The organism is Rhodovulum tesquicola, assembly GCF_024128855.1.
Classification (GTDB): domain Bacteria; phylum Pseudomonadota; class Alphaproteobacteria; order Rhodobacterales; family Rhodobacteraceae; genus Rhodovulum; species Rhodovulum tesquicola.
In genome coordinates this window covers 1-45,377 of sequence record NZ_JAMYDV010000021.1, presented here as the reverse complement: position 1 = coordinate 45,377, position 45,377 = coordinate 1, and the positions used below count along the sequence as shown (strand labels likewise).

Genomic DNA, 45,377 nt, shown 5'->3' with positions numbered 1-45,377 from the left:
ACGCCAAGTGAACTGAGAAACTCCGTCATAGTCTCCATGGAGAAACTCCACCCCTGTTAGCCAACAGAGACGGACTCGCAGAACGGAAAAATCACAGGAAGGTGGGGGCAAAACACCGTTTACGGTTCAAATTCAGATCAGCCGCCTGTGGCCCCCGTCACGGCGCCCCGCGACGGCACCACCGCACGCGCCCCCCCCCTCGCGCCGGGGGGCCTGCGGCTGACCATCGACCGTCCCTCCGCACGCCTCGGCCCGAGCAACGCACCGATCGGACCTTCAGTCACTCGCCATCGCCCCCGAGTCGGTGATCCATCGTCACCGAGGGCTGCTCGCAACCGGCCTCGCCGACGATCCGGGCAGGCACCCCCGCAACAGTCGATTTCGGCGGCACATCCTGCAAGACCACCGAGCCGGCCGCGATCCGAGAGCAGCAGCCGACCTTTATGTTTCCCAGGACTTTCGCGCCCGCCCCGATCAGCACGCCATGGCCGATCTTGGGGTGGCGGTCGCCCTCTTCCTTGCCGGTGCCACCCAGCGTCACCGAATGCAGCATAGAGACGTTGTCGCCGACCACGGCCGTCTCGCCGATCACGATGGAATGGGCGTGGTCGATCATGATCCCCTGCCCCAGCCGTGCCGCCGGGTGGATATCGACCCCGAAGGCCTCGGACACGCGCATCTGTACAAGATAGGCCATGTCGCGCCGTCCGCTCTGCCAGAGCCAGTGACCCACGCGATAGGCCTGCAATGCCTGGAATCCCTTGAAGAACAGGATCGGCTGGATATAGCGGTGGCAGGCCGGATCACGGTCGTAGACCGCCATAAGGTCCGCCCGGGCCGCCTTGCCCAGCCCGGGGTCGGCCGCATAGGCGGCATCGGCGATCTCGCGCAGCAATTGCTCGGACATCTCGCCGGACGAGAGCTTCTGCGCGAAGCGGTAGGCCAGTGCGTCGTCAAGACCGCCATGGTGCAGAAGGCTGGAATGCATCAGCCCGCCCAGCAGGGGCTCGTCCGTGACGGCCGCGGCCGCCTCGTGGCAGATGCGTTCCCAGACCGGATCAAGTTTGGTCAGGTGCGGTTTCGTCTTGCCCATAGGCGTCCCCTTCCTTTTGCGCGACAGGCTACACCAGCGCGTCGGCGAAGACAAAGCCCGGACATGGCGCAGCGCGCAAGATCTTCAGGCCGGGGAGAAGCCACGCGGGATCCCCCGGCCCCGCAAGGAACGGGGCCCGGGCGTCATGGGGCAGGAATGGGATCCGCAGGACCAGACCGCACCCGACCCGTGGTCAGGCAAGGCCACGCGGCGTCGCCGTGGCAGCTCGGCGATCCGCGAGTGTGGCGAAGACCAGCGCCAGGCAGCGGCAATAGTCGGGATCGTCGAGCAGTGGTTCAGGCGGAAGGGACTCCTGCTGGGCAAGCGCCATGAGAGAACCGTTGCCCCAGGCCGGATGCGCGCGGCCAAATCGCTTGCGATATGCGTCCGCCGCTTCGGCACGCTCGAGCATCAGCGCCATGGATGCGGTGCGTTCACCGGGAGGACAGGCGAAAAGCGCCCGCGCGGCGGCCACCGCGTCGCCAGGAAGAACCGGGCGCATCGGCCTAGACCACCCCCGGCGGAGCGAACTCGGCATAATGAACTGCAAACCGCACCTTGCCGCCTGCGAAGGTTCCGTCCAGAGGGGTCAGCACAAGGGGTTCGGGCCCGTAATAGGTCATCGGCTGGCCCAGAACGCCCAAGGCATAGGAGTTCAGCCCGGTCCCCAGCCCGCTCCCGAAACGGTCGGGCGCCCCCTCGCTCCCGAGGCTCCAGGCCTGGACCGTTCCGGTGATCGGGTCGATCACCCGTGCGGTAACCGCGAAGACCATCGCGTGCGAGGGGATCATCTGCGTCGTCGGCTGGGCGCCCCCTGCCGAGATCGGATGGTCGAATTCCACGACCCGGGTCGCGAAGGCCGCCCCCGTCGGCGTGACCGCCCCGGAGGTCGCAACCGGCACCCATCGGGTCCCGTCATGGCGCATCTCGCTATCCGTATCGACGATCCAGGCGCGCCAGCCCGCGAGAGGTTCGGCGAAGATCCAGCCACCATTGTCGGCGATCGCGATGCTGCCCGCCTGCCCGGCCCAGTCTCCGGAGGCGCCAGCCGCGACACCCCACGCCTGGCCGTCATGGGCGTCGGCGGGCGGCGCGGCAAGGCCGAGGCTTTGCAGTCGCAGTTGCACCAGCGCGTCAAGCTTCACCAGCGCCTCGTTCACGGTCACATGCTTCTGGGCCTGTGCAGCCTGCAACAGCGGCAGGGAAAGGTTGGCGGTTTCAGTCATCGATCACGATCCTCCGATAGGGTCCGGGTCCGAACTGGTCGGACAATTGCGCCACCTCGACGGCGACGGGCTGCGCCCCGGCATCCGCCGCCCGCATCTGCGCGGTGTAGTTCCAGCCTGGCGCCTGGGTTGTGGTCTCACGCAGCACCTTGCCGCCCAAGCCGACCACGCGCAGGTGATAGGCCTCATGCGCTTCACCCAGCGGCACCTCGACCGAGGCCCAGCTGTCCCCGTCGATCCGGGTCCGACGGATCCAGCCAATGACAAGGCCACCCTGCCCGTCGGGCCGTGCGATCAGGTGGCAGGGCGCAAAAGGTCTGAGGCCGATCCCGTCGAACGCCTGAACGACATGCGTGAAAGAGGCATCGTCATAGGGACGAGAGCCGGGACCGACCCGGTAATTGCGGTCCAGCCCGCGAGCCGATAGCGGCAGGCCGATCTGCGTCGGCCCTCCATCGAGCAGCACCACTCGGCTGCCCTCCGGCCAGAGCGCGGGCATCAACCCGTCGGTCCCTGCCTGACCGCGAAGCCTGAGGCGCAGATCGTAAGTCAGGGGCGCCACAAGATCCGCGCGGGCAAACTGGAAGATTTCCCAGTTGCCGGAACTGCCATCGCCGATCGCAGCCGCATTCGCCCCCGCCAGCAATTCGGCCAGCCCCACGGAGGACAGCGCCCCCGACGAGAGTCTGACGCGAAGCGCCGGCCCGCGATCCCAGCGCGCGGGCGCGGCGGCGGCAAGCGGACTTTCGGTCACGCCGATGATCGCGGGTTGGCCGATCAGGGTGTTGAGTTCGTAGCCCGAATCGCTGACGGCGCCATAGAGAGCGACCGTGCCGGGCCATGGCATCGCGGCCACCGCAAGATGGGGCGCGTGCGGCACTTCCTCACCGGTCAGCAGCGGCAGGTCCAGGAACACGGGATGGACGGGCATGGGGGGCACGAAGGGCGCTTGCCGCACCGGCGCCTCGTCGCGGTTCGGCGGCGGGTAGAGGCCACGTTCGACCCGGACCGCCTCGATTTCGCGCGCGCCGGACAGATCGACCCGGTCGACGCGGAAATCGCCGCCGGGCAAGCGCAGGACGTCACCCGGCCCGACCTCCATCATCGAGGGCGGCAATGCAAAGCGGGCCCGGTCGCGCGCGACGCGGGATTCCGCCAGCCATCGCTCGACCACCGCCTGCCCCTCGCCGCCAGTCAGCACCAGGGCCAGTTCGCTGGAGGCGACCGTGCGGCTTCTTTCATCGGGCAGGATCGCCTCTGCGGCGCGGGTCTCGTAGGCACCGTCGGATTCGATGAAGGAAAGACGGACCCGCCCGGCGGTCTCGGCCTCGGGGGTCCGGATATGTTCGATCTCAGACGACGACCGCTCGGTTGTCACAAGACGCCCCGCATCGATGACCCGTCTGGGCTGCCCGTTGCGGTTGAAGAAGACAAGCTTCCCCTCGCGCTCGGCCGCCTCGGCGCCATGGGCTAGCATCAGGGGCTGAAGCGCGCTGCGCGCACCGTCGTTGCCCGTCACCGCGTAACCGCGCACAAGCCCGTACAGCTGCTCGACATCCGGGGTCTCCAATCCCGTTGCCGCGCAGATCTCGGCGACCACGGCATCAAGGGCCTGCGCCGAGCTCCGTCCGTTCAGCCAATGACCGCGAGCGTAGTTGTCACCATCCGCCCAAAGCTCTCGGTTGCCCGGGAAATGCGGGAAAGGCCGGGCGTCCCAGGCCCAGACATGAGCGCGGGAGAGGTCGATCATCCGTCCACCATAGACGTCCGACACCGGGTTCTTCGCAGGGTCGGCCCAATAGGTCAGAACCGCCCGAAGATACTGGTGCTGGATCAGGTCGTCGCGCGCGCCCGTCGAATAGGGCGGCAGCGCGTTCTCGGAGGATTTCGGGTCGACAAACAGGTTCGGCGCGTTGGTGCCCTTGTCCACAGCGGCACAGCCGAATTCGGTGAACCAGACCGGTTTCGAGCGCGGCAACCAAGGCGTCGGCACGGCCTGCCAAACGCCACCGACGCGGTCATGATGAGGGTTCTCCCACCAGCTGCGGATATCCTTGTAGCGCCAGACCCAGGCCTCGCCATACGCTCCGTCGGTGACCGGAACGCGGATCTGCGCATTGCGGGCCTCGACGCTGGGATAATACCAGTCGTAGCCCTCGCCGCCCTCGATATTGGCCTTCAGATAATCGAGCGCATGGATCGCACCCCAATCGGCATCCAGATGCTCCTCACCCTCGCGCCAATCCGAGAGCGGCATGTAATTGTCAATGCCGATGAAATCGATGTTCGGGTCGGCCCAGAGCGGGTCGAGGTGGAAGAACCGGTCGCCCGGCTGATGGGCGGGTTGATACCCCGAATATTCGCTCCAGTCGGCAGCATATCCGATCTTCGCACCCGGCAGCACCGCGCGGACATCTGCTGCCAGCGCGCGCAGCGCCTCGACCGCGGGAAAGCTGTTGGCCGGGCCGCGGATCGTGGTCAGCCCCCGCATTTCGGACCCGATGCAGAACGCCCCCACCCCGCCCGCAGCAGCACAGAGATGAGCGTAATGCAGGATGAATCGGCGATAGCTCCAACCGTCGTTTCCAGTGTAGCGGACCGTCTGGCCATCGAAGGCAAAGTCTTCCGGCCGGGCCGAGCCGAAGAAATCGGCAACCTCCGCAGCGGCTTCATGAGTGCCATCGGGCGAGAACGGATGGCCCGGCGCAAAGGACAGCGTGATCCGCCCCCGCCAGGGCAGATGGGGCTGGCCCTCTTCCCCGGAATAGGGATCGGTCAAGGTATTGCCCTGAAGCTGATCCATCAGGATGAAGGGGTAGAACACCGCTTCCTGCCCGCCCTCGGCGAGCGCCTTGATTGCCTCGATGACGCTTTGGTCGGACGGCGTGCCACCATAGATCGCCCGACCCTCGATGCGCGGGATCACATTGGCCTCGTCCCGCGACAGCCCCGCCACACGCCAACGCATCGGCTTGCCGTCGATATCGTCCTGTTCGACGCCGGGCGCGATGCGCGCCATACCCGCCCGCAGATCGCCCGAGAACCAGCTCACCACCAGCACCACCGACCCCACGCGCGGCAACTCGCCCCGCAGCGTGTCCAGCGACACCGCGATGTCGGATTTGCCGCCCGGCGTGTTCACATTGGCCGAACGTACTACGCCCGGTGCATCCTCGAAATGGACGGGCGTGGTGGCCAGCGCATATTCCCCCGTGCCCGGGATCAGCGCGACCCCCTGAACGAGATGGGCAAGGTCCTCGACCTCGCCCGCCGCCGCGCGCACCGCCTCGAACGAGAATTGCGGCACACGGTTGCCGAACCGGACCAGATCGAGATCCTCGATCACCAGATAGGCAATGCCGCGATAGGCCGGCGCCTGGCCCATGCCTTCGACCGCCTCGATCAGCGGGTCTGGCAACTGGTCCTCGCTGCCCGAATAGACCCGCATGTTGATCTCGTCGGGGGCGATCTCGGCCCCATCGGCCCAGATCCGGCCCACCCGCGCGATCTCGCCCTCGCAAAGCGCAATCGCCAGGCTGACGGTATAGCTGTATTCGCGGACCTTGGGCTGCGACGGCGCACCCTTTCCGCCACCCGACTTCTTAACCCGCTCCTTGAAGCGCGAGGCCCAGATCACCTGTCCCGACAGCCGCGATCGCCCCCAGAGCCGGGTCACCGGCGCCCCCTCGCTGGCGCCGGTCAGGTGAAACCGCTCGACGCGGCCGGTCTCGATCGCCTGCGAGCCCGTTCCGAGCAATTGCTGGTCGATCGCCCGGCCGATAGTGGCGCCGACGGCCCGGCCGATCACCGCGCTCGACAGCCCCAGCACCGAGCCCCCCAAAGCGGAGCCCGCCGCCGCACCGGCCGCGGACAGAACGATTGTTGCCATGGTCTAAGTCCTTTCGGGAAACGCGAACCGAGCCACGATGCGGCGTGCCCATGGCGTCGAGAGCGGGCTCTCGACCACCCCGTGGCCATGATAGGCGTGGATGAAACTCGCCCGCGCGCCGATCGCGCCCTGAATGCCCAGATGCTTGGCAACACCCGCCTCGCGCAGACGGAACAAGATGACGTCTCCAACGGCCGCGTCCGCTACAGGCTTCTCGAGAAGATGCCGCCGAGCGGCCGCCCAAAGCGTTTCCTCGCCCTGAGGTTCGGACCAGTCGGGCGTATAGGGCGGCACCGCCTCGGGCTCGGTGCCGTAAATCGCCCGCCACACTCCGCGCAGCAGGCCCAGGCAGTCCGCCCCCGCCCCCGGCATCGAGCCCTGATGGTGATAGGGCGTGCCGATCCAGCGCCGGGCCTCGACCGCGGCACGCTCTGCGATCTGGCTCATCGGTTCAGGCTCCCCCCGTCATTGACACCCGATTGGGACGGATAGGCCATCAGCCAGTCCTCCCCCGGAACGTGCGGGAAGCCACGGAAGTTCGCGAAGTTGTTAAACTTCCAGCGGCAGGTATCGGCCGAGCGGTCGCAGCCGGCAATCAGCCGCAACGAATCCCCGGGACCGACCGCACCGCGGATTTCGGACCACAGTTCCACGACGCGCACCCCGGCCTCGTGGCGGTCGGCCTTGATCACCCCGAACAATCCCGCAGCCGGGCCGGACAGGACCTCGAGCCGACCATGCTCGAACCAGCGCGGTTGAAACTCGTTCATCGCCTCGAAGCGGAAGATACGCCGGGCTTCGATCAAACCTGCCGTCACCAGCGTCGAAAAGCCAGGACGGGTCGCGTCGAACCCGCAGGCGGCATCTCCCAGAACCGCTTGGCAGGGGCTCTGGTAAACCCGCCCCAGCGGTTGGTTCAACGCTTCGGCCTGACCACGGATCTCGACCTCGAACCCGCCGCCCGTGCGCGCGAACTCGCCCAGCGAACCGACGAAAAGGATCAGCCGCTGCCTGACATCGGCCCAATTCACCAACCAGATACACAGCGATGCGGCGTCATAACGGCCCGCCGCGACATCATCCTCGGTGATCGCCTCGGAACTGAGCGCGCCAAGCGCAGCCGAGTTGTCCACCGAGAGACCCGTCGACTGGGACAGCGCCCGCGCGCTCATTCCGGTTTCGGCGCGGAACGTCACACCATCAAAGGAAAGATCCCGATCATGGTCTGTGAACCCCAGAACCACCCCGTCGTGCCGCGTGATCGCCCAGGCCCGCGCAAGCGTCGTCGCGCCGCTCGCCAGATGCGCCTGCAATGCCTCGGAGATCGCCATCAGACCCGAACCTCCACAACCGGCACCGAGGGGACATCGCCCACCTTGAAGCTCGCAACCGATGTCTGGATACGGTCGGTGTCGAAACGTACCGGCACGTCGAACTCGAAACCGGCTGTCACCGCCGCGCCGAATTCGGGTGCCTCTGCCAGCATCACCAGCCCCGTCGCGGTATCGACCGTGAAATCCAGGCCCTCCGCCAGTTCCACCCCATCGATCCCAAGTCGAACGCTGTCCGCGACCGGTTTCGTGATCGGGCGCACATAGGAATGCCCGCCCGAGGAATAGGTCTTGGTCAATTGGAACAGCGTCTTCGACCCGTCGCCAAAACCGATCCTCTGGTCGTCGAAGGCAGGATCGCGCGAGGGAAGGCAGGACTTGAAGTCCGACCAATCCTTCCAGCGGAACCCGTAAAGCTGTCCGCGCCGCGCCTCGAAAAAGGCGATCATCGCCTCGACATCGTCGAGCGAGCGCATGGCAACGCCGGCGTCGTAGCGCCGCCGGCCATGTTCCCAGGGCGTGTTGCGTTCCTCGAACCCGTTGGCGAGCGTCACGATCTCGGTGCGCCGCTCGGGTCCGCCGACCGAGCCGAAGCTCAGGTTGGCCGGGAACCGGACCTCGTGAAATGCCATGTCCATTCCTCCGCGTTATCTGTTGCGCTGGCCGCGCGCGATCAGCCGCCCCATATCCGCGGCGATCTGGCTCTGGCTGCGGGCAAAGCCCTGCACATCGGGCGTGGTGATGTTCATGACGACCTGCACCGGCCGTCGGCCGCCGCCTTCGCTTCTGATGCCCAGCCGACCATCCGCACCGCGCGCCAGCGGCAGGATCGCCTCGGGGCCAGCCTCGCCCATCAGGCCCGTCCCTCCGCGCATCGGGAAATGGGTGGCCCGGTCGATCACACCGCCAGTGGCAAAGGGAATGACGCGGCCCTGGGTAAAGGCTCCGCCCTTTGCGAAGGGCACCGCGGCACTGACCAGCCCCTCGATGCCACCCGCGACAAGCCCGCCCAGTTGGTTCTGAACCGGCTTGATCGCCGCCGAATAGGTGGCGTTCACGATCGAATTGGCGACGGTCTTCAGCGCATCCGACAGCTTCATCCCGTCGAAGACGAGCCCGTCGAAGGCCCGCCTCAATCCGCTGCCGATCGAACGCGACAGGCTGCCAACCTCGCGATTGGTCAGTGTCAGGCTCTCGCGCATCCGGAACAGTTCCACCTCGAAGGCCGCCGCGGTTCCCCGCGCGCCGCCCAACGTCTTCTCCAGCGCCTCGATCTGCGCATCGAAGGCGTCGAAATCCTCTGCCTGGGCCATTGGTTATCCTTGATCCAACCTGTTGTCGGGATAGGCACGCGCAAGCTCTTCCAGCCGCGCGCGGCTCATCGGCGCAGGGCCACCGGCCGCGCCCAGCATCAGCATCAGCTCGGCCGGGGTCAGCGCCCAGAACTCGGCCGGCTTCAGGCCCAATCCCCTGATCCCGGCCTGCATCAGGGCGCCCCAGTCAAAGCCCATCGCATTGCGCCTCCGGAAGGGTGAAGGCGCGCGCCAGAAGCTGCGCGGCGGCCTGAGCCGCGGCAATCGGGCCGCCGCCGATATCGGCCCGCGCAAGATCGGCGGCCGAGCCGTGCCAGCCCCCGCCCCGAAGCCCCGCGAGCAACAGCCCCAGCACATCGCGCGTCGAGAACGCGCCTTCCTCATAGCGCTCGATCAACGCCACAAGGGTGTCCGCACCCAGCGCCGCCTCCAGCTCCGCCAGCGCCCCAAGCGTCAGCTTCAGCACACGGCGTTCACCATCGACTATCAATGCCACCTCGCCTGCATGGGGATTGGCCATGATCAGAACGCCGTAAAGGCCAGCGCCCCGGCCGAGGCCAGCGTCAGCTCGTAAGTGGCCTCGCCGTTATGGCTGCCGGAATACTCCAGCGAGGTGACCTGAAACGGCCCCTCGACCACGCCGAAGCCCGGGATCACGACCTGGAAAGCCGGCGTCTCGGAATCGAAGAACACCTGCCGCGCGCGCGCGTCGGTCTCGGCATCCTTGAACACGCCACCGCCGGAGATTCCGGCCGATTTCACCCCCGCGCCTGCCAGGAGCTCGCGCCAACCGCCCTCGCTTTCCAGGCTGGTCACATCCACCTGTTCGGCGTTGAAACTGATGCGGGTGGCTCGCAACCCCGCAATGGTCTCGAACTGACCGGCTCCGGTCAGGTCGAGCTTGATGAGAAGATCCTTGCCGTATTGCGCCGTCATCATGCTTACTCCAGATAAGGTGTTCAGTCGTCCTCGACCCGGGCTGCGAAGCGCAGGTCGATGCGGCGCTCGCCCTGGGTGCCCACCCGCCGGGCGCGGGCCCGGTCGAACCACAGGCCCACGATCCGCCCGCGAGACATCGCCAGCGGCGCGTCCACCAGGGCGTCGGAAACCGCCGCGGCCGCCGCCTTGGCCTGGGCGAACCCGGCCTGTCGGCTGACGATGGTGATCGTGAACAGATGCAGCGCCCCGTCCCCGGTCTTGTCCGAGGCGTCGCGCACCTCCTCGGGGCCCAGGCTGACATAGGTCAGCGGCAGATCGCCCGCCGGCACCACGTCATAGATCGCCTCGCCCACCTGCGCGGCCAGGGCGGGATCACCCGCCAGTCGCTGGAAAATCGCCGCCTGCAGAGCGGCCGCCGCGCCGTAACTCATGCCGGTTTCTCCTCTTCTGCAAAGCAGAGCAGGTAGTGCCCGCTCCGATCCGCTTCGGTCACCGCCCGGATGTGAAAGATCCGCGCGCCTTCGCGAAACCGCTCGTCGGGCTCGGGCCGCCGGGCCGAACCCGGCGGTGCGGCGCGCACGACGACGTGATAGGGCACCCGCGTCAGGGTCAGTTCCTGCCCCGCACGCTCGCCGCCCGTGCGCGGCATGATCTCGGCCCAGATCACTCCAAGCTCGACCCATGTCTCGGAAAACCCGCCGGCCCCGTCGGGCAGCCGTTGGGCCGCCTCAAGGACAAGGCGACGGTTCAGAACTGGCGGGCGTTTCATGCCACCCCTCCGGCCGTCACACGCAGCCGTCGCCAGCGTTCGGTCAACGCCGCAACGCCGAACGGCATGTGGCCTTCGCCCGTAGACGCCTCGTGCCGATGCTCGTGGTAATGCGCCGCCAGCAGGAAGACCGCCTGCCCCAGATCGGCAGGAACGCTGTCCCACTCCGCACCGAAACCGGCATCGAAATCGACCTCGGCGCCGCCCCCCTGCGGGATCGTCGGCAGGCAGGTCCGAACCGCGGCCAGCCTGGGATAGGTTCCGTCCCGCTCCAGCCGATAGGTGGCCGGATCGCAGACGCAGACGGTGCCGTTGCGGTCGAAGACCCGAAGCTCCGCGATGCGGGTCACGGGCGCCACCGGCAGCGGTTCACGCGCTCCATCGCGCCAACCGTTCACCCCCCAGGTAAAGCTGCGCGCCAGAAGCACCTTGGCGGTCCGTTCCTCGATCGCCGCCATGGAGGCCCGCAGGAATGCCTCCAGCAACGCGTCCTCTGCCCCATCATCGGAAAACCCGGTGCCAAGGCGCAGATGCGCCTTGAACCGCTCCAGAGGCAGCGCGGCGGCGGGCAGCGTCGTCTGCTCGATCAGCATCATCTCGTCATTTCTCCGCTAGGCCCCCCGCTGAATGTCGGCGCGCGCCGACCCGGCCTGTCCCGACGGAGGGAACAGCTGGACAGACCGGATAGGTCCGGCGCGCGCCTGGTCGTCCCCGGGGTCAGCCGGAGGCAACGTCTCGGTCAGGCCATCAGGCGGTGGCGAATCTCAGAAGCTTGATCGCGGCATAGTCGCTGACATCTCCGCCGACGCGCTTGGTCGCATAGAACAGCACATGCGGCTTGGCCGAGAACGGGTCGCGCAGCACCCGCAGGTCGGGGCGCTCGGCAACGGTATAACCCGCCTGGAAATCGCCGAAGGCGATCGCCACCGTGCCCGAGGCGATATCGGGCATGTCCTCGGCGATCAAGACCGGATAGCCCAGAAGCCGCGCAGGCTCGCCCGCCGACAGCCCGTCCGACCACAGGAAGCGGCCATCGGCATCCTTCATCTTGCGCACCGCGCCCGCCGTGCGCGAATTCATCAAGAAAGTGGCACCCGCGCGGTATTCCGCACCCAGCGAGTAGACGAGGTCGAGGATTGCATCGGCCGGCGACACCGCGTCGAAATCGCCATCCGACCCCGTTGCGACATAGCCAAGGCTGCCCCAGTTCCAGGCACCTTCGGGAACGTGCGGATGCGACAGGAACCCCGTGGGCTTGTCGACCCCGTCGCCATTGATGAACGCCGCCGCCTCGGCGCGGGCGAACCTGTCGGCGATGCGCGCGGCCAACCAGCCCTCGATGTCGAACGCGGAATCGTCCAGCAGCCGCTGGCTGGCCTTGGGCATGGCCGAAAGCTCGTGCAGCGGGATCGACACGCGCTCGATCTGCGGCGTGCCGGTCTCGATCTGGTTGGCGGTCTCGGTCGACCAGCCCGAACCGATGTCCGAATGGTCCACCAGCACATCGAACGAGGTCGCCTCGACGGTGACCACCTGCGCGATCGAGCGGATCGAGGCCGTCGAGCGCAGCACCGACTTGATCGTATCCGAGGTCTCGGGATCGACGAGATAGCCACCCTCGGCCGCGACCGAGGTACCCAGCGCCTTGCCCTCGATTTCCAGGCTGCGCAGCCCGTCATCGTCGCCGTTGCGCAGATAGGCGGCAAGGGCCTTCTTGTGCGGCGCTTCGAGATCGGCGGCACGCGACAGGGCGGGGCGCCCGGCGGAGGTCATTTGGGATTTCCGGTCCAGCATGGTCAGTCGCTCTTCCTGTTGTTGAAGTCGGAATTTCACATCGGCCTGAAACTCTCTGAAATCGCTCAGGAAAGAGTTCAACGCCTGCTTCACTTCCACCGCCGGGGCTTGGCTCCCGCCGGACTTGGTCTCGGTCTCGGTCATCTCGCTTGTCCTTGTTGAGATCGGTCCTCGCGGCCTTTGGCGATCAGCCCTCGGCCAACATGCGGCGGGCGCCTGAAAAGGCCTCCGCCAGTTCGCGCAAGAGCACCTCGGCGGGGTCCCCCCCCTTGGCGCCAACCCGCGCTTCGGCAAGCATCGGGAAGGTCACGAGCGACACCTCCCAAAGCTCCAGCTCCGCAAGAAGCCGGCGCCCGCTTGCATCCCGTTCGGCCCGCTTGGTACGATAGCCGATCGACAAGCCGTCGATGGCGCCCGCCGAAACAAGGGCGGCCGCCTCGCGGGCGCGCACGACCTCGGGCAACAACCGCCCCTTGACGTAAAGCCCGCGGCCATCCTCCCGGACCTCGTCCCAGATGCCGATGGGCTGGGCGGGATCATGCTGCCACAGCATCTTCACCCGACGCCCTTCGGTGGCCATCCGCTTCAGGCAGGCACCATAGGCCCCCGCCTGCACGACGTCGCCGCCCTGGTCGGTCGCGCCGAACAACGAGGCATAGCCCTCGATCACCGCGCCCTCGGCCAGCGCCAGCGGCGCGTCCGGCGGGCAGAACTTGCGCTCCAGCCCGGTATCCCTGTCATATCCGATCATCCGAACTCCCCTTTTCACGGCGAGGCCGCCAGCAGCGATGCCACGCCTTCCGTCAAGATCACCGCCACCACGCCGTAGACGGTCAGCCACATTCGTCGTTCCAGCCGCTCGAGCGCCGTCTCGATCCGCACGAGCCGGAATTCGAGCGCCGTCCAGCGCTCCTCCCAGACGCGTTCATTGGCGTCGATCCGCGCATTCGCCACTTCGAAGGGCGCATAGAGAAACCTGGAGCCCGACCTCTCGGCCGGGGGTTTCATTCACCCTCCGGCCGGGCGGGCAGACCCAGAAGGGCACGTTTCTCGACCTCGGTCAGGAAATCCGCGCCGGCGATACGCAGCCATTGCGCATCGCGTTCGGCCGCCAGCGCCGGCACCTGATCGAGATCGGGCTTGAGGCTCACTGTCTCTCCTGCAAAGCGCGACAGGAACTCGGCCACGGCACCGGCGACCTTGGCCACCATCGGCAGGATCGTCAGCCGATAGAAGGCGCGGTTGGCCTCCTGATAGTTCGCGTAGGTCGCATCCCCCGGGATCCCCAGCATCATCGGGGGCACGCCGAAGGCCGTCGCGATTTCCCGCGCCGCGGCCTCCTTGGTGCGGTGGAACTCCATGTCCGAGGGAGAAAAGCCCATCGGCTTCCAGTCCAGCCCGCCCTCCAGAAGCATCGGGCGCCCGGCATTCGCCGCCCCCTGATGATAGCTGAGCATCTCGTCCTGAAGCCGCGCATACTGGTCTTCGCTCAGGGTCGAATTGCCATCCGTCCCGCGATAGACGATCGCGCCGGAGGGCCGCGCCGCGTTGTCCAGAAGCGCCTTGGACCAGCGCGAGGCCGAATTGTGAACGTCGATCGCGGTCGCCGCCGCCTGCATCGGCGACAGCCCGTAATGATCGTCCTGGGGATGGAAGCTCTTGATATGGCAGACCGGCGGCAGGTCGACCGTCATGTCGAACCGATGCTTGCGCGCGCCGACGGTGTAATCATAGGCGACCGGCCAGCCATCGCGCCCGGGAACCAGGTGCATCCGGTCCGATCGCAACACATGCAGTTCGAATGGCATCCCGCCCTCATCGCCGACCGCTTCGAGATAGGCGTTCCCGGACAGCAGCAACTGGCCGTAAAGCGTCTCGAACAGCTCGGCCCGTCCCTGTGCCGGATTTGGCCGCGCGATCAGATCGAGCATCGGGTGGGTCTCGTAGCGCCGTTCGGTGTCCTGGCAGACCAGCGGCAGCGCCGCCGCCGCCTCGGCGATCAGCTTGACCGCGCGAAACCCCACCGGGTTGCCGACAAAGCCGTTGCGGGTCAGCGAGACGGTATCGCGCGGACTCCAGGCCACGCGCCCTGACCCCGCCCAGGCGATCACCGGGCCGGTGGCAGACGCTTTCGCCTCCGGCGCCCGCGTTTCGGCACGGCGGAAGATATTCAGTTTCATGGGCAAAGCTCCTCCGGTTTCGCTGTCGCTGCCCGTCAAGGGCCCAAGGAAAAGGCCCGCGCCCCGGGGTTTTCCGGGACCGGGCCTCGCCATTCCGCAAGGGCCGCGTCGTCGCGGCCGTGATTCTCTAGAGACTGCGCACCCTCGGACGCCGCCAATGGGCGGCGGGGGTAATCATCAGTTCATGGATCGCCCAGACCAGGGCATCCACACGGTCGGGGCTGCCACGCCCCTCATACCCGCGCGAGGTCATGCGACACATCTGGTCCTCCAGTATGGCCAGGCCGGGCAGATGCTTGATCCGCCCCTGTTCGTAAAGGGCGGCCACCGGCTCGGCCCGGGCGGCCTTGCCGCGCGAAGCACGCACCGCGCGGAACGGCACCAGCGGGTCGAGTTGCCGGATCACGGTCTCGACCAGATCGCCACCCTGGTTGACCTCGGCGACCAGCCGGTCGGCGCCGAAGCGTTCCATTGCCTCGATCGCTGCCTGCGCCCAGACCGTCGGCGCCACACCCGCAAGGCTGGCATCCGCCAGCACCACCGCGCGCCATTCCTGCGGCGGCCCCTTGCTCTGCACCCCCACGACCATGATCCCGCATTCGTCCGAACCGCCATGCCCCGTGACCGGCGGATCGACCGCGACCACAACCCGGTCGAGTTCCGGCGCCCTGTCGATCCGGGCCGCTTCGATCGCCGCCAGCGACCAAAGCGCACCCTCGGATTCATCGAGCAGCACCCCGTCCAGTTCCTGCCGTCCCAGCCGTGTTCCAGCATATCGCGTGCGGACCGCGTCGAGAAACGAGGCCGCAAGGTTGGCCCGGTTCGCCTCGGTCGGCGCGTGGGTGACGACAGTCGTCGGAAGCGCCAGGATCGACCGCAATACACCCACGTTGCGCGGCGTGGTGGTGATACACTGCCGGGGCGACATCCCCAGCCGCAGCCCGAACTGCAGCATGTCCCAGGTCTCTTCAGCCTTTTTCCACTTCGCCAGTTCGTCCGCCCAGGCCGCGTCGAATTGCGGCCCACGCAGGGATTCGGGGTCATGCGCCGAAAACACCTGGGCGATCGCTCCGTTTGGCCACACCAGCCGCCGTCGGGTTGCTTCCCAACGCGGGCGACGGTCAGGTGGCGAACATGCCATCAGCCCGCTATCGCCGAACACCATCACCTCGCGGACCTGGTCGACCGTCTCGCCCACCAGCGCCACCCGGCGCGACCGGCCCGGATCCAGCGGGCGCGGCCCCTCGACCTCCGCCCGGACCCACTCGGCGCCCGCCCGCGTCTTGCCCGCACCGCGCCCGCCCAGCACCACCCAGGCGCGCCAGTCCCCCTCGGGCGGCAATTGATGCGGCAACGCCCAGAACTCGAACAGGAACGGCAGCGCCATCAGTGTGCCGTCATCCAGGCTGTTCAGAAAGGCCGTCTGCTCGTCGCGTGACGCGCAGGCGATCCAGTCGGCGCCCGACCTCAACACGCGCCTCATCGAGGTCAAGGGCATAGTCGCAGGCGCCGCCCGCTTCGTCTCGGAGAAGCTTTCCAACTCGTAACCTTTCGTCGAAAGCGGTCTGTACCGCCTTGCCGAGGTCGGTCAACGCGCCCCGTAACGCGCGGGCACGCTCTGTCTTGCCGGCCTCGACTTCTTCGATGATCCCATTCAAGGCGCGTATCGTGCGCCTGTAATGCTCTTCGGCTTCCTCAAGCACCGCCCGGGCAGCCGTTTCGCCCACTTGCGGGGCAGATATCGTTCCCATGCTGTCCTTGCCTGCCTGTCCTGCCGGCCCCCCGTCGCAGGAGAAGACACGAAAAAACGGCCTCGGGGGATACCCCCGGGCCGCTAACCCACGTCTTCCAGCTTGCCTGAAAGTATAGATCAGAGCGCGCGCAGAGTCAAGAAGTTTATCTTTAACAAAGGGTTAACAGAAGACTACTGACGCCCGGCCTCGATCTGGCGCCAGCGCGCCACGTTCTGGTTATGCTCGGCCAGCGTCCGGGCAAAGGCATGCCCCCCCGTCCCGTCGGCGACAAAGAACAGGAAATCCGTATCTTCCGGGTTCAGCGCCGCCTCGATCGAGGCCCGTCCCGGATTGGCGATCGGCGTCGGCGGCAACCCGTCGATGACATAGGTGTTCCAGGGCGTCTCGCGGCGCAACTCGCTTTGCCGGATGCCGCGGCCCAGCGGTTCCCTGCCCTGTGTCACCCCGTAGATCACAGTAGGATCGGTCTGCAACCGCATCCCCTGCCGCAGCCGGTTCACGAAGACACTGGCCACCTGGCCGCGTTCTTCCGGCACGCCGGTCTCCTTCTCGACGATCGAGGCCAGGATCAGCGCCTCCTCCGGCGTCGTGATCGGCAAGTCATCGGCCCGCCGCGCCCAGAGATCGTCCAGAATCGCCGCCTGCCGTCGCTGCATCTCGGCGATCAGATCGCTTCGCGCCATGCCCGGCTGCACTTCGTAGCTGTCAGGTGCCAGACTGCCCTCGGCAGGCAGGTCAGCCACCTCGCCATCGAGAAAATCCGCCGATTTCAGTTCCTCGACGACCTGCCAGCTCGTGACCCCTTCGGCCAGCGTCACCCGGAACCGCAGGTCGGTTGCATTGCGCAATTCGGCATAGTCCTCGGGGATCTCGCCCGCCGCCGGATCGAAGGCAAGCACTTCCACATAGCGCCCCGTGCCGGGATCGACCTCGCGCAGCTGCAATTGTGCGCTGACTACCCCGATCCTGAAATTCAACTCGCTGCCGCATGTGGACCGCCCGCCGCGCGTCACGATGTCGACGATCTCCTTCATCGAGGAGCCGGGCGGAATCAGAAAGCTGCCGGCCTTCAACAGATCGGCTTTCTCCGTGTATTTCGCCCCCAGCCGGAAGATCGCGGCATTCGAGACCGCCCCCTGCCCCTCAAGCTGGCGCGAAAGCCCAGCCATCGTCGCGCCGGACTCGACCCGAAGGCAGATCGCATCGGCCAGAGGCCCGGTGCCCTCGTATTGCCGCTTGCCCCAAAGCAACAGGCCGCCCGCCAACAGAAACAGCGCGATGAACAGCGTCAGCGCATTCGAGGCGACCGACCGCCACATCACCGATCACCGCGCCCCATGACCAGCGTCGCATTGGTGCCACCGAACCCGAACGAGTTTGACAGCGCGACCGCGATCTCTCGCTGGCGCGCCGCCTTGGGCGCCAGGTCGATGCGCACTCCCTCGGGTGGCGTGTCCAGGTTCAGCGTGGGCGGCGCCACCTGATCGCGCAGCGACAGAACGCAGAAGATCGCTTCCACCGCGCCTGCCGCGCCCAGCAGATGCCCGATGGAGGACTTGGTGGACGACATGGTGGTGGCGGCAGCCGCAGCGCCCAGCAGACGCTCGACAGCGCCCAGCTCGATCGTGTCGGCCATGGTCGACGTGCCATGCGCGTTGATGTAATCCACGTCCGCAGGCGACAGACCCGCGCGCTTCAGCGCCGCAGCCATCGACCGATACCCGCCCTCGCCATCCTCGGACGGCGCGGTGATGTGATAGGCGTCGCCCGACATGCCATACCCCAGCACCTCGGCATAGATCTTCGCACCGCGCGCCCTGGCATGCTCGTATTCCTCAAGGATCACGATCCCCGCACCCTCGCCCATCACGAAGCCGTCCCGGTCCGCATCCCAGGGCCGCGAGGCCGATTGCGGATCGTTTCCGCGCTTCGTGGACAGCGCCTTGCAGGCATTGAACCCGGCGATCCCGATCTCGGAGATCGGGCTTTCCGCGCCCCCCGCCACCATCACGTCGGCATCGCCCCACTGGATCAGACGGGCTGCATCGCCGATGGCATGCGCCCCGGTCGAACAGGCCGTGACGACCGCATGGTTCGGACCCTTGAACCCGAACCGGATCGAGACCTGCCCCGAGACAAGGTTGATCAGCGCGGACGGGATGAAGAAGGGCGATACCCGCCGGGGTCCCTTCTCCTGCAACAGAACCGCCGTATCGGCAATCGCCGACAGCCCGCCGATCCCCGAGCCGATCATCACGCCGGTGCGCTCGCGGTCCTCGTCGGTCTTCGGCTCCCAACCCGAATCCTTCACCGCCTGGGTGGCCGCGGCCATGCCGTACAGGATGAAATCGTCGACCTTGCGCCGCTCCTTGGGATCCATCCAGTCATCGGGGTTGAACGTGCCGTCCGTCCCGTCGCCGAACGGGATCTCGGCGGCATAGGTGGTCGCCACGCGCGACGCGTCGAACCGCGTGATCGGACCCACGCCAGACTGCCCGGCGATCAGCCGCGACCAGCTTTCCTCGACCCCGCAGGCCAGGGGCGTGACCATCCCCAGCCCCGTGACTACCACTCGACGCATCCGCCTCTCCTCGCTCTCGCCCACGGCCTATCCGGCGCTCCTGATACCGCGTTTTTTCCGCGCTCGGCAAGCCGGGCGCAACAACGCCGCCGAACGGGCACCCGACCTCCCGAAACGAAAGCGGCGCCCCAGGGGGCGCCGCTCCGCAACAGGTTCGCTCGAAAGCCTCAGGCGGCTTCCTGGATGAACTTCACCGCATCGCCGAAGGTCTGGATGGTTTCGGCAGCATCATCCGGGATCTCGATGCCGAACTCCTCCTCGAAGGCCATGACCAGTTCGACCGTGTCCAGGGAGTCCGCGCCCAGATCGTCGATGAACGAGGCGCTCTCGATCACCTTGTCCTCTTCGACACCCAGGTGCTCCACGACAATCTTCTTAACGCGATCCGCGATGTCGCTCATGTCTGTTCCTCACATTTGTTCAGGCGATTTGCCCGTCTTTGTTCTGTCGGCCACGAGGGGCCACCACCGATCCCGCAAAGCGGGACTCTCGCAAGCGCGGGGAACGCCCCCCGACGAACTCGCGCCGCCTATAACACATCGCATGTTCTTGGCAAACGCTTTCCCGTCGCAGACCGAAACCCGGATCCGGGGCCGGTCCAAGCGCCCTCAGACCATGGCCATCCCGCCATTGACATGCAGCGTGGCGCCGGTGACGTAACCGGCCTCGGAACTGGCCAGATAGACCACCGCCGCGGCAATGTCGGCGGGCGTGCCCATGGCGCCCACCGGCACCGCACCCAGGATCCCGGCCTTCTGCTCATCGGTCAGCTTGTCGGTCATCGCCGTCGCGATGAAGCCCGGCGCGACACAGTTCACCGTGATCCCCCGCGCCGCGACCTCCTGGGCCAGCGATTTCGACAGGCCCACCAGCCCGGCCTTGGCCGCACAGTAATTCGCCTGTCCCGGGTTGCCCGTGGTCCCCACGACCGACGTGATGTTGACGATCCGGCCCCAGCGCGCCTTGATCATGCCCCGCACCGCGCCGCGGCACAGCCGCATCGCCGCGGTCAGGTTCACGTCGATCACTGCCTGCCAGTCCTCGTCCTTCAGCCGCATGAACAGCGTGTCGCGCGTGATCCCGGCATTGTTCACCAGAATGTCCAGCGCCCCCATCGCCTCGATGGCCGCCTTAGGCAGCGCCTCGACCGCCTCCGGATCAGACAGGTCGCAGGGCAGCACATGGGCGCGCTCGCCCAGTTCGGCCGCCAACTCGCGCAGCGGCGCCTCGCGCGTCCCCGACAGGCCCACAACCGCACCCCGCGCATGCAGCGCCCGCGCGATCTCGGCCCCTATGCCACCCGACGCGCCGGTCACCAGCGCGCATTTTCCGCTCAGATCGAACATGTCCCCCTCCTCAGTTCATGCTGTCCACGGCTGCCGTCACCTCGTCGGGCAGTCCGACCTGCCGCGTCGCGACGTCGCGCGCGATCCGGCGGATCATGCCCGACAGCGCCTTGCCCGCGCCGATCTCCCAGATCTCGGTGACACCTTGCGCCGCCATCCACGCGACCGATTCCCGCCAGCGCACCGCGCCCGTCACCTGCTCGATCAGCAGCGCGCGGATCTCGTCGGGATCGCTGACACCATGGGCGCGCACATTGGCCACCACCGGCACCAGCGGCTCCTCGATCGTTACCTCGGCCAGACGCTCGGCCATGACCCGGGCCGCAGGCTCCATCAGCGCGCAATGGAAGGGCGCGGATACGGGCAGCATCACCGCCCGCTTGGCACCCCGCTCCTGCGCCAGCGCGACCGCCCGCTCTACGCCCGCCTTGTGGCCCGAGATCACGACCTGCGCCGGATCGTTGTCATTGGCGGCCTGCACGACCTGCCCCTCGGCCGCGGCCGCGGCCACCGCCTGCACCGCCTCCAGATCAAGCCCCAGGATCGCCGCCATGGCGCCCTCGCCCACCGCAACCGCCGCCTGCATCGCCTCGCCGCGCAGCCGCAACAGCCGCGCGGTATCGGCCAGGCTGATCGCCCCCGCCGCGCACAGCGCCGAATATTCGCCCAGCGAATGGCCCGCCACGAAAGCCGCCGCATTGACCGTGACGCCCTCGGCACCCAGCGCCGCCATCGTCGCCATCGAGGTCGCCATCAGCGCCGGCTGCGCGTTCCGGGTCAGCGTCAATTCGTCCTGATCGCCCTCCCAGATCAGCGCCGAGAGCTTCTCGCCCAGCGCCTCGTCCACCTCCTCGAACACTTCGCGCGCGAGAGGATAGGCATCGGCCAGCGCCCTGCCCATCCCGATGGTCTGCGCTCCCTGACCCGGAAACACGAATGCGCGCATGTTTTGTCCCCTCGCTCGCCGATTTCGGCGTGGTCTATCGGCTAAGCGGGGGCTTCACAAGTCGGCGGAAAAGTCAGGCGACCTCGCGCCGCGGAGCCGGTCCAGGAAGTCGATGGCACAGCGGTCCTCGATCTCGCTGGCCTCGATATTGGCCACATTGCGCCGCACCCGCGCGGCGTGGCGCGCGGCCGCCACGCTCTGGTTCGATCCCCGCGCGATCTTGGCCGCCAGCTCCGCCTCGGAGCGTGCGTAATAGTGGTTCAACTGCAGATGATCCGCCGAATAGAAGCCGCGCGCGAAACGCCCCTTCAGGCTCGCCCGCTCGCCCCGGTCGTTCCAGGTCACGTCCTGCCCGTCGATCTCGACACTATGCACCTTCAGCGCCGTCACCCGGGTCGCATCCACGATCGTCTTGAAATTCGTCACCCCGCGGACCCCGCTCAGCGGATCGGCCGCGCGGCGCGTGTAGTTCGCCACAACCCCACCTTCGGGCGGCGTCGCATGCCCGTTCCGTCCGAAGTTGTGCCAGGGCAGCGACACACTGGGAATATCTCCCAGATGCGCCAGCGCGCCCTCCAGGCTCTCCGCGCGCCGGGGCACCAGAAACTCGTCGGCATCAATGCAGGCCATCCAGCGGAACCGCCCGCCGAAATTGCGCAGCGCATGGGCATAGGCCAGAACCTGGTTGTGGATCTCGCGGCCGGTCCCGGCATCCCACAGCTTCTGGTCCCAGGGGATCACCGTCAGACGCGCGCCCAGGACCTCGGCCAGACGCGAAATCGTCGCGTCGGTCGAGCCGTTGTCATAGACAAAGACATGGGCCGCGCCGGCCTGTGCATGAAATTTCGCCCATTCGCCGATATGGCGCTCCTCGTTCCGGACGATCAGCACCAGCGCAAGTCCCGATCGCCCCGCGCAGGGGGCAGGCGGCGTCAGGCCCAGCTTGGTGATCGGACGCCCGGAGAACACTCGCAGCATGCACGGCCCCTGATTTTCGGTCGCCGCAAGCCTAGTTCCCTCGTCGCGGACAGACCAGACCGCTCAGGCCGCGTGGGTCAAGGGCCGGGCAAGGCCGCGGCGACGCCGCGTCCGGCGTCCCGGATTCGCCTTTCGCAGGCTCGATCCCTGAAGATCGCGCGCCATTCGGGTCTGAAGAACCGTCAGAACGGCCTCGCGCCCGCGCGCGACCTCGATCAGGTCGTCGCCCGTCCCCACCCGCACGAACAGCTTGGAGGGCTGCCCCGGCCGTTCGGCGCGCTGCACGAAGACCGAGCCGACCTCGTCGAAGGCCACCTCCCGCCGGATGCGCAACCCGCCGCGCGCATTGCTCAGGGTGCAGCGCAAGGATCGTGCCTCAAGGTCGACCTGCACCTCTTCGAGAAATCCGCGCTCGGCCAGCCAGCACAGCGCCAGTCCCGCCACGGCCAACCCACCGCTCGGTGCCACCAGCGCCCCCAGGTCGAAAAACCCCAGCAAGGGCAGCACAATCCAAAGCGCGCCGACCGCCGACAGAAGTGCCAGACCGCCGATCCATGCCGCGCGCTCGAACGCGCCGGCATTGCGGGAGACCGCTCCGCCGGCGATGACCACATAGCCCCACCGCGTCTCGGTCACCCCCGGCAACGCGATCTCCGCGCGTGCGGAAACGCGCTCCTCCCGGTTTTCAAGGCCGGCCCTCATGTCGGTCGCATGCTCCCTTGCAACGGATGCCACGACCCTCTCGCGGGAAAACGGCAGCAATGGGCCGGACAGGAGCAGATTTGCGGGCGGTCCCGCGGCAGGCCCATGATCGGCGGCGGCGGGCTTGCATCGCGCGGTTCCATCTGTATAAGGCGCAGGTCTTCCGCAACGAACGTGATCGGTGCGGCCTCTCGTGGGCGGGAGGCGGAAGACCTTCGGACCCGCCCTTTGAAGCGCACCCGTAACAGGACTGGAGACAGCATGCCGCTTTACGAGCATGTGTTCATCGCGCGTCAGGACTTGTCCAACACGCAGGCCGAGGGCCTTATCGAACATTTCGGTGCCATTCTCGCGGATAACGGCGGCAAGATCGTCGAGCACGAGTATTGGGGCGTCAAGACGATGGCCTTCAAGATCAACAAGAACCGCAAGGGGCATTACGCCTTCCTGCGCACCGACGCACCCGCGCCCGCCGTCCAGGAGATGGAACGCCTGATGCGGCTGCATGACGACGTGATGCGCGTGCTGACCGTCAAGGTCGAGGCCCATGAAGAAGGTCCCTCGGCGCAGATGCAGAAGCGCGAAGAGCGTGGTGAACGCGGCGACCGCCGCGAGCGTCGCTGATCCAAAGCCTGCCAGGAGGAACCTAACCCATGGCCGCAAAACCGTTTTTCCGCCGCCGCAAGGTCTGTCCGTTCTCGGGCGAGAACGCGCCCAAGATCGACTACAAGGACGTGCGCCTGCTGCAGCGCTACATCTCCGAGCGGGGCAAGATCGTGCCCTCGCGCATCACCGCCGTCTCGGCCAAGAAGCAGCGCGAGCTGTCGCGCGCGATCAAGCGCGCCCGCTTCCTCGCCTTGCTGCCCTACGCCGTGAAATAAGGAACGAGATCCATGCAAGTGATCCTTCTGGAACGCGTGGCCAAGCTCGGCCAGATGGGCGAGGTCGTGAACGTCAAGGACGGCTACGCCCGCAACTTCCTGCTGCCCCAGGGCAAGGCGCTGCGCGCCAGCGCGGCCAATATCGCCCGCTTCGAGGCCGACAAGGCCCAGCTCGAGGCGCGCAACCTCGAGACGAAGAAAGAGGCCGAGGCGCTGGCCGCCAAGCTCGACGGCCAGCAATTCGTCGTGATTCGTTCGGCCTCCGATTCCGGGGCGCTCTACGGCTCGGTGACCACCCGTGACGTGGCCGACGCCGCCACTGCCGATGGCTTCAGCGTCGACCGCAAGCAGGTCGTCCTGACCGGCCCGATCAAGGATCTGGGCCTGCATGACGTGACCGTGACGTTGCACCCCGAGGTCGAGGTGACCGTTCAGGTCAACGTCGCCCGTTCGGCCGAAGAAGCCGAGCTTCAGGCATCGGGCAAGTCGATCCAGCAACTAGCCGCCGAGGAAGAGGCCGCCGCAGAGTTCGAGATTTCCGAACTCTTCGACGACATCGGATCCGCCGCCGAGGACGATTTCCTCGCCGATGTGGCCGAGACCCAGGGCTCGGGCGAGGAACAGCCGCGCTAGGCAAGGGTCGCCTTCATCCTTTCAAGGCTCTCCGAAAGGGGCCGCGCCGGACCGGTGCGGCCCTTTTCCTTTCATCCCCACCCATGGCCTGCCCCATACCCGGCAAGAAAAAAGGGCCGCCCGCAGGCGACCCTTTCCATTACGCGCGTCGGGATTGCGCTCATTCCTCGTCGAGTTTCTCGACCGCCTTCTCGAGGTCGGCCTTTGACACTTCCTTCTCGGCCAGATCGGCCAGTTCGAAGATGTAGTCGACCACCTTGTCCTCGAAGATCGGCGCGCGGATCTGCTGCTGCAGCGCCTGGTTCTGGCGCACGAACTCGAAGAACTGCCGCTCCTGGCCCGGGAACTGGCGCGCCTGCGCCATCACAGCCTGCGTCATCTCGTTGTCCGAAATGCTGATCTCGGCCTTGCGCCCGATCTCGGCCAGCAGAAGACCCAGCTTCACGCGCCGCGCGGCCAGCTTCTGATGCTCGTCGGTCGGGACGATCTCGGCATGGTCATGGCCCTGAACCTCGGGATGCTCCTCGTGCCAGAGCTGATGCGCGATCTGCTTGGCCTCTGCCTCGACCAGCGACGGCGGCAGGTCGAAGCTGATCGTCTCGTCCAGCACATCCAGCAGCGCACGCTTCATCACCGCACGCGCCGCGCCGCCGAATTCCGCCTCCAGCCGCTCGGCAACCTGGCTCTTCAGGGCATCCAGGCTTTCGGCCCCGAACTGCTTGGCCAGTTCATCGTCGATCTCGGCCGCCTTCGGGGCCTTCACGGCCTTCACGGTGACGTCAAAGGTCGCTTCCTGACCCTTCAGCTTCTCGGCGCCGTAATTCTCGGGGAAGGTCACGGTGACGGTCACCTCGTCACCCGCCTTGGCACCGATCAGTTGATCCTCGAAACCGGGGATGAAGCTCTGCGAACCCAGCACCAGCGGGTAATCCTCCGCCGCGCCGCCCTCGAACGGCTCGTCGCCCAGCTTGCCGACGAAGTCGATCACGACCTGGTCGCCCTCCTTCGCCTTGGACCCCTTGCGCCGGTCCTCGAAAACCTGCGCGGTCTCGGCCAGCTTGCCAAGCGCCTCGCCGATCTCGTCCTCGCCGGCCTTGACCACCAGCTTTTCCAGCTTGATCGCCTTCATGTCGGGCTCGGGAATCTCGGGCAGCGCCTCGTAGGTCATCTCGACCACGATATCGTCGCCCTCCTTCCAGCCCTCGTTGGTCATCTTGACATCGGGCTGCAGCGCGGGGCGGTCGCCGGTCTGCTCGAAATGCGCGCTCATCGCGCCGTCGATCGTCTCCTGCATGACCTCGCCCATGACGCGCGGACCGAACTGCTTCTTCAGCAGCGGCATCGGCACCTTGCCCTTGCGAAAGCCCTTGATCTCGACCTGGGGCCGGAATTCCTCGAGCTTCGCGTTGACCTTCTCGTCAAGCTCGGCGGCGGTCACGGTGATCGTGTAGCCGCGTTTCAGGCCGTCGTTCAGGGTCTCGGTGACCTGCATCTCGTTGTCCTTTTCATCCCATCCTGGTGCGGGTGGAGGGACTTGAACCCCCACGCCTCGCGGCGCCAGAACCTAAATCTGGTGCGTCTGCCAGTTCCGCCACACCCGCAAAAAGCGCAAGGGCAGCCCGTGACGCAAAGGGCCGCCCCTCAAATCCGCGTCCTTCTAGCAAAGCGCCGCACGGTATGCGAGCGGAAAAAGCGGGCCGAAACCCCCGCCCGCCCCCGACTTCTTCTTGGCCCAAATACCCATCCCCGGCCAACAACGGGCGAAACCGCCGAAACGGGGCGCCGTCACAGGCCAAGATCACGGAACACGGCCGGCAGCGCCTCGGGCAGATCCTCGGCGATCAGCCCGGGCCCGAAGCGGCGCGCAGCCTCCACATGCAGCCAGGCGCCCGTGCAGGCCGCCTCGAAGGGCGCGCCCCCCCGCGCCAGTAGCCCCGCGATGAAACCCGCCAGCACATCGCCCGATCCCGCCGTGGCCAGCCAGGGCGCTGCCCGCTCGCGCAGCGCCGCGCTCACCGCACAACGCCCCGTCTTGTCGGCGATCACCGTGTCGGGCCCCTTGAACAGCACCACGCAACCTGCCCGCAGCGCCGCCTCGCGGGCCGCGCTCACCTTCGAGAAGGCCGGGCCCCGGAGGGCGGGCGCCGCCAGCGTCCCGGCGACATCCGGAAAAAGCCGCGCGAACTCGCCCGCATGCGGGGTCAGAACACACCCTGCATGCAGCAAGGCGAAAAGCTCGGGCTGCCGCGCCAACAGCGTCAGCGCATCGGCATCCAGAACAACCGCCCGCCTCTGCGCGTCCCCCAGCGCCGCCGCAACCAGTTCCACCTCGCGCGCACCCGTCCCCAGTCCCGGCCCCAGACAGACCGCGCCGATCCGGCCATCCTTCATAATCGCCGCGAGCGCCTCGCCATCTGCAACCGGCCGCAACATCACCGCATCCAGCCGCCCGGCATTTTCCGGCACGGCATCCGGCGGGCAGCCCAGCGTCACCAGCCCCGCCCCGATCCGCAGCGCACCCCGCGCGGCCAGCCGTGCCGCCCCGCCCCGGCCCGGTGGTCCTGACAGGATCAGGGCATGGCCATGGCTGTATTTGTGGCCGGCGGTCTTTCCCAATGCATCGGGAAAACCCGAGACGAGTTCCACGGCACCGATCCGGTCGCTGCGCGTCTCAGGCGGCGTGACCCGGCTTGTCCTCTCCTCGAGAGCATCGAGCCCGATATCCTTCACGACCAGCCGCCCGATCGCAGGCTCCCCGACGAAATGCCCGACACGCGGCCGATGGAATGTCACGCAAAGATCGACATGCGGGGCCGACAGCCCATCCTCGTCCGCAAGAAAACGCCCGCTGTCGCTGTCGATGCCGCTGGGCATGTCGACCGCAACGCTGCGCAGCGATGACAACGGATGGCGTTCCCGGAACTCGGCCAGCCGGGCGCGGACCCGCGCGTCCAGCGGCCGCCGCAGGCCCGTGCCGAACAGCGCATCGACCACGACCCCGTCCCCGGCAGAACCCGAGCCGAACAGGCGGGCCGGACTCTCCCCCAGGAAATCCCTGACCGGCCCCATCGCGGACCAACGCTCGCAATTGACGCGCGCATCGGGCGGCAACCGCCCGGGATCGCCGAGAAGGAACGTCTCCACCTCCCAGCCCCAATCCTTCAGGACCCGCGCGACGACGAACCCGTCGCCGCCATTGTTGCCCGGCCCGCACAGGATCACCGCGCGCCGCGGCGCCGTCCGCAATTCGGGCCATTCCTCGAAGATCGCCTCGACCACGCCGCGACCGGCGCGCTCCATCAGTTCCAGGCTGGCGATCATTCCGGAGGCGATCGCCCTGTCCTCGATGCCGCGCATTTGGGCGGATGTGAGAAGTTCCATCATCGAAAGCGGCACCGCCGTTCCCAAACCGCCCTAGAAGGCGGCATTCTGCATATTTTTTAAGCACTCTCTCAAGATTCAGGAAAGCGCCTCCCGGGGGGCCAGCCTAGTCAATTGTGTGCCTCCGGGGAAAGTGATCTGTCGGGCTTCGAACGTCACCGAGAAGGAGTTTCCCGCCGTGAAGAAGATCGAGGCGATCATCAAGCCCTTCAAGCTCGACGAGGTCAAGGAAGCCCTGCAGGAAGCCGGCGTTCAGGGCCTCTCGGTCATCGAGGTCAAGGGCTTCGGCCGCCAGAAGGGCCATACCGAGCTTTATCGCGGCGCCGAATACGTCGTGGACTTCCTGCCCAAGGTGAAGATCGAGGTGGTGTTGCCCGACGACCAGGTGGACGCCGCCATCGAGGCCATCGTGAACGCCGCCAAGACCGAGAAGATCGGCGACGGCAAGATCTTCGTCTCGCCCGTCGAACAGGCGATCCGCATCCGAACCGGCGAGACCGGCGAGGATGCCCTCTGAGCATACCGACTGACCCGCCGGGGTCGCTTCCCGGCGCGTAACGATCAACCCAGCAAGAAGGGAAATACGGTCCAATGAGCAAGGAACAGGTTCTCAAGACCATCAAGGACGAAGATGTCGAATATGTCGACATCCGCTTCACCGACCCGCGCGGCAAGCTTCAGCATGTCACCGTCATGGCCGACCAGGTGGATGAGGACTTCCTCGACGAGGGCTTCATGTTCGACGGCTCGTCGATTGCCGGGTGGAAGTCGATCGAGGCCTCGGACATGAAACTCATGCCCGACACCGAAAGCGCCTATCTCGACCCGTTCTATGCCGAAAAGACGCTTTGCGTTCATTGCTCGGTGGTCGAGCCCGACACCGGCGAACCCTATGACCGCGACCCCCGCGGCACCGCCGAAAAGGCCGAGGCCTACCTGAAATCCTCCGGCATCGGCGATGTGGCCTATTTCGGCCCCGAAGCAGAGTTCTTCATCTTCGACGACGTGCGCTACGCTGTCACCCCGAACAAGGTGGCCTATGCGCTGGATGTCGAGCATGGCGCCTGGAACACCGACACCGAATATGAAAGCGGCAACCTCGCCCACCGCCCGACCTACAAGGGCGGCTATTTCCCGGTGAACCCCTCGGACGAGGGACAGGACATCCGCTCGGAGATGCTCTCCACGATGAAGCGGATCGGCATGAAGGTCGACAAGCACCACCACGAGGTGGCGACCTGCCAGCACGAGCTGGGCATGATCTTCGACAGCCTCAAGAAACAGGCCGACAACCTTCAGAAATACAAGTATGTCATCCACAATGTGGCGCTGGCCTATGGCAAGACCGCGACCTTCATGCCGAAGCCCATGGCGGGCGACAACGGCTCGGGGATGCACTGCAACATGTCGATCTGGAAGGACGGCAAGCCGCTCTTCGCGGGCGACAAATATGCCGACCTGTCGCAGGAGGCGCTGTGGTATATCGGCGGCCTGCTGAAGCACGCCAAGACGCTGAACGCCTTCACCAACCCCTCCACCAACTCCTACAAGCGCCTGATCCCCGGCTTCGAGGCCCCCGTGTTGCGCGCCTATTCGGCCCGCAACCGTTCGGGCTGCATCCGGATCCCGTGGACGGAATCGCCCAAGGCCAAGCGCGTCGAGGCCCGTTTCCCCGACCCGTCGGCCAACCCCTATCTGTGCTTCTCGGCACTCCTGATGGCCGGTCTCGACGGCATCAAGAACAAGATCGACCCGGGCGAGGCGATGGACAAGAACCTCTACGACCTGCCGCCCGAGGAACTGGAAGGCATCCCCACCGTCTGCGCATCGCTGCGCGAGGCGCTGGACAGCCTTGCCAAGGATCACGACTTCCTGCTCGCGGGCGACGTGTTCACCAAGGACCAGATCGCCGGCTACATGGAACTCAAATGGGAAGAGGTCTATGCCTTCGAGCACACCCCGCACCCGGTCGAGTTCAAGATGTATTACAGCTGCTGACCTGCGCGCGACGGCGCTGCAGAAAGCGAGGGGCGCCTTCGGGCGCCCCTTTCACGCCCGTGACCCAGAGCCGTGCCTCGTCCAGGGATGACATCCCGGCCGCCCCGGTCCCAGCCCTCCCGGTTGCCGGTTCACCCCGGTGCTCTCGATGCCTGGCTGCCAGCGGTCAACCTCGCCGCCATGCACCCCAGCACCCGCCCACGGCAGAGAACGGACTTGCCGCAGCGGGGCCGAGCGAGTAATTCGCAGAGGTGGCCGGTGTAGCACAGTGGTAGTGCAGCGCTCTTGTAAAGCGAAGGTCGGGGGTTCAAATCCCTCCACCGGCACCACTTCCCGACATCGCACATGGCACACCCCCGCCCCCGGCGATCGCGCCGCATGACGCCGGACCGTTCCGCGACGGGTGGAAAGCGGACGAACCGGTCCGGCGCAGTGCGTGCCCGCTGTCAAGAAAGCGACCTTGCAGAGCCACATTGAAAACAAGCTTCCCGGTCACGACGGGTCGAGTGTTCAGGACGGGGAAAAACGACATGGCAATTCCACGCTCTCTTTCGGTGGCGTTCAAGGCCGCGGCACTGGTGCTGACCGCCTCGGTCGCCTCCGCGCAGGAAGTCCGTCCCTGGATGCCCTCCGACATCGGACAGGCCTGGAATCTCGGCTACAAGGGGCAGAAGACCACGATCACCGTGATCGACGATTTCCGCAGCAATTACGGCATCTATGGCGATCTTCGCGGCCGCACGGAACTGCTTCGCCACGGGGAATGGACCGCGCTCGAGGCCGGGATGATGGCGCCGAAGGCAACCGTGCTGACGCATGACTTCTCGAATACCAAGGCGGTCAAGTTGCGGAAGGGGCTGAATACCCTCAATCTGAGCTACGGCATGATCGCCAAGGACGGCTATTCGGCAATCAACTGGAGCGCACGCGAGACGTCGATCATCAAATACGCAAGGGACGGGAAGGCCGTCATCGTCAAGGCCGCCGGAAATGACGGGATCGCCGTGGGTGCCGCCAATGCCTCGGGGATGGTCGATTACCTGAACCGCGATCTGGTCGGCAAGAAATCGGCGATCTTCGTCGGCGCTCTGAACGCGCATGGCTCGGTGGACCGGCCGGCCTCGCTGGCATGGTATTCGAACACCGCGGGCAGCAATCCGACCGTGCAGAACCAGTTCCTGGTCGTGGGCGTGACCGGCAACACCACCGGGCTTTACGGAACATCCTTCGCCGCGCCGATCGTTTCGGGATACGCGGCGGTGCTGGGCAGCAAGTTCACCAAGGCGAACCCGACGCAGATCACCAACCAGCTCCTGAACACGGCGCGCACGGACACGATCCGGGGCTATTCCGCGGATCTCCACGGCCGGGGCGAGGCCAGCATCAGCCGGGCGCTCGCCCCGGTTTCGATCCGCTGATCAGAACCGGATCACGAAATCCACGCTGATCCGGGCATCGTGCCGCCCGTCCAGGCGCAGCAGGTGTTTCAGCGTCTCCTCTGGCGGCAGCAGGCCTGCCGCCAGCCTGCAATTGACCGGAACCACGCCCATGATGTCGCCGTAATCCGCCACACAAGCGGACTCTCTCAGGCGACCGCCGACCGGATAGGTCACCTTCACCGACAAGGTCGCGCCATCGAACGGGTGGGTCTGGTAGACAAAGCCCATATGAAGGGCCGGATCGATCCGGTATTTCGGCGCCTTCTCGCCCGTGCTCAGCCCCCAGATAATCCCGAAATCCGCCGAAACCTGCGTCAGGACGATCATCGACAGCTCGGGAATATTGGGCGAATACCAGTTCCAGAACGCCACCTGCGTCCCGTCGGCCAGTTCATACGCACCATTCCGAAGGCCCTGCGCCGCCGAGGATCTGTTCGATCCGACCCGCACATCGAGGAGAAAGGTGTCTTCGAGGAAGTCGAAGGCTGTCGCCGGATGGGCGACGCCCACGCCCAGGAAGAAAGCGGTCAGAACGAGCCTGGCGATCCCCCCTCCCATCGAAATTCCGTCTCGCCCGATTGCTGCGCCATCGCGGAGCCCGGCGATACCACCAGACCGCGACCGGGCCGACGCCCGCCGGTCCCGCGCCCCCATCCTGACCACAAGTGGTTTGCGTAAGGTTTATGCCAGCCGCCTGCCAAGGATCGGCATCGCGCCCTGCGGCCGGGCCTAGCGATTCGCCCGCGCCAGCAGGCCCACCGCCACCAGGCCCACCGCGCTGACCAGAAGCGCCGCGGGCGCCGCATCGCCCAGGTTCTCCAGGCTGGCCTTTTCATAGACACGTGTGGCCAGCGTGTTGTAGTTGAACGGCCGCAGCAACAGGGTCGCCGGCAGTTCCTTGACGCAATCGACGAAAACCAGCAGCAGCGCGGTGCCGACCGAGGTGCGGATCAGCGGCAGGTGAACCGCGGTCAGCGTGCCGCGCGCCGACCGGCCCAGCGAGCGGGCCGCCATCGGCAGGCTGGGCGCGATCCGCCCCATCGCCGCATCCGCCGCGCCCTGCGCGATGGCGAAGAACCGCACACAATAGGCATAGATGATCGCGAAGGCCGAGCCGGTCATCACAAGGCCGATATCGACGCCGAAAGCGCCTTCGATCGCATCGGCCAGCGCGTTGTCGGCCGCCGCCATCGGGATCAGAAGCCCCACCCCCAGCACCGCTCCGGGCGCCGCGTACCCGATCGTCGTGACAGGCAGCAGCAGCTTGGGCAGCGTCCGCCCGGTCAGACGCACCGCGTAGACCAGGAACAGCCCCGCCGCGACCGTGCCCACCGCCGCAATCCCGCCGACGGTCAACGTGTTGACCAGCGCCCGCAGCAGCCCGGGATCGACCCAGGCCCCGGTATTGGCAAGCGCGTGCGACGCCATCACGCCCACGGGCAACACGAAGCCCACCGCCACCGGCAGCGCGCAGGCCAACGTAGCGCCCCAGGCCGCAGGCCCGGTCAGCCGGACCGGCACCAGCGGCCGATGCGCCCGGCCCAGGTTGTGAAACCGCAGGTTGCGCCGGCTGATCTTCTCCAGCGCGACCAGCACGAGGATCAGCACCAGGATCACCATCGCGATCTGCGCCGCCCCGCCCGCATTGCCGCCCTGCAACCAGACCGAGAAGATCCCCGTGGTCAGCGTCTGGACCGAGAAATACTCGACCGTGCCGAAATCGTTCACCGTCTCCATCATCACGATGGCAGCACCCGCCGCGATGGCGGGCCGGGCCAGCGGCAGGCCCACCCGGCGAAACAGTGCGAAGGGTCCTGCCCCCAGCGCGCGGGCCACCTCATAGGCACCGCCCGACTGCTCGCGAAAGGCCGCGCGGGACAGCAGGTAGACATAGGGGTAAAGCGCGGCCGCCAGCACGAGCACCGCCGCCTCGCGCGACCGCACCTCGGGGAACCAGTAGTCCGGTGCGCTCTGCCAGCCGAAGACCTGGCGCAGCCCGGTCTGCACGGGGCCTGCATATTCAAGAAGATCGACCAGCGCATAGGCGCCCACATAGGCCGGGATCGCCAGCGGCAGCAGCAACAGCCATTCCAGCCAGCGTGACAGCGGAAAACGATAGACCGAAATCAACCAGGCCGCCCCGGCCCCGACCGCCGAAGCCAGTGCCGCCACTCCGATCATCAGAACGCCGGTATTCCACATGTATCGCGGCAATGTCGTCGACACGAGATGCGGCCAGATATTCTGCTTGGGCGTCACCGCGATCCACATGACCGACAGGATCGGCATCAGCACCAGCGCCGCGATCAGCACGGCACCCACCGACCAGGGATCAGGCCGCAGACGCAGGACCGCGTGCAGCCAGCGCCCAGCCAGAGAAAGGTTATCTTGAGCGATTTGCTCGGCCATGGAACGCGGTTACAGGAAAGGCGTTTTCCTGTCCAGAACGCGCCGTATAATCGCGGCCGAGCAGAATGAAGAATAACAAGGAACAGGCAGCATGGAACTGGTCTACCACATCGGCGCCCATTGTACGGATGACGACCGGCTTCTGAAATGCCTGCTCAAGAACCGCGGCACCCTTTCGGCGCAGGGCATCGTCGTGCCGGGGCCCAGCCGCTACCGCCCGATCCTGCGCGAGACGCTGGTCTCGCTGCGCGGACGCCCCGCAACGCCCGAGATGCAGCAGATGATCCTCGAGGCCGCGACGGATGGCGAAGAACCGAGACGGTTGATCCTCGTGAACCAGTCCTTCCTGTGCATGCCCCAGAAGGTGCTGGGCGAACGGATGCTCTATCCGATGGCGGGCGAAAAGGCGCACTGGCTCTCGCAGCTTTTCCCCGACCGGCCTTGCGCGTTCTTCCTCGGCATCCGCAATCCCGCAACCTTCATCCCCGCGCTGTTCGCGAAGTCGCGCGAAGCGGATTTCCGGGCCTTCGTCGCGGGGATCGACCCGCTCGCGGTGGCGTGGTCGGACGTGGTGCGCCGGATCCGCAACGCCGTCCCGCAGGCGCGGCTGACGGTCTGGTGCGACGAGGATACGCCGCTGATCCTGCCCGCGCTTCTGACCCGAATGGCGGGCCTGCCCGAGGACACGGCGCTGCGCGGATCGGACGACCTGCTGCACGCGATCATGCAGCCTGCGGGGATGCAACGGCTGCGCGCCTATCTCGACGAGAACCCGCCCGTCAACGAGGCCCAGCGCCGCCGCATCGTCACGGCATTTCTCGACAAATACGCATTACCCGACACCATGGACGAGGAAATCCATGCACCGGGCTGGACAGACGACCTGATCCACGAGTTGACCGAACGCTACGAGGAAGACCTTCATGCGATCGGCTCCATCGAGGGCGTCGAGATCGTCACCGCCTGAGACGCCCAACACGCCCCGGCATCGCCGGCCGGGACGTCACGGCATCCCCAGCGCCTGCTTGTAGAGTTCCAGCATGGCCTCTTCCTCGGCGATCTCGTCGCGGTCACGCTTGCGCAGGGCGACGATCTTGCGCATCACCTTGGTGTCGTAGCCGCGCCCCTTGGCCTCGGCCATCACCTCCTTCTGCTGGTCGGCGATGTCCTTCTTCTCGGCCTCCAGCCGCTCATAGCGTTCGATGAACTGGCGCAGTTCGTCGGCGGTGACGTGATAGCTGGTATCGGGGGGCATGTCGTTCACGGGCGCGGCTCCTCTCAAGCGGGTCGGAGGCCTGACCTAGCGCCGCGCCCACGCCTTCGCAAGCCCCTGCCCCCTTGCGCCACCGCGCCCCATCCACTAGGCGCAAGGGCGACCGAAGGCGGAGGGCGCAATGGGGATACTGATCTGGATCGGGGCGGCGATCTCGCTGGCCGGCCTTGCGGGCATCGTTCGGGTGATCCTGCAGGTGCGGGCCGCGCGCACCGCGAACCTGCCCGAAGACGAGCTGCGTAGCCGCCTGCAAAAGGCCGTGGCGCTGAACATGGCGGCGCTGGGCATGTCTGCGCTGGGGCTGATGATGGTGGTGATCGGGATCACTCTGGGCTGACGGCCACCGGGGCGTCCGCCACCCTGCCGTCGAAATCGCAGAATTGTCGGCCGGTCTTGATCAGATCGCAGATCAGCGCGTCGGGCGTCCAGATCGCGGCGCCGCCCGGCCGGTCGGCCATGGTCCGCAGCGTGCGCCGCAGCCACAGCAGCCCGCGTTCGTCCGCCGCGCGCATCGGACCCCCACGCCAGCGCGCAAGCCCCGCCCCATGCACCAGCGCCAGGTCGATCTCGACCGCCCGGCGCACCACGCCCCGCCGCAACAGCCCCGCCCCGGCCTGCGCCATGCCCGCCAGCACCTGCGCGCGGATCTCCTCGTCGGCGACCGCGCGCGGCACACGGCCCAGAACCGACCGCCCCTCGGCCAGCAACGCATCGAGCGCCGGATCGGGTCGGCCGCCAGCGCCCGGCGCGTCATAGGCGTAATAGCCCCGCCCAGCCGCCTGCCCGCCCCTGCCCTCCGCGACCAGTTGCCCCGCCACGAGGATCGGCCGCGCCTCGGGATCGGCGCCGCCCGGCAGACCCGCGCGCAACGCCAGAAGGGTCTGAAGGCCCAGCCGGTCGGCGATCTCGTAGGGTCCGTGACCAAGCCCCCAGTCCCGCAAGACACGGTCCACCGCATAGGGCGAGGCGCCCTCCTCGACCAGCGCATCCGCCGCCTCGAGCGCCCCGATCAGGACGGTCAGGATCGGGCTTTCGCAGGTCGCGACCAGGGCGACGCGCTGGATCGACTGCACAAGGCTGCCCAGCGTCGCAACCGTGGCTTCGGATGTCCCGGGCGTGCAGACCAGTTCGGCAAGCCGCGCCTCGGGCACAAGATCGGGCAGGTTCAGCCAGATCGTCCCTTCGGGTCGGTGCCCGCACGCGCTCAGCCCGGCGGGGGTGACCAGCGCGCCGGTTCCCGCGAGGACCGCATCGGGCGCCGCGATCCCGGCAAGCGCCGCAAACCCGGCCTCGCGCTCTGACCAGGGACCGGCCCCCGCCTCGATCAAGACCCCGCAGGACGCCAATCCCGCAGTGCCGGTCGATCCCGAAAGGCGCGACCAGCAGGCATCGCGACCCGTCGCGCCGGCGGCGCTCAGCATCGCCTCGACACGGGCCACGGCCTCGGCCAGGGCGCCCTCGTCCGGCGCCGCCAGTCGCACCGCCCGGCCCACGGTCAGCAAGCTTGCCGCCAGCCCCGCCGCCGTCGCGCCCCACCCCCAGACCCCGACGGTCTCTGCCGGGCGGGCCGCCTGTGACCAGCCCGCCGCACGCCGCCGCGCCGCGGCCTCGCCCAGCGCGACATGGCGCAGCGCGCGGACCGCGGCGCTGTCGCGGCAATCCTCGAAAGCGGCCGCCTCATAGTCCAGCGCGGCCGCGTAGGGCAGCATCGCGGCGGCCTCGACGCAGTCCAGAACGCGCGCGGGCGCCTCGACCGGTCCCGCCGTCGGCAGCGCCGCACGCCGGGCCGCCACCGCGGCATGCACCCCCTCGAACCGCGGCAAGGGACGGGCCGGCGCGGGCCGCGGCCCGGCGCGCAACTCGATCAGGCCCAGCGCAAAGCGCAGCCCGGCGGCGTCGAGATCGCCGTCGACCACCGCATCGACCAGGCCAAGACGTTTCGCCAACGCCGCCCCCGCAGGCCGCCCGGACAGCAGGAGATCCAGCGCCGCATCTGGTTGGATCAGCCGCGGCAGGCGCTGGGTGGTCCCGGCGGCGGGCGGCAAGCCGATGGCGATGTCGGGCAGGCCGAACTCGGCGGTGAAAAGCGCCACCCGGTAATGGGCGGCCAGCGCAAGTTCGCAGCCCCCTCCCAGCGCCATGCCGCCGACCTGCGCGACCACAGGCACGCGCGCCCCGTCGATCCGCGCACAGATCGCGCGCAGCAACGCCGCATCCTCGGCGCCGCCCGCACCCGTCGGGCTCAGCCCCATCGAGAAGACCCGGCCGCCGCGTGCCGAGATCAGCACCGCACGGGTGCCATGCGCCACCAGCGCCCCGGCAAGCCCGGTGTCCAACGCCGCCAGCAACGCGGGCGTCATCGTGTTCGCCGGCCCGTTGCCGAAGACGAGCCGCCGAATGCCCGGCGCGGGTTCCTCGACCGCAACAAGATCGCTCATCTGTCCCGACCCCCAGGCGAAAGGCGGCGCGGCAAAGCACCCGTGCCAGGCAGGGCTGCTTCGCCATTCGCCACCATTAGGGGCCAGTCGCGCGGGAAACGCAACATCTGGAAGGGATTCGCGACAATCGAAAGACGGCGGTCGGCGTCAGACCGGCATGTTGTCGTAGATGTCGTCCGCGTCGTCGTCGCCCAACTGTTCTTCGAGCCGCAGGATGTCCTCGGGAACGGGCAGACCCATCGCGCGGAACTCCGCGATCTTCTCGCGCAACTGTTCCTGCAGGATGTGGCGGTCGTCCGGTCGCTTCTCGATCTCTTCGAGGATCAGAGCGATTCCGGCCTTGAGCTGTTCGAACGCCATCCGCACCTCCCGTCGCTCTTGCGTTCCGCAGGGCGGTCACCGGACATCTTCGCCGCGCCGGGCATCTCGGCCCAGGGGCTGTGGCAGCCCTTGGTGACCAGACGGCTGCTGACCTGACTGGCCACCGCGCCGGAGGTGAGAAGCGACTCGATCCTCGAGCGGATCATCGCCCGCGTCTCATCATGCATCGTGCTGTTGGAATAGGCTGGCATACGGCTGACATGGCTCGCGTTGCTCATTTTTCGGTCGTTCCCTTACACCTGCAGTCACCGGGCACAGATGCGGCAAAACGGCGTAGCCGGCACGACGTCCAGTCGTTCCTCGGAGATTTCTTCCCCACAACGCACGCAATAACCGTAACTGCCATCCTCGATTCGCGCGAGAGCTGCATTTATCTGTTTCACTTCGGCCAGACCCGAGACGCCCATGCCTTCCAGCACCTCGTCTTCCTCGCGCTCCACCGCGAGTTCGCCCCAATCCTTGGACTGATGCGTGTCGAGCTCGGCCTCGATATCGTGCAGACGACCATCAAGCTCCGCCAAACGGTTCAAAAGCTGTCGCTTTCTTTCGCCAAGCGTTGCCATGGACGTCCCCTGTTCGCTCTGGGGACGAGGTTTGCACTGCCCGGACGCTCCCGGCTTTGACCCACGTCAAATCCCTGCCCGGTTCCTGCGCAGGGGGCATTGATTCCCGCATGTAAAGCCGGGTAGGTCTGGAACGCTTCCAGGGAGACGTCTGAAAATGCGCAATTTTTCCGATCCGACATCGGTTCTTTCCCGTTCACGCCCCGAAAGGACTGCGGCATGAGCGAGCTTCCGCCGATGGTGCACCTGACCGACGAGTTTTCCGCCGCCCCGCATCCTCCGATCGAGACGCTGGCGGCGCTGGCGGCGGCCGGTTACCGCACGGTGATCTGCAACCGGCCCGATTCCGAAGTCGCCCCCGGCGAACGGGCGGCCGAGATGGAAGCGGCCGCACGCGCCGCAGGCATGGAATTCGCGGTGGTCGAGGTGACCCATGACGGGATCAAGCCCGAGACCATCGAGGCGCAACGCCTCGCGCTGAGCGCGTTGCCGGGGCCGCATTTCGGCTATTGCCGCGCCGGGTTCCGTTCATCTGTGGTCTGGGCGCTGGCCATGGCCGGAGACCGGCCCACCGACGAAATCATGGCGGCGCTGCGCCGCGCGGGCTTTGCGATGCCGGGGCTCGAACGCCAGATCGAGGCGCTCGCCGCAACGCGCTGAGCGCGGGCCTCGGCGCGTCAGTTCTGCGCGAATGCCGGGAAATCTGCGTCGAAATCGGCGGCCTCGGGGTCGAACTCGCCCAGGGCGGGGAAATCCCCCATGGCCGGGAAATCCGCCTCGTCGGCAAGATCCGCCATCGCGGGGAAATCTGCCGCGACCGGAAAATCGGCGGCATCCTCCGCGGCATCGGACGCGAAGGCGGGCGGCGGCGCGGCAAGCCCCGGCATGGTCGACAGCCCGACAAGGCCCGGGGCCTCATCCTCGGCCCCGGCGATCTTGATCGCACGCTCGCCGTTGGACTGGCCCAACCGTCCCTCGGCGATCGCCACCCGCCCCTGCCCTTCCAGCCGGACAGCCGTCAGCGCCGCCGCCGGGATGGGCACCAGATCCCCGGGTCGAAGCCGCCCGATCTCGGCCGCGGACAGGCGCATCCGCCAGAGCACCGCGTTCAGCACAAGCTCGGCCCCGAGCACGCCCGAACGCAACGCGTCGGGCCAGGGCGTGCCGTCCTCCTCGGCCGTCTTGGCCGGGGCGGGTGCAGGCGATTCGGGCAGGGCAAGGAACAGATCCCCCCCGCGCAGCCCCTCGCCCAGCCGCAGCGTCAGGCGGAACCCGTGATAGCCGCCCTGCGCCAGGATCAGCGGCAGATGGCGCGCATCCTCGATCACGTTGCCCTGCGCGTAACCCGCCGCCCAGTCCCCGCCCGGCAACGCCGCCATCGCCCCGCCGAAGCGGGACAGCAACGGGTCGGTCAGGTCGGCCAGGATCGCGGCATCGGTCGCGGTCAGCTGCCGGGTCTCGGGTGCCTCGGATGCCAGCATCCCGAGCAGACGCCATTCCAGCAGCGCCATCGCCAGGTCAGGTGAATAGACCGCAAGCCCCAGCCGCCCGGAACTGCCCCGCAGCACCACCGACAACCGCTCGGGCGTGACCTGTTCCCCGAGATCATCCAGCCGCAGGCGCAGTGCCGCGCAATCCTCGACCACGCCGGTCATGCCGAAATCGTCACGCATCGCGCGCGCGGTCTCCAGGCGCAGCGCAAAACGGCCGTCGCCGCCCGTTTCGGCCGTCCCGCCCGAAGGCATCGCGACCCGGGCATCGCCGAGTATCTGGCGCAATATCGCGCGATGCGCGTCGTCCGTCATCTGCCGCCCATCCGTCAACCTTTCCAGGAGATGTCGCACGATCCCGGTTTACAAACCGTTTCGTTGCCCTCAGGCGGCTTCTGCACGCAGGCGCGGAACGCTGACGCGGAACGCCGCGCCGCCCTGCCCCGGCAGATACATGATCGACCCGCCAAGCCGCCCCATGATCTCGCGGCAGATCGCAAGGCCCAGCCCCGCGCCGCCCGCCCGTCGCGGATCGGTCAGGCGCGAGAATTTCTCGAAGATGATCGCCTGGCTGCGCTCGGGAATGCCCGAGCCGTTATCGACGAAATCCACCGCCACCGCACCGCGCGAGGCACGCACCCTTATCGTCAGTTCGGGCATATCGGCATCGCAATATTTATGCGCGTTCGAGATCAGGTTGATGAAGACTTGGCTCAGCCGGTCGCCATCGGTCATCAGCCGCACCCGCTCCGCCGCCGCATCGCGCCGGATCGTCAGCCCACCCTGAAGGCTACCCGTCGCCGCCACCGCCCGGTCGATCAGATCGGCCAGCGTCACTTCCTGCAGGTTCAGCGAGACCTGCCCGTTCTCCAGCACCGACAGATCCAGCAGATCGTCCAGCAGCCGGGTCAGCCGCAGGCTCTCCTCGTGGATGATACGGGAATACTTGCACATATCCTCGGGCTGCATGCCGTCCGCGCCCATGAGGATCTCGGAAAATGCCCGGATCGAGGTCATCGGCGTGCGCAATTCGTGACTGATCTGGCTGAGAAAGGCATCCTTCTGCACGCTCAGTTCGGTCAGCTTCTCGTTGGCCTCGCGCAATTGCCGCGCGGTGCGGGCCAGTTCCTCGGACTTGGCCTCGAGCTGGCTGGAATATTCCATCATCTGCGCCGTCTCGTCGGCCACCCGCATCAGATCCTCGACCGACACCGCCGAGCGGCCGACGATCTGGCCGACCATCGCATGCGCCGTCGCCGCCCCCACCGAACCGGCCAGCGCGCGTTCCAGCCGTTGCAGGAAATCGGGGGTGATGTCGGGCAGGAAACCCTCCTTGCCCTGTTCGGCGGCGCTGCGCCGGAACAGCAGCTGCGCCTCGTCCGGCCCCATGATGCGCTGGGCCATCAGCATCAGGTCCTCGGCCTCGGCACGCCCCTGGCTCCACCCCTGACCGGAGGGCGAGTGATCGAAGACATTGACGAATTGCGCCGCCTGGACCCGCTCAATCGGATTGGGAAAGCTCATCAGCGAAACCAGGACGAAGCCCAGCACGTTCGCCGCCATCGAGAACACCATGGCATGAACCAGCGGATCCAGCCCGTCCATCCCGAACAGACCCTGCGGCCGCAGCCAGGACAGGCCCCACGGCCCCTCGGCCAGCAGCGCCGCGCCCATCACGGCACCCTCGCCAAAGCTGGGCAGGAACAGCGTATAGGCCCAGACCGCGAAGCCCAGCGCCAGCCCCACCATCGCGCCCAGCCGCGTCGCGCCGCGCCACATGATGCCGCCCACCAGCGCGGGCAGAACCTGTGCGGCTCCCGCAAACGAGATCAGCCCGATCGCGGCCAGCGCCTCGGACCCGCCCGACAGCCGGTAATAGAGATAACCCAGCAGCAGCACCCCCCCGATCGAGGCCCGCCGCGCGCGCAGCACAAGGGTCCGCACATCCCCCGACATGGCGGCACCGGTCCGGGTCATCTTGAGGAAAAGCGGCATGACGATATGGTTCGACACCATCGTCGACAGCGCGATGGAGGCCACGATCACCATCGAGGTGGCCGAGGAAAAGCCCCCCAGAAAGGCCAGCGTGGCCAACCCGTCCTGACCATGGGCCAGCGGCAGGGTCAGCACGAACAGGTCCGGGTTCGCGCCCGCGGGCATCTCGGCCAGCCCCACGACGGCGATGGGCACGACGAACAGGCTCATCAGGCACAGATAGGCGGGAAAGGCCCAGGACGCAGTGGCGAGATGGCGCTCGTCCTCGTTCTCGACCACAAGAACCTGGAACATCCGCGGCAGCGTCAGGATCGCCGCGGCGGCCAAAAAGGTCAGCCCGATCCAGCGCCCGGGCTGGATCGGCATCCCCGCCAGCGGCGAGGTCTCGATCCGCTCGATCATCGCCGACACGCCGCCGCCGATGCCCCAGACCACGAAAACGCCCACCGCCAGCAGCGCGATCAGCTTGACCACCGCCTCGACCGCGATGGCCATGACCACCCCGTGATGGCGCTCGTTGGCATCCAGGTTGCGGGTGCCGAACAGGATGGTGAACAGCGCCAGCCCCCCCGCCACGGTCAGCGCCGTCGCGTTCAGGTCGGTCAGCGCCCAGGGCCCGGCGCCGCTGGGCGCAAAGACGGCGAAGGACAGCGTCACCGATTGCAGTTGCAGCGCGATATAGGGCGTTGCGGCCACCACCGCGATCAGCGTGACGATCACCCCAAGCGCGTTCGACTTGCCATAACGCGACGAGATCAGATCGGCGATCGAGGTGATCCGCTGGGTCCGCCCGATCCGCACCAGCTTGCGCAGCGTGAACCACCAGCCGATGAAGATCAGTGTCGGCCCCAGATAGATGGTGACGAATTCCAGCCCCGACCGCGCCGCATAGCCGACCGCCCCGTAAAACGTCCAGGCCGTGCAATAGACCGACAGCGACAGCGTGTAGATCATCGGCGAGCGCAACCAGCCGCCCCGGCCCGCCGCCGCCCGCCGATCCGCCATGAAGGCCACGCCGAACAGCAGCGCCACATAAAGCAGGCAGATCGCGACCAGAAGGTCGAAGCCGATCATTGCGACTCCTCGGGCGCCTCGGCCTCCTCGTCCATCGCCCCCGAGCGGCACAACAGCCGCGCCACGACCGCCGACAGGACGATCAGCCCGGCCCAGGCGGAAAACAGATAGATCAGCATCGCCGCCGACAGCCCGTCCTCGGCATCGAGCACCGGCACCAGGAACAGCGCCAACCCCAGCAGCGGCAACAGCCGCGCCATGTCCGCCAGCCGACGCCGCCGATAGCCCTCGCGGGCAAGGAACAGCGGCGCGCGGCCCATGGGCTCAGGTCCCCGTCAGTTCCCGCACCGAGGCCAGCACCTCGGTATTCGAGAACGGCTTGGCCATGAACCGGCTTGCGCCGATGCGCTCGGCCATCTCGCGATCCTTGACCTGGCCCTTGGCGGTCAGCATCAGCACGGGCAGCCCGTTCAGCCCGGTATCGGCGCGGATGTCGCGCAGGATGTCAAAGCCCGACCGGCCGGGCAGCATCACGTCCAGGATCACGATATCCGGCCGGATCGCGCTCACCCGGTCATAGGCGGTGGACCCGTCGGCATGCGTGTCCACCCGCCATCCATCGCGCGAGAGGATGAAGCGGATCGCCTCTATGATGTTCGGCTCGTCCTCGATGAGCAGGACATGCTTGCCCATGGTCCGTCATTCCTCCCCGCAGGCAGTTTTTCGCCTACCCTCTCCCCCGGAATATCCGCGCAAAGCGCGGCGCTGTCAAAACCCGTCAGAATCCGTCCGCCAGGATCGAGGGCTCGCGCCGGGCCACGCAGGTCCGCCGCGGGCAGATCCGGCAGGATGTGCCGATCGGCTGGGCCTGTCCGTCGGGAATGGCGATCGTGTCGGCGGGCAGAATCAGCATCGCCGCCTCCAGCACCTGCGGGCCATCGAACCCGCCCGCCAGCGCGGGCTGGCAAAGCGCATAGGTCAGGAACCGAAGGCGCATCGGGCCACCCGGCTCGACCACCGCGCGCAGCGGCGCCATCGGACGCGCCAATGCCTGGTAAAGCGGCCAGAGCGGGCAGGCCGCCCCGAAGCGCGGCAGCGCGAACCCCTCGACCGGCTTGCGAAAGGTCAGCGTGCCCGATCCATCGCAGATCACCAGCCCCACCGGCCCGCCGGCAAGCCCGCCCGGCAAGGCGGCCAGCCGTCGAAAGGCGGCGGCCGGATCGACGCCGAACCGCGCCGCCAGCCTGCCGGGATCGAACCCTTCGGCCCGCGCGGCCTCGGCGAACGGCTCCAGCGGCATCCGCTCGGCATCGCGTCGATAGCGGGCCAGCAAGCCCAGCAACAATTCCCGCGCAGGCGCCGAGGTCAGTTCGCCTGCCGCCGCCACCAGATCGGCCGGATCGGCCGGACGGGCGGCCTCCAGCTCGGGCAGGTGGTAGTCGCGCGCCTTCAGGAACGCCTCGACCTCCTCCTGCGGCGAGGACTGGGTGCCCGGATCCTCGGCCCCCTCGTCCAGATAGGCCACCAGCGATTGCGCACCCTCGGCCAGGCGACGGCTGTCATCCGAAAGATTGCGATGAAACCGGCGCTGCCAGTCGGGGTCGATATCCTCGGTCTCGGCCAGGATCGCCGCGGTCGAGCGGATCGCCGTCACCGTCGAGATCACCTCGTGCAGCGAGGCCGACAGGAACGGATCATGCGTCATCCGGTCGGTCAGCATCTCGACGGTGCGCTCCAGTTCGCGCACCCGGCGGTGCCGCGCGGCCAGCAATGCGGCCCAGCCCGGAAAGCGGCCCGCGAATTCCTCGATCCGCTCGATTTCCGCCTCGCCCCCCTCCTGCACCGCGGCGGCCTCGCGCAGCGTCTCGATCAGCGCCGCGCCCGCGCCCTCGGTCAGAACGCTCGCCTCCACGCCCAGATGGCGGGCCAGTTCGACCAGCAGCCGGCCGCCGATTCTGCGGCGATTATGCTCGATCAGGTTCAGATAGGAGGGCGAAATGCCCGCCCGCCGCGCCAGATCGGCCTGGCGCAGACCCAGAACGGTGCGCCGTTCGCGAATGCGTGTGCCGGTCAGCGCGCTGCGTGGCATGCTCCCCCTCCAGCGACCTGAACGCTTTACATGATTGCAGGTCAGCCATCCCCCAGATTTACCAGAAAATTCATTCTTGGAAAGCGCTTGCCACCGCCTTTTCAACGACGCGCCCCACAGGCGCAACCTGCGGGAAGACCCACCCCCGGCGAACCCGCCCCATCGGAGGACCGTCTCGTGCCGCGGCGCTCCGCCAAGCCGGGCCGCCCCGCGCCGAAGGTCGTATCGCGCTGTTGCGCAAGGCCGGTCAGAGGCGCAAATTGCCGTCATGGCGCCCGCAGCGGTCGGCATTGTCCTGCGCGGATGCCGTTGCGCGATTGGCCCCGGGGCCTGACCTCGGGGGAAAAACTGACTCAGGATCCGGGGTCCCCGGGCGGGCAAGGCATCCGTCCCGGCATGGCTCCGCAGGGAGGAACAGAGATGCTCGACAAGCTTTACGCGCCGTCTTCTGATTTTGTGCGTTCGGCGCATGTTGACGGGGCGTTGTATGCGCAGATGTATCGCCGGTCGGTGGAGGATCCGGAAGGGTTCTGGGGGGAGCATGGGCGTCGT

49 protein-coding genes and 2 tRNA genes are annotated in these 45,377 nt (G+C 67.3%); 10 read left to right on the top strand and 41 right to left on the bottom strand.

Going from position 1 to position 45,377, the window contains the following annotated elements:
• Positions 1 to 280: 280 nt before the first annotated feature.
• From cysE to NHN26_RS14390, 27 genes are all read right to left on the bottom strand, one after another.
• Positions 281 to 1,093 (bottom strand): serine O-acetyltransferase, encoded by an 813-nt coding sequence (cysE, locus tag NHN26_RS14520; protein ID WP_253090118.1) that lies wholly within the window; start codon positions 1,091 to 1,093, stop codon positions 281 to 283.
• A 193-nt stretch (positions 1,094 to 1,286) separates the two neighbouring features.
• Positions 1,287 to 1,595 carry a DUF7742 family protein gene (locus tag NHN26_RS14515; RefSeq protein WP_435594211.1) on the bottom strand — a complete coding sequence of 103 codons (309 nt, stop codon included), beginning with the start codon at positions 1,593 to 1,595 and terminating at the stop codon, positions 1,287 to 1,289.
• A gap of 4 nt (positions 1,596 to 1,599) precedes the next feature.
• Positions 1,600 to 2,319, bottom strand: coding sequence for a DUF2793 domain-containing protein (locus NHN26_RS14510; RefSeq protein ID WP_253090116.1), 720 nt, complete (start codon positions 2,317 to 2,319; stop codon positions 1,600 to 1,602).
• Positions 2,312 to 6,208, bottom strand: coding sequence for a baseplate multidomain protein megatron (locus NHN26_RS14505; protein WP_253090115.1), 3,897 nt, complete (start codon positions 6,206 to 6,208; stop codon positions 2,312 to 2,314). The genes NHN26_RS14510 and NHN26_RS14505 overlap by 8 nt, the downstream gene beginning before the upstream one ends.
• Before the next feature lie 3 nt (positions 6,209 to 6,211).
• The gene (locus NHN26_RS14500; protein WP_253090114.1) at positions 6,212 to 6,655 is read right to left on the bottom strand and encodes an NlpC/P60 family protein; all 444 of its coding nucleotides are present in this window, start codon (positions 6,653 to 6,655) and stop codon (positions 6,212 to 6,214) included.
• Positions 6,652 to 7,539 (bottom strand): phage/gene transfer agent baseplate hub protein, encoded by an 888-nt coding sequence (locus tag NHN26_RS14495; RefSeq protein ID WP_253090113.1) that lies wholly within the window; start codon positions 7,537 to 7,539, stop codon positions 6,652 to 6,654. The genes NHN26_RS14500 and NHN26_RS14495 overlap by 4 nt, the downstream gene beginning before the upstream one ends.
• Positions 7,539 to 8,171, bottom strand: coding sequence for a DUF2460 domain-containing protein (locus NHN26_RS14490; protein WP_253090112.1), 633 nt, complete (start codon positions 8,169 to 8,171; stop codon positions 7,539 to 7,541). Before NHN26_RS14490 ends, NHN26_RS14495 begins: the two co-directional genes overlap by 1 nt.
• Positions 8,172 to 8,186: 15 nt before the next feature.
• On the bottom strand, positions 8,187 to 8,852 hold the full coding sequence (locus tag NHN26_RS14485) for an RcGTA-type gene transfer agent tail tape measure protein (protein ID WP_253090111.1): 666 nt from the start codon (positions 8,850 to 8,852) through the stop codon (positions 8,187 to 8,189).
• Between the two features lie 3 nt (positions 8,853 to 8,855).
• Entirely contained in the window at positions 8,856 to 9,050 is a 195-nt protein-coding gene (locus NHN26_RS14480) for a rcc01693 family protein (RefSeq protein WP_253090110.1), read from the bottom strand.
• On the bottom strand, positions 9,040 to 9,372 hold the full coding sequence (locus tag NHN26_RS14475) for a gene transfer agent family protein (RefSeq protein ID WP_253090109.1): 333 nt from the start codon (positions 9,370 to 9,372) through the stop codon (positions 9,040 to 9,042). The genes NHN26_RS14480 and NHN26_RS14475 overlap by 11 nt, the downstream gene beginning before the upstream one ends.
• Before the next feature lie 2 nt (positions 9,373 to 9,374).
• Positions 9,375 to 9,788: a phage major tail protein, TP901-1 family gene (locus NHN26_RS14470; RefSeq protein ID WP_253090108.1), complete on the bottom strand. Its 414-nt coding sequence runs from the start codon at positions 9,786 to 9,788 to the stop codon at positions 9,375 to 9,377.
• A 23-nt stretch (positions 9,789 to 9,811) separates the two neighbouring features.
• The gene (locus tag NHN26_RS14465; RefSeq protein WP_253090107.1) at positions 9,812 to 10,222 is read right to left on the bottom strand and encodes a DUF3168 domain-containing protein; all 411 of its coding nucleotides are present in this window, start codon (positions 10,220 to 10,222) and stop codon (positions 9,812 to 9,814) included.
• Entirely contained in the window at positions 10,219 to 10,560 is a 342-nt protein-coding gene (locus NHN26_RS14460; RefSeq protein WP_253090106.1) for a head-tail adaptor protein, read from the bottom strand. Before NHN26_RS14460 ends, NHN26_RS14465 begins: the two co-directional genes overlap by 4 nt.
• A complete protein-coding gene (locus NHN26_RS14455) occupies positions 10,557 to 11,156 on the bottom strand; it encodes a head-tail connector protein (protein ID WP_253090105.1) in 600 nt (199 codons plus the stop codon). Before NHN26_RS14455 ends, NHN26_RS14460 begins: the two co-directional genes overlap by 4 nt.
• A gap of 151 nt (positions 11,157 to 11,307) precedes the next feature.
• On the bottom strand, positions 11,308 to 12,519 hold the full coding sequence (locus NHN26_RS14450; protein WP_354595940.1) for a phage major capsid protein: 1,212 nt from the start codon (positions 12,517 to 12,519) through the stop codon (positions 11,308 to 11,310).
• A 22-nt stretch (positions 12,520 to 12,541) separates the two neighbouring features.
• The gene (locus tag NHN26_RS14445; protein WP_253090103.1) at positions 12,542 to 13,105 is read right to left on the bottom strand and encodes an HK97 family phage prohead protease; all 564 of its coding nucleotides are present in this window, start codon (positions 13,103 to 13,105) and stop codon (positions 12,542 to 12,544) included.
• Between the two features lie 14 nt (positions 13,106 to 13,119).
• On the bottom strand, positions 13,120 to 13,362 hold the full coding sequence (locus NHN26_RS14440; RefSeq protein ID WP_253090102.1) for a GTA head formation protein, RCAP_rcc01685 family: 243 nt from the start codon (positions 13,360 to 13,362) through the stop codon (positions 13,120 to 13,122).
• Positions 13,359 to 14,534 (bottom strand): phage portal protein, encoded by a 1,176-nt coding sequence (locus tag NHN26_RS14435; RefSeq protein ID WP_253090101.1) that lies wholly within the window; start codon positions 14,532 to 14,534, stop codon positions 13,359 to 13,361. The genes NHN26_RS14440 and NHN26_RS14435 overlap by 4 nt, the downstream gene beginning before the upstream one ends.
• A gap of 127 nt (positions 14,535 to 14,661) precedes the next feature.
• Positions 14,662 to 16,032, bottom strand: a complete 1,371-nt coding sequence (locus NHN26_RS14430; RefSeq protein WP_494338022.1) for a DNA-packaging protein — start codon at positions 16,030 to 16,032, stop codon at positions 14,662 to 14,664.
• Positions 15,932 to 16,285, bottom strand: coding sequence for a hypothetical protein (locus NHN26_RS14425; protein WP_253090100.1), 354 nt, complete (start codon positions 16,283 to 16,285; stop codon positions 15,932 to 15,934). Before NHN26_RS14425 ends, NHN26_RS14430 begins: the two co-directional genes overlap by 101 nt.
• A gap of 173 nt (positions 16,286 to 16,458) precedes the next feature.
• The gene (mltG, locus tag NHN26_RS14420; protein ID WP_253090099.1) at positions 16,459 to 17,607 is read right to left on the bottom strand and encodes an endolytic transglycosylase MltG; all 1,149 of its coding nucleotides are present in this window, start codon (positions 17,605 to 17,607) and stop codon (positions 16,459 to 16,461) included.
• A complete protein-coding gene (gene fabF / locus NHN26_RS14415) occupies positions 17,607 to 18,869 on the bottom strand; it encodes a beta-ketoacyl-ACP synthase II (protein ID WP_253090098.1) in 1,263 nt (420 codons plus the stop codon). The genes mltG and fabF overlap by 1 nt, the downstream gene beginning before the upstream one ends.
• Positions 18,870 to 19,036: 167 nt before the next feature.
• On the bottom strand, positions 19,037 to 19,270 hold the full coding sequence (locus NHN26_RS14410; RefSeq protein WP_132693806.1) for an acyl carrier protein: 234 nt from the start codon (positions 19,268 to 19,270) through the stop codon (positions 19,037 to 19,039).
• Between the two features lie 207 nt (positions 19,271 to 19,477).
• Positions 19,478 to 20,215, bottom strand: coding sequence for a 3-oxoacyl-[acyl-carrier-protein] reductase (gene fabG, locus NHN26_RS14405; RefSeq protein WP_253090097.1), 738 nt, complete (start codon positions 20,213 to 20,215; stop codon positions 19,478 to 19,480).
• A gap of 10 nt (positions 20,216 to 20,225) precedes the next feature.
• On the bottom strand, positions 20,226 to 21,161 hold the full coding sequence (gene fabD / locus NHN26_RS14400; protein ID WP_253090096.1) for an ACP S-malonyltransferase: 936 nt from the start codon (positions 21,159 to 21,161) through the stop codon (positions 20,226 to 20,228).
• Between the two features lie 54 nt (positions 21,162 to 21,215).
• The gene (locus NHN26_RS14395) at positions 21,216 to 22,139 is read right to left on the bottom strand and encodes a glycosyltransferase family 92 protein (protein ID WP_253090095.1); all 924 of its coding nucleotides are present in this window, start codon (positions 22,137 to 22,139) and stop codon (positions 21,216 to 21,218) included.
• Positions 22,140 to 22,202: 63 nt separating this feature from the next.
• Positions 22,203 to 22,841, bottom strand: coding sequence for a hypothetical protein (locus NHN26_RS14390; protein ID WP_253090094.1), 639 nt, complete (start codon positions 22,839 to 22,841; stop codon positions 22,203 to 22,205).
• A 261-nt stretch (positions 22,842 to 23,102) separates the two neighbouring features.
• Here NHN26_RS14390 and rpsF point away from each other — a divergent pair, with 261 nt between their 5' ends.
• From rpsF to rplI, 3 genes are read left to right on the top strand one after another with little or no spacing between them, the layout of a single operon-like run.
• Positions 23,103 to 23,465: a 30S ribosomal protein S6 gene (gene rpsF / locus NHN26_RS14385; protein ID WP_253090093.1), complete on the top strand. Its 363-nt coding sequence runs from the start codon at positions 23,103 to 23,105 to the stop codon at positions 23,463 to 23,465.
• Positions 23,466 to 23,494: 29 nt separating this feature from the next.
• The gene (rpsR, locus tag NHN26_RS14380; protein WP_153746743.1) at positions 23,495 to 23,722 is read left to right on the top strand and encodes a 30S ribosomal protein S18; all 228 of its coding nucleotides are present in this window, start codon (positions 23,495 to 23,497) and stop codon (positions 23,720 to 23,722) included.
• Positions 23,723 to 23,734: 12 nt separating this feature from the next.
• Positions 23,735 to 24,355 carry a 50S ribosomal protein L9 gene (gene rplI / locus NHN26_RS14375; protein WP_253090092.1) on the top strand — a complete coding sequence of 207 codons (621 nt, stop codon included), beginning with the start codon at positions 23,735 to 23,737 and terminating at the stop codon, positions 24,353 to 24,355.
• Between the two features lie 160 nt (positions 24,356 to 24,515).
• Here rplI and tig read toward each other — a convergent pair whose 3' ends face one another.
• The 3 genes from tig to NHN26_RS14360 form a co-directional block, all read right to left on the bottom strand.
• Positions 24,516 to 25,847: a trigger factor gene (gene tig / locus NHN26_RS14370; RefSeq protein ID WP_253090091.1), complete on the bottom strand. Its 1,332-nt coding sequence runs from the start codon at positions 25,845 to 25,847 to the stop codon at positions 24,516 to 24,518.
• Positions 25,848 to 25,871: 24 nt separating this feature from the next.
• A tRNA-Leu gene (locus NHN26_RS14365) sits at positions 25,872 to 25,956 on the bottom strand.
• Positions 25,957 to 26,140: 184 nt separating this feature from the next.
• The gene (locus NHN26_RS14360; RefSeq protein ID WP_253090090.1) at positions 26,141 to 27,739 is read right to left on the bottom strand and encodes an NAD(P)H-hydrate dehydratase; all 1,599 of its coding nucleotides are present in this window, start codon (positions 27,737 to 27,739) and stop codon (positions 26,141 to 26,143) included.
• Between the two features lie 175 nt (positions 27,740 to 27,914).
• Between NHN26_RS14360 and NHN26_RS14355 the strand changes: the two genes are divergently transcribed.
• From NHN26_RS14355 to NHN26_RS14340, 4 genes are all read left to right on the top strand, one after another.
• Positions 27,915 to 28,253, top strand: coding sequence for a P-II family nitrogen regulator (locus tag NHN26_RS14355; RefSeq protein WP_132544949.1), 339 nt, complete (start codon positions 27,915 to 27,917; stop codon positions 28,251 to 28,253).
• Between the two features lie 74 nt (positions 28,254 to 28,327).
• Positions 28,328 to 29,734, top strand: coding sequence for a type I glutamate--ammonia ligase (gene glnA, locus NHN26_RS14350; RefSeq protein ID WP_253090089.1), 1,407 nt, complete (start codon positions 28,328 to 28,330; stop codon positions 29,732 to 29,734).
• A 254-nt stretch (positions 29,735 to 29,988) separates the two neighbouring features.
• A tRNA-Thr gene (locus NHN26_RS14345) sits at positions 29,989 to 30,063 on the top strand.
• A gap of 201 nt (positions 30,064 to 30,264) precedes the next feature.
• The gene (locus tag NHN26_RS14340) at positions 30,265 to 31,152 is read left to right on the top strand and encodes a S8 family serine peptidase (RefSeq protein WP_253090088.1); all 888 of its coding nucleotides are present in this window, start codon (positions 30,265 to 30,267) and stop codon (positions 31,150 to 31,152) included.
• On the opposite strand, the gene NHN26_RS14335 is transcribed toward NHN26_RS14340, so the two are convergent.
• The gene (locus tag NHN26_RS14335; protein WP_253090087.1) at positions 31,153 to 31,731 is read right to left on the bottom strand and encodes a hypothetical protein; all 579 of its coding nucleotides are present in this window, start codon (positions 31,729 to 31,731) and stop codon (positions 31,153 to 31,155) included.
• A gap of 171 nt (positions 31,732 to 31,902) precedes the next feature.
• Positions 31,903 to 33,582: an ABC transporter permease gene (locus NHN26_RS14330; RefSeq protein WP_253090086.1), complete on the bottom strand. Its 1,680-nt coding sequence runs from the start codon at positions 33,580 to 33,582 to the stop codon at positions 31,903 to 31,905.
• A gap of 91 nt (positions 33,583 to 33,673) precedes the next feature.
• Here NHN26_RS14330 and NHN26_RS14325 point away from each other — a divergent pair, with 91 nt between their 5' ends.
• Positions 33,674 to 34,549 (top strand): hypothetical protein, encoded by an 876-nt coding sequence (locus NHN26_RS14325; RefSeq protein ID WP_253090085.1) that lies wholly within the window; start codon positions 33,674 to 33,676, stop codon positions 34,547 to 34,549.
• Between the two features lie 36 nt (positions 34,550 to 34,585).
• On the opposite strand, the gene NHN26_RS14320 is transcribed toward NHN26_RS14325, so the two are convergent.
• A complete protein-coding gene (locus NHN26_RS14320; RefSeq protein ID WP_253090120.1) occupies positions 34,586 to 34,837 on the bottom strand; it encodes a DUF2312 domain-containing protein in 252 nt (83 codons plus the stop codon).
• Between the two features lie 139 nt (positions 34,838 to 34,976).
• Here NHN26_RS14320 and NHN26_RS14315 point away from each other — a divergent pair, with 139 nt between their 5' ends.
• Positions 34,977 to 35,192: a hypothetical protein gene (locus tag NHN26_RS14315; RefSeq protein WP_253090084.1), complete on the top strand. Its 216-nt coding sequence runs from the start codon at positions 34,977 to 34,979 to the stop codon at positions 35,190 to 35,192.
• On the opposite strand, the gene NHN26_RS14310 is transcribed toward NHN26_RS14315, so the two are convergent.
• From NHN26_RS14310 to NHN26_RS14300, 3 genes are all read right to left on the bottom strand, one after another.
• A complete protein-coding gene (locus tag NHN26_RS14310) occupies positions 35,179 to 37,293 on the bottom strand; it encodes an enoyl-CoA hydratase-related protein (protein ID WP_253090083.1) in 2,115 nt (704 codons plus the stop codon). The genes NHN26_RS14315 and NHN26_RS14310 overlap by 14 nt on opposite strands.
• Before the next feature lie 147 nt (positions 37,294 to 37,440).
• Positions 37,441 to 37,653, bottom strand: coding sequence for a hypothetical protein (locus NHN26_RS14305; protein ID WP_132697101.1), 213 nt, complete (start codon positions 37,651 to 37,653; stop codon positions 37,441 to 37,443).
• Positions 37,654 to 37,919: 266 nt separating this feature from the next.
• Complete coding sequence (locus tag NHN26_RS14300; protein ID WP_253090082.1) at positions 37,920 to 38,237, bottom strand: TraR/DksA family transcriptional regulator; 318 nt, start codon at positions 38,235 to 38,237, stop codon at positions 37,920 to 37,922.
• Positions 38,238 to 38,456: 219 nt separating this feature from the next.
• On the opposite strand from NHN26_RS14300, the gene NHN26_RS14295 reads away from it, so the two are divergent.
• On the top strand, positions 38,457 to 38,897 hold the full coding sequence (locus NHN26_RS14295) for a protein tyrosine phosphatase family protein (RefSeq protein ID WP_253090081.1): 441 nt from the start codon (positions 38,457 to 38,459) through the stop codon (positions 38,895 to 38,897).
• A gap of 17 nt (positions 38,898 to 38,914) precedes the next feature.
• On the opposite strand, the gene NHN26_RS14290 is transcribed toward NHN26_RS14295, so the two are convergent.
• The 5 genes from NHN26_RS14290 to NHN26_RS14270 all read right to left on the bottom strand — a co-directional run bounded on the left by NHN26_RS14290 (position 38,915) and on the right by NHN26_RS14270 (position 44,825).
• The gene (locus NHN26_RS14290; protein WP_253090080.1) at positions 38,915 to 40,042 is read right to left on the bottom strand and encodes a FliM/FliN family flagellar motor switch protein; all 1,128 of its coding nucleotides are present in this window, start codon (positions 40,040 to 40,042) and stop codon (positions 38,915 to 38,917) included.
• Positions 40,043 to 40,111: 69 nt separating this feature from the next.
• Positions 40,112 to 42,793 carry an ATP-binding protein gene (locus NHN26_RS14285; RefSeq protein ID WP_253090119.1) on the bottom strand — a complete coding sequence of 894 codons (2,682 nt, stop codon included), beginning with the start codon at positions 42,791 to 42,793 and terminating at the stop codon, positions 40,112 to 40,114.
• Positions 42,793 to 43,056: a hypothetical protein gene (locus NHN26_RS14280; protein ID WP_132697094.1), complete on the bottom strand. Its 264-nt coding sequence runs from the start codon at positions 43,054 to 43,056 to the stop codon at positions 42,793 to 42,795. Before NHN26_RS14280 ends, NHN26_RS14285 begins: the two co-directional genes overlap by 1 nt.
• Before the next feature lie 4 nt (positions 43,057 to 43,060).
• Complete coding sequence (locus tag NHN26_RS14275) at positions 43,061 to 43,429, bottom strand: response regulator transcription factor (protein ID WP_253090079.1); 369 nt, start codon at positions 43,427 to 43,429, stop codon at positions 43,061 to 43,063.
• 85 nt (positions 43,430 to 43,514) lie between these two features.
• A complete protein-coding gene (locus NHN26_RS14270) occupies positions 43,515 to 44,825 on the bottom strand; it encodes a helix-turn-helix transcriptional regulator (protein WP_253090078.1) in 1,311 nt (436 codons plus the stop codon).
• Positions 44,826 to 45,377 lie beyond the last annotated feature (552 nt).

What these genes read in the sequence shown, in the direction of transcription:
- cysE (WP_253090118.1), bottom strand. Translation starts at nt 1,093, where the DNA reads ATGGGCAAGACGAAACCGCACCTGACCAAACTTGATCCGGTCTGGGAA.
- NHN26_RS14515 (WP_435594211.1), bottom strand. Translation starts at nt 1,595, where the DNA reads ATGCGCCCGGTTCTTCCTGGCGACGCGGTGGCCGCCGCGCGGGCGCTT.
- NHN26_RS14510 (WP_253090116.1), bottom strand. Translation starts at nt 2,319, where the DNA reads ATGACTGAAACCGCCAACCTTTCCCTGCCGCTGTTGCAGGCTGCACAG.
- NHN26_RS14505 (WP_253090115.1), bottom strand. Translation starts at nt 6,208, where the DNA reads ATGGCAACAATCGTTCTGTCCGCGGCCGGTGCGGCGGCGGGCTCCGCT.
- NHN26_RS14500 (WP_253090114.1), bottom strand. Translation starts at nt 6,655, where the DNA reads ATGAGCCAGATCGCAGAGCGTGCCGCGGTCGAGGCCCGGCGCTGGATC.
- NHN26_RS14495 (WP_253090113.1), bottom strand. Translation starts at nt 7,539, where the DNA reads ATGGCGATCTCCGAGGCATTGCAGGCGCATCTGGCGAGCGGCGCGACG.
- NHN26_RS14490 (WP_253090112.1), bottom strand. Translation starts at nt 8,171, where the DNA reads ATGGCATTTCACGAGGTCCGGTTCCCGGCCAACCTGAGCTTCGGCTCG.
- NHN26_RS14485 (WP_253090111.1), bottom strand. Translation starts at nt 8,852, where the DNA reads ATGGCCCAGGCAGAGGATTTCGACGCCTTCGATGCGCAGATCGAGGCG.
- NHN26_RS14480 (WP_253090110.1), bottom strand. Translation starts at nt 9,050, where the DNA reads ATGGGCTTTGACTGGGGCGCCCTGATGCAGGCCGGGATCAGGGGATTG.
- NHN26_RS14475 (WP_253090109.1), bottom strand. Translation starts at nt 9,372, where the DNA reads ATGGCCAATCCCCATGCAGGCGAGGTGGCATTGATAGTCGATGGTGAA.
- NHN26_RS14470 (WP_253090108.1), bottom strand. Translation starts at nt 9,788, where the DNA reads ATGACGGCGCAATACGGCAAGGATCTTCTCATCAAGCTCGACCTGACC.
- NHN26_RS14465 (WP_253090107.1), bottom strand. Translation starts at nt 10,222, where the DNA reads ATGAGTTACGGCGCGGCGGCCGCTCTGCAGGCGGCGATTTTCCAGCGA.
- NHN26_RS14460 (WP_253090106.1), bottom strand. Translation starts at nt 10,560, where the DNA reads ATGAAACGCCCGCCAGTTCTGAACCGTCGCCTTGTCCTTGAGGCGGCC.
- NHN26_RS14455 (WP_253090105.1), bottom strand. Translation starts at nt 11,156, where the DNA reads ATGATGCTGATCGAGCAGACGACGCTGCCCGCCGCCGCGCTGCCTCTG.
- NHN26_RS14445 (WP_253090103.1), bottom strand. Translation starts at nt 13,105, where the DNA reads ATGATCGGATATGACAGGGATACCGGGCTGGAGCGCAAGTTCTGCCCG.
- NHN26_RS14440 (WP_253090102.1), bottom strand. Translation starts at nt 13,362, where the DNA reads ATGAAACCCCCGGCCGAGAGGTCGGGCTCCAGGTTTCTCTATGCGCCC.
- NHN26_RS14435 (WP_253090101.1), bottom strand. Translation starts at nt 14,534, where the DNA reads ATGAAACTGAATATCTTCCGCCGTGCCGAAACGCGGGCGCCGGAGGCG.
- NHN26_RS14430 (WP_494338022.1), bottom strand. Translation starts at nt 16,032, where the DNA reads ATGCCCTTGACCTCGATGAGGCGCGTGTTGAGGTCGGGCGCCGACTGG.
- NHN26_RS14425 (WP_253090100.1), bottom strand. Translation starts at nt 16,285, where the DNA reads ATGGGAACGATATCTGCCCCGCAAGTGGGCGAAACGGCTGCCCGGGCG.
- mltG (WP_253090099.1), bottom strand. Translation starts at nt 17,607, where the DNA reads ATGTGGCGGTCGGTCGCCTCGAATGCGCTGACGCTGTTCATCGCGCTG.
- fabF (WP_253090098.1), bottom strand. Translation starts at nt 18,869, where the DNA reads ATGCGTCGAGTGGTAGTCACGGGGCTGGGGATGGTCACGCCCCTGGCC.
- NHN26_RS14410 (WP_132693806.1), bottom strand. Translation starts at nt 19,270, where the DNA reads ATGAGCGACATCGCGGATCGCGTTAAGAAGATTGTCGTGGAGCACCTG.
- fabG (WP_253090097.1), bottom strand. Translation starts at nt 20,215, where the DNA reads ATGTTCGATCTGAGCGGAAAATGCGCGCTGGTGACCGGCGCGTCGGGT.
- fabD (WP_253090096.1), bottom strand. Translation starts at nt 21,161, where the DNA reads ATGCGCGCATTCGTGTTTCCGGGTCAGGGAGCGCAGACCATCGGGATG.
- NHN26_RS14395 (WP_253090095.1), bottom strand. Translation starts at nt 22,139, where the DNA reads ATGCTGCGAGTGTTCTCCGGGCGTCCGATCACCAAGCTGGGCCTGACG.
- NHN26_RS14390 (WP_253090094.1), bottom strand. Translation starts at nt 22,841, where the DNA reads ATGAGGGCCGGCCTTGAAAACCGGGAGGAGCGCGTTTCCGCACGCGCG.
- rpsF (WP_253090093.1), top strand. Translation starts at nt 23,103, where the DNA reads ATGCCGCTTTACGAGCATGTGTTCATCGCGCGTCAGGACTTGTCCAAC.
- rpsR (WP_153746743.1), top strand. Translation starts at nt 23,495, where the DNA reads ATGGCCGCAAAACCGTTTTTCCGCCGCCGCAAGGTCTGTCCGTTCTCG.
- rplI (WP_253090092.1), top strand. Translation starts at nt 23,735, where the DNA reads ATGCAAGTGATCCTTCTGGAACGCGTGGCCAAGCTCGGCCAGATGGGC.
- tig (WP_253090091.1), bottom strand. Translation starts at nt 25,847, where the DNA reads ATGCAGGTCACCGAGACCCTGAACGACGGCCTGAAACGCGGCTACACG.
- NHN26_RS14360 (WP_253090090.1), bottom strand. Translation starts at nt 27,739, where the DNA reads ATGATGGAACTTCTCACATCCGCCCAAATGCGCGGCATCGAGGACAGG.
- glnA (WP_253090089.1), top strand. Translation starts at nt 28,328, where the DNA reads ATGAGCAAGGAACAGGTTCTCAAGACCATCAAGGACGAAGATGTCGAA.
- NHN26_RS14340 (WP_253090088.1), top strand. Translation starts at nt 30,265, where the DNA reads ATGGCAATTCCACGCTCTCTTTCGGTGGCGTTCAAGGCCGCGGCACTG.
- NHN26_RS14335 (WP_253090087.1), bottom strand. Translation starts at nt 31,731, where the DNA reads ATGGGAGGGGGGATCGCCAGGCTCGTTCTGACCGCTTTCTTCCTGGGC.
- NHN26_RS14330 (WP_253090086.1), bottom strand. Translation starts at nt 33,582, where the DNA reads ATGGCCGAGCAAATCGCTCAAGATAACCTTTCTCTGGCTGGGCGCTGG.
- NHN26_RS14325 (WP_253090085.1), top strand. Translation starts at nt 33,674, where the DNA reads ATGGAACTGGTCTACCACATCGGCGCCCATTGTACGGATGACGACCGG.
- NHN26_RS14320 (WP_253090120.1), bottom strand. Translation starts at nt 34,837, where the DNA reads ATGCCCCCCGATACCAGCTATCACGTCACCGCCGACGAACTGCGCCAG.
- NHN26_RS14315 (WP_253090084.1), top strand. Translation starts at nt 34,977, where the DNA reads ATGGGGATACTGATCTGGATCGGGGCGGCGATCTCGCTGGCCGGCCTT.
- NHN26_RS14310 (WP_253090083.1), bottom strand. Translation starts at nt 37,293, where the DNA reads ATGAGCGATCTTGTTGCGGTCGAGGAACCCGCGCCGGGCATTCGGCGG.
- NHN26_RS14305 (WP_132697101.1), bottom strand. Translation starts at nt 37,653, where the DNA reads ATGGCGTTCGAACAGCTCAAGGCCGGAATCGCTCTGATCCTCGAAGAG.
- NHN26_RS14300 (WP_253090082.1), bottom strand. Translation starts at nt 38,237, where the DNA reads ATGGCAACGCTTGGCGAAAGAAAGCGACAGCTTTTGAACCGTTTGGCG.
- NHN26_RS14295 (WP_253090081.1), top strand. Translation starts at nt 38,457, where the DNA reads ATGAGCGAGCTTCCGCCGATGGTGCACCTGACCGACGAGTTTTCCGCC.
- NHN26_RS14290 (WP_253090080.1), bottom strand. Translation starts at nt 40,042, where the DNA reads ATGACGGACGACGCGCATCGCGCGATATTGCGCCAGATACTCGGCGAT.
- NHN26_RS14280 (WP_132697094.1), bottom strand. Translation starts at nt 43,056, where the DNA reads ATGGGCCGCGCGCCGCTGTTCCTTGCCCGCGAGGGCTATCGGCGGCGT.
- NHN26_RS14275 (WP_253090079.1), bottom strand. Translation starts at nt 43,429, where the DNA reads ATGGGCAAGCATGTCCTGCTCATCGAGGACGAGCCGAACATCATAGAG.
- NHN26_RS14270 (WP_253090078.1), bottom strand. Translation starts at nt 44,825, where the DNA reads ATGCCACGCAGCGCGCTGACCGGCACACGCATTCGCGAACGGCGCACC.